We start from the raw sequence: 55,309 nt of genomic DNA on the forward strand, positions 1-55,309 counted from the left end.
GCGGCGATCCTGGAGGCGCTGGACGCCGAGAGGACGCCGCTCCGGCTGCCGCTGGGCAACGACGCCGCGGACGCGGTGGACGCCGCCCTCACCGCGGCGCGCGAGGAGTTCGCGGCCTGGGAGCCGACCGCCCGAGGGACCGATTTCTAGGAATGAGGCGATAAATGGGTTGCCGGGGCGAAACCGCCCCGGCACCATGGACGTCGAAGGGTGAGAACGCCGGAAAGACGGGATCGGAAAGGGGAGTCGCACGATGCGAAGCCATCGAATGCGCAGCAGCCATTTCGGTCCCGGGAGTCGCCGACGGACGTGAACCGCACGTCCTGACGCCGACCGCCCGAAGACCACGGGCGGTCTTTTTCGTTTCCGGAGGGTTGGCCGAGCGGAAAGGCAGCGGCTTGCTAAGCCGTCGTCAGGGTCACCCCTGCGCGAGTTCGAATCTCGCACCCTCCGCGCTGGGCAGGGACGCTGGTGCGTCCAGCGGTCTCATAAACCGCGGCAGGCAGGTTCGATTCCTGCGCTCAGCACGCAAGAACACGTCTCCGTGGCGCAGTGGAGAGCGCGCCGGGTTGCGGACCCGGAGGCCGCAGGTTCGATTCCTGCCGGAGATACGGCTTTCGTGGTGTAGTGGTCTGCACACCAGGTTGTGGTCCTGGAAGTGTCGGTTCGATCCCGACCGAGAGCCCTATGTGTTTCGTCCGGCCATGACCGGCAGATATTTGCTCAGGTGCTGGTATCCGGTTGCGTTGCGTTTGATCGAACCTGGAAAAACCTTCCGCATGTACTGTTCCTCCCCGCGGGCGCTGCGGACCCGCGTCCTCGGCCTGAGCCTGCTCGCCCTGCTGGCGCTGACCGTCCACGGCGGTCCCGTCCGGGCGGCCTCGGGTCCCGCGCCCTACCTCGACCCCCGGTTGTCGGTGGAGGACCGCGTCGACGACCTGCTCGGCCGGATGAGCCTGGCCGACAAGCTCGGCCAGATGACGCAGCCGGAGCGGCGGTACGTGAAGCCGGAGGAGGTCACCCGGTACCGGATCGGGTCGGTGCTGTCGAGCGGGGGGTCGGCGCCGAGCCCCAACACGCCGGAGAGCTGGGCGGACATGTACGACGGCCTCCAGCGGGCCGCGCTCGCCGCGCCGCTGCGCGTCCCGATGATGTACGGGGTGGACGCGGTGCACGGCCACAACAACGTGGCCGGTGCGACGATCTTTCCGCACGACATCGGGCTCGGCGCGGCCCGCGACCCGGCCCTCGTCCGCGGGATCGGCGCGGCGACCGCGGCGGAGATGACGGGGACGGGTGTGGACTGGGACTTCGCGCCCTGCCTGTGCGTCGCCCGCGACGACCGCTGGGGCCGGACGTACGAGTCGTTCGGCGAGGTGCCCGAGCTGCCCGCGGCCATGACGACGCTCATCGACGGGCTCCAGGGGGACGGGCTGGGCGGCCCCGCGTCCGTCCTGGCCACGGCGAAGCACTACCTCGGGGACGGCGGAACCGAGGGCGGCGCCGACCGCGGCGACACCAGGGTCACCGAGAAGGAGCTGCGCGCGGTCCACCTGCCGCCCTTCCGCGAGGCCGTGAAGCGCGGCGTCGGCTCGGTGATGATCTCCTACAGCTCCTGGAACGGGCTGAAGATGCACCAGAACACGTACCTGATCTCCGACGTCCTCAAGCGCGAACTGGGCTTCACGGGGTTCGTCGTGTCCGACTACAACGGCATCAACCAGATCGACGGCAGGCGGGGGTTCACCAAGGAGGAGGTCGCGGCCGCGGTCAACGCCGGGATCGACATGGTCATGGTGCCGACCGGATGGCGCCGGTTCATCGACTATCTGCGGGACGCGGTGAAGGACGGGACCGTCCCGATGTCCCGCGTCGACGACGCCAACCGCCGCATCCTGACCAAGAAGTTCCAGCTGGGACTGTTCGAGCGGCCGATGGCCGACCGCGCCTACCTGAAGACGGTCGGGAGCGCCGCGCACCGCGCGCTCGCCCGGCGCGCGGTCGCCGAGTCGCAGGTGCTGCTGAAGAACGCGGACGGCGTCCTGCCGCTGGACGACGGCGACAAGGTCTTCGTCGCCGGGCGCAGCGCCGACGACGTCGGCATGCAGTCGGGCGGCTGGACGATCAGCTGGCAGGGCGCGCCGGGCCCGACCACGAAGGGCACCACGATCCTCCAGGGCATCCGCAAGGCGGCCGCCCCGTCCGCGACCGTCACCTACGGCAGGGACGGGACGGGCATCGACAGGTCCTACGACGTGGCGGTCGCCGTGGTGGGGGAGAAGCCCTACGCCGAGTACCGCGGCGACCTCACCGGTGACATGGGCCTCGACGAGGCGGACCTGAAGACGATCGGGCGGCTGCGGGCGTCCGGCGTCCCGGTGGTGGTGGTGCTGGTGTCGGGACGTCCGCTGGACATCGCCTCGGAACTGCCCAGGTGGAACGCGCTCGTCGCGGCGTGGCTGCCGGGCAGCGAGGGGGCGGGCGTCGCCGACGTCCTGTACGGGACCGCCGCGCCCACCGGCAGGCTCCCGGTGACGTGGATGCGCACCGCCTCCCAGCAGCCCATCAACAAGGGAGACGGCAAGAAGCCTCTGTTCCCCTTCGGGTACGGCCTCAGGTACGAGTAGGTCGCGGAGGGCTTCAGTCGGCCAGGCCGGTCAGGGCCTGCTGGAGGTCCTCGGCCGCCTCGTCCACCGGTTCCGCCCCGGTGAGCGCCGCGGTGACGTGCTCCTGGACGGCGGCGCTGACCTCGCTGTACCGGACGACGACCGGGCGCGGCCGCGCCTTGTCCATGCCCTGCCGCAGCACCGGCAGGTACGGGTACCGCTTGATCATTTCGGGGTCGCCGTAGAGGGCGGCGAGGGACAGCGGGAACGACTGCGCGCGGCCGTACTCGTTCTGGACCGCCGGGCCGACGATGTGGGCGACGAAGTCGCGGGCGGTGGCCTGGTGCCTGGAGAACGCCGACACGGCCAGGTTGTTGCCGCCGAGGGTGCCCGAGCCCGGCCCGCTCTCGCCCGGGATCGGCGCCACGCCGAACTTCCCCGCCACCTTCGAGCCGTCCTTCCCGGCGGCGAGCGCGTAGACGTAGGCCCAGTTGCGGTGGAAGACGAGATGCCCTTCCTGGAAGGCGCGGCGTCCCTCCTCTTCCTTGAACGTGATGGCCTTCCGCGGAATGGTGCCGTTCCTGAAACCGTCCACGAGGAACTTGAGCCCTGCCTTGGCCTGCGGGGTGTTCACCTGCGGTCGGCCTGACGAGTCGAAGACCTCGCCGCCCGCGGACTGGACGGCCTCGGAGTAGTTGACCGTGAGCCCCTCGTACTTGCCGTACTGGCCCGCGTAGCAGTCGACGCCCCTGCCCTCCGCCGTCCGGCGGACCTTCGCGCACGCGTCGCGCAGCTCGGCCCACGTCCTCGGCGGGCTCTTCACGCCGGCTTCGGCGAGGAGGTCCTCGCGGTAGTAGAGGACACCGGTCCCGGTCAGCCACGGCGCCGCGTACAGCCTGCCGCGGTACCGGCCGGTCTGCAGGGCCGCCGGGACGAACGAGGACGCGTCCACCAGCCCGTCCGGCAGCGGCAGGACCCAGCGGCGCGCGGCGAACTCCGCCGTCCACACCGCGTCCAGCCGGACGACGTCGTAGGCGTCGGACTTGATCTGCATGTTCTGGACGAGCTGCTGCCGCGCCTGGTCGCCGTCCTCGGGCAGCTCGACGAGCCGCACCTTCTCCTCGGGATGGCCGTCGTTCCACGCGGCGACGAGCCGCTGCACGGTCTGGGTGAGGTCCTTGCCGGTGGCGACGGTGATGGGGCCCCGGCCGTCGTTGCCCGCGGGCCCCGGCCCGCCGGACGAGTCGCCGCAGGCGGCGGACGCGAGGAGCAGGGACAGCGCGGCGGCGCCGCCCAGGAGCGGTCTGATGGTCACGGACGCACCGTTCCTCTCGTCGGAAGCGACGCCGGGCCCAGCTCGATGACGGCGCCGTCCAGCCGGGCCCGTTCGGCGGCCCACACGACGCGGTGGGAGGCGAGGCTCTCGCGGGGGCCGGAGCTGAGCGGCGCCGGGTCGCCCGCGGCCAGCGCGGCGACGAAGGCGTCGGCCAGCGCGTCGTCGTCGTGGTCGTGGCGGCCGTCGGACGCGCCCTCGGGAGGCCCGGCCCCGGGCTCGACGATCTCGGTCTCGCCGGTGACGAAGTCGCGGACCGTGATGCGGACGCCGTCGCCCTCCAGGCTGCCGGACGTCCCGAAGACGCGCGTCTGGCGCGGGGCGGCGGCCGAGAACGCGGTCATGGTGAACACGCCGGTCGCGCCGGACGGGAACTCCATGCTCACCACCTGGTGGTCGACCACGTCGTTGTCGCACGCGTAGACGCAGCGCCCGTACGGGCCCTCGCGCAGCGCCCGCAGGACGCCCGCCTCGGTGCGGTCGTCGGTGACCGCGCCGAGCGGCCACCTCTCGCGGCCGGGATCGCCGAGGCACGACAGGTACAGCCGGGTCGCCGAGTAGGGGCAGCGGGCCTCCACGGCGCAGTCGACGCAGCGGTCGGCGGCGCCGGACGGCCGCTCCTCCGGGCGGAAGTGCGACCGCCGCCCGAACGAGGACACCCGCGCGGGGGCCTCGCCCATCACGTGGATCAGCCAGTCGATGTCGTGGCACGACTTCGTCATCAGCATGGGTCCGGACTCGTCCGCCCGCCGCCAGTTGCCGCGCACGTAGGAATGGGCGTGGTGCCACCAGCCGACGGGTTCGAGGTGCTGGACGCTGACCGGCGCGCCGATCCGGCCGCCCTCGACCAGCCGCCTGAAGGTCCGCGTGTACTCGGTGTAGCGCATCACGTGGCAGACGGCGAGCATCACTCCCGCGCGCTCCACGGCGTCGACGACGCGCAGCGCGTCCGCCTCGGACGTCGCCATCGGCTTCTCCAGCAGGACGTGGCAGCCGAGGCCGGCGAACCGGACCGCGGGCTCGGCGTGCTCGGCGTCCTGCGTCGCGATGATCACTCCGTCGGCGGGGCGGCCCCGTTCGGCCATCTCGCGCCACCCGGCGAACGTCCGCTCAGGAGGGAGGCCGTGCTCGGCCGCGAACCGGCCGCGCCGCGCCGGGTCGGGCTCGGCGACCGCGACGATCCGGCCGGCCCCGGTCTCCCGGATCCGCGCGGCGTAGCCGCGGCCGCGCAGTCCCGCGCCGGCCACGGCGATCGTCGGCGCCGTCCGCTGCATCGCCCACCCTTCCGACCTGGCCGTCCGCACCGCCACCGGACCCGGCGGCGACTTATGCAAGGTGTTTTCATAAGTAGTCTGGCAATAATGTCGTCCGTCCGCCGATCGCTGTCAAGGGGTACCCGTGCCGCACCACTCTCTCCACGGAGGCGACCCCTCGGTGCTCCGCCGGCTCAACTCGGCCGCGACGCTGCGGGCGCTGCGCGACGGCGGCGAGGCGACGCTGTCGGAGCTGGCCCGGCGCGTCGGGCTGTCCCGGCCCACCACCGAGGGCGTGCTGGGCGAGCTGATCGACCGCGGCCTGGCCGCCGAGGACGCGCCGCGCGCGGGCGGGGGCTCGGCCGTCCCGCCCGCCGCTACCGGTTCCGCGCGGAGGCCGGCCACGCCCTCGGCGTCGACGTCGACGCGCACCGGGTGCGGCTGCTCGTCGCCGACCTCGCCGGCGAGGTCGTCGGCGGGCACCGCGCCGCCCTCTCCGGCGGCGCCGCCGCCGGCGAGCGGATCTCGGCGGTGCGCGCCGCGGTCAGGGCGTGCCTCGCCGAGGCGGGCGTCGACCGGCGGTCGCTGCGGGCCGTCGCCGCCGGCACCCCCGGCGTCGTCGCCCCGGACGGGACGGTGACGTCCTGTACGGTCGTGCCCGGTTGGGAGGGTGTCCACCTGGCGCGCGAGCTGGGCCGCTCGTTCGCCTGCCCCGTCCTCGTCGAGAACGACGCCAACCTCGCCGCCGTGGCCGAGCGGTGGGTCGGCGCCGCCCGCGACGCCGACGACGTCGTCTGCGTCCACGCCGCCCTGCACACGGGCATGGGCGCGATCATCGGCGGCCGCCTGCACCGGGGCCGCTGGGGGGCCGCGGGCGAGATCGGCATGCTGGAGGAGCTGGGCCTGCGCGACACGACCGCCTCCCTGGTGCCGGACGCCGGTTCCGGCCCCCTCTTCGAGGAGGCGGAACGCGTCCTGGACGCGGCCGGGCGCGGGTCCGCCGAGGCGCGGGACCGGGTGGAGCGGCTCGCCGCCCGGATGGCGCGCGGCGTCGCGGCGATGGCCCTCGCCCTCGACCCGGAGATGATCGTGGTCGGCGGCCCCCTGGCCGGGGCCGGCGCGCCGCTGGTCGCCGCGCTGCGCGAGCACGTCGCGCCGCTGTCCCTGAGCCCCGTCCGGATCGAGGGCTCCGAGCTCGGGGACGAGTCGGTGGCCCTCGGCGCCGTGCGTCTCGCCCTCGACCGGATCGACGAGGACCTGTTCCGCCTCGACCCCCCGTCCGTGCGGGCGGCCGCCGCACCCGGCGAGGAGCACCGGGCCCGCCCGCCCGCATCGGCCTGAGGGCGGGCGGACGCGTCCGTTCGTGGTCCTCGGTCTCGTCGGTGGGGCCCGGTAGGGTCTCCCGGTGTACGGGTGAGAGGGGACACCGAACGGACAGGAGCGACATGAGCGCACAACCTGTAGAGCCACTCCTCCCGGGCCAGGTCCACCGGGTCCCGAGGACGATCAAGGGCATCGCCGACTGGCTGACGGAGGAGAAGCGGACCAGGTTCCTCGAAGAGGTCATGGCGGCCAAGGAAGAGGACGACTACAGGCGGGTCATGGACGACTGGTGGGCCGAGGCCCACCTGGCCCAGATCCCCGACCGCGCGGAGCGCCGCGCCAGGGCGCGCAGGGCCGACCGGAGCGAGTTGGTCTCGCTCGAAGAGCTCAAACGGCGTTTCCTGTCGGAGGAAGACGCGGAGAAGTGACCGCCGGCCGCAGCGGCTGGACGGTCTTCTGCGAGAAGGGGGCCTCTGACGTGATCGAGGCCATGCCCCCCACGCTGAAGAACTCGGTGATCCGGTTCTTCTGCGACTTCGCGGTCGCGGGCGGCCTGGCCATCGACACCGGAGGCAGTCCCCCCGGAAGGCCGTTGGATGACGCCGATCTCGCCTATCGACTGGTGGTCGACGGCACCTCGATGTTCTTCGACTACCTCATCCTCGCCGACATCAAGGAGTTCCGCGTGACGAACATGATCTGGCTGGGTTGACCCGCCGCCGCGGGGTCAGGGGGTCAGCGGTGGGCTGAAGTGCCAGCCCTCGGCGAGCAGGGCGTCGGTCGCCTCGACGGCGGCGGCCAGGCGGCGCTCGTGGGGGCCCGTCACGGTGATGTGCGGAAGGCCCTGCTTCTCCAGTTCGTCCCGGAGGCGTCCCGACATCCACGACCTGATCAGCTCGCCGTCGCGCCAGCCGTCCTGCTCGAAGGGGACGCCCTCGGGATCGGTCAGGATCCACAGGTGGTGCGGGGTCCGCCCGTGGACGGCCTCGACCTCGGGGGCCGGCGCCCCCAGGTAGCGCTCATGCCAGATCGCCGTGGCGAAGGCGTCGGTGTCGCAGACCAGCAGCGGCGAGCCCGACCGGGCCGCCGCGTCCTCCAGGGCCGCGTGGCGCTCGGCGATCTCGGTGAACTCGGCCGACTCCCACACCAGGTCGTCCAGCCACAGGGACGGGTCGCCCGCGCGCCGCCGCGCGGCGGCCAGCTTCTCCTCGGTGAACGTCCGGCCGTACTCCGGCACCCACCGGGTCGCCGCCCACACCCCGCCCCGTTCCGCGTAGTGGACCGCGAGGGCGCGGGCGAGCGTGGTCGTGCCGGTCGACTCGGCGCCCACGACCACGACCCGTCGCGCCAGATACGCCCGGACGGGCGGAGAGAGGTGGTCCCAGTTTCCCACCGGGTCCTTCCGCACGGCGGTGCCGCTCACCGGGAAGCGCTCGCGCGGCGGGTCGACCGCGACGTGCGCCGCCGAGAAGCGCTCCGCCAGTTCCGGCCCGTACGCCTCCGAGCTGAACACCGCGTCGACCGGCGGGACCGCGACGCCGAGCCCCGACCGCATCGCCAGGCCCGCCCGGAACGCCGCGACGTGCGCCGACCAGGCCTCGTCGGACCCGTAGTCGATCTCCGCGTCGTCCACCACCGGGACGATCTCCACGTGCGGCTGCCGGTGCGCCTCGCGCAGCCACGCCGTCCGCAGCGCGAGCGGGACGCTCTCCGCGGTGGACGCCGCGACGACGACGCTCACGCGGGCGCAGGACGCGGCGGCCGCGTCGATCAGATGGTGGTGCCCCGCGTGCGGCGGATAGAACTTGCCGATGACGAGGCCGTGCTCGTGCTTCATACGGCCGCCGCCGGGGCGAGGGGCCGCGCGCGCAGGTCGCGGCGCCAGGCCAGCAGCCCGGACACGCACAGCGCCAGGAAGACGAGGTAGAGGGCGCTGGTGAGCTTGAGGTCCTTGGTGAAGTACAGCGGGATGTAGACGAGGTCGGCGGTGATCCACAGCCACCACGACTCCAGCAGCTTGCGCGACTGCCCGTAGGTCGCCATGAGGGAGAGCGCGGTGGTGAGGGCGTCCCAGAACGGCACGGTGGAGTCGGTCCAGGCGGACAGCGCCCAGGTCAGCAGGGCCGTCCCCGCGACGCCCGCGGCGATCAGCGCCGCCCACTCGGCGCCCCGCGTGCGCCGCACCGGGAGCCGGTCGCGGCCGTCCCCGCCGTACAGCCACACCCACCAGCCGTAGAGCTGGAGCGCGACGTAGACGACCTGGAGCCCGGCGTCGGCGTAGAGGCCGCCGTCCAGGAACACCAGGCCGAGCAGGATCACGTTCGCGATGCCGATCGGCCAGTTCGCGATGTTCTGCCGGACGACGAGCCACACGTTGACCGCGCCGGTGGCGAAGCCGAGCAGCTCCGCCCACGTCGTGGGGACCGTCCCGAGATGGAAGGCGGGGTCGAGCAGCGGGCCGAGCGGGACGTTCACCGACATGCTCGCAATGATCACATATCGTCAGTCGGACGACAAGTGGATCACGCGACGTCCAGCAGGACGAGCGGCGCCGTCGTCGGCCGCGCCGACCCGCCGGCGGGCTCCACGGTCACGCCGATCCTGTCCCGCGGCCGCCACGTCCCGGCGACGACCGGACGCCCCGGGTCGCCCGGCAGCAGGCCCGCCGAGCGGGGGCCGCCCGCGCCGATCAGCCACAGCTGGTAGGCCCGCGAGGACGGCAGCGCCCGCAGCCCGGACGAGGCCACGACCACCCCGCCGCGCGACGCGGACGCGACGACCGTGACCGTCCCGCCGCCCGCGGCGCGGCCCGTCGCCGAGCGCGCGTCCGGCGCCGACAGCACCGACGCCACGTCCCGGTAGGCGGCCTCCGTGCGCTCCGTGCGCTGCCGTTCGTGGACCGCCGCCCCGACGGACGCGGCCGTCACCAGGCACGCGGCCGCGGCCAGCCCGGCCGCGGCGGCGCGCCGCCACCGCCTCGGCCGCATCGGCCGGACGCCGGAGTCCCGGCGCGGGGAGGCGGGCGGCAGCTGCCGGACGTCGCGGACGTCCGCCAGCACCCGGGCGCGCAGCCGCGCCGGCGGGGCCTCGGCGACCGCCATGCCCAGCCGGGCCGTCGTCGCCCGGAACCCGCGCAGCTCGGTCGCGCACGTCTCGCACCCGGCGAGGTGCTCCTCGAACGACCGCCGCTCCCCGGCGTCGTCGATCGCGTCCAGCGCGTACGCGCCGGCGAGGGCGTGCAGATCGTCCGTCACCGTTCCACCCCCAGGCAGTCGCGCAGGCGGATGATGCCGTCGCGCATCCGGGTCCGCACCGTGTTCGGCGGCGCGCCCACCAGAGCGGCCACCTCACGATAGGAGTGCCCGCCGTAGTAGGCGAGCGTCACCGACTCGCGCTGCAGGCGCGTGAGGGTCCCGAGGCAGCGCCGCACCCGCTCGTGCTCCAGGCGCGCCTCGACCCGCTCGCCCACCGGGTCGTGCCCGCCGCCCGCCCCGGGGTGGGCGGTCCTCGCCTCGCGCTCGCCCGCGGCCTGCTCGCGCCGCACGCGGTCCACGGCCCGGCGGTGCGCGATCGTCAGGATCCACGCCCTCGCGCCGCCGCGGCCCGGGTCGTGGCGGGCCGCGGAGCGCCACACCTCGATCATCACCTCCTGCGTCACCTCCTCCGCCATCGCGGGATCGCGGACGACCCGCCGCACCAGCCCGTGCACGGGCGGCGCGACGACGTCGTACAGCAGCTCGAACGCGCGCTCGTCGCCGCGCGCCGTCCGGCCGAGCAGCGCGTCCGGGTCATGCCCGGACACCGTGCCGCCGTCCGGCGGTCCCGTCTCTGCCGGCATCCCGCGCTCCCCTCCGTGGGCCGTCCATCCGGCACTACGCGTCCGGGGCCGCCCAGGATCGGAAATCACAGGACCAGGCTCCGCACCGTGAGTCCCAGCCCGAGGACGACCACCGTCGCGGACGCCCCTACCGGCATCATCGCGCCGGGGAGCCGGAACCGCATGGCCGGAATGCGCCGCGCCAGCGCGCGGGCGGAGCCGGCGACGAGGAGGCCGATCCCCAAGAGCGCGGCGGCCAGTCCGAGCCCGTAGGCCAGGACCAGCACGACCCCGAACCACGCGCGTCCGATCGCCGCGCCGCCGACCAGCACCACGACCGCCGACGGGCTCGGCACCATGCCGCCGGCCAGCCCCATCAGCACGACGCCGCCGCGCCGTGAACGGCCCTGCTCGTGACCGTGCCCATGCCCGTGCCCATGCCCATGACCGTGGCGGCGGTTGCGCAGGGCGCGCCGCAGCAGCAGCGCCCCCGCCGCCGTCACGAGGACGCCGCCCGCCGCGCCGAGCCACGGGAACAGCGCCTCGGGGGCCAGCAGGGCCCCGGTCGTCACGAGCAGGCCGAGGGCGAGGACGCCGGCCGTGTGGGTGAGCGTGACCGTCAGGCCGAGCGCGAGGACGTCGCGCGTCCGGCGCCGCCCGTCCCCGACCGCGTGCGCCGCCATGATCGTCTTGCCGTGGCCGGGCGCGAGCGCGTGCAGCGCGCCGAGCAGCAGCGCGACCAGGAACGCCAGCGCCGCGAAGCCGGGGGAGAGGTCATGCCGCGCGACCAGCGACGTGAACCGCCGCGTCAGCCCGTCGGCGCCGCGCGGCAGCAGCGCCTCGGGCCCGCCGCCGGACGCGGTGGCCGCGAGCGGCGGCCCGCCCGCCCGCACGTCGAGGACCGCCGACCACCGGTCGAGGGGGAGGAGAGGGTGTCGGCCGGGTAGGCGGTGAGGCGGCGGCTGCGCGACGCCTCGGGCACGTCGGACGCGGCGAGCGTCATCCGGTCGCCCCGCGCGGTGATCTCCCGCCAGCCGATCCGGCCGTCGGCGCCGCCCGCCCGGAACGAGACCGCCCCCGGCCCGGCGGGCGCGGTGATCCGGCATTCGAGCCGCAGCGTCGCCAGCCCCGCCTGCCCGCGCGGCGCCGACGCGGCGGCGGACGCGACCGTCGCGGTGGCGGGCCGCCCGTCCACCGCGACGCGCAGGGACGAGGCCGCCCGCGCGCAGGCCCCGTCCGCCCAGCCCGCGAGCTCGCCGCTCGACGGGCGCCCGTCGTGGTCGGCGTCGATCCCCGGCATCGCCTGCGCCGCGGGGATCTCGGCGAGGTCCTCGACGTGGTCGATCCGCAGCTCGTGCGGCGCCGCGACCAGCCCGTCGTAGTGGTTGACGGTGAAGTTGCCCAGGGGATGCGCGGCGAGCATCCCGGCGGCGAGCGCGAGAACGATCATGATGGGCCTTCCAGGTCGTGCAGGGCCGCCTTGGCGCGCGGCGCCCACAGCGGGGAGAAGTCGGGGTTGCGGCGCAGCGAATCGGCCAGGTCGCGCCGCGCGGCGGCGCGCTCGCCGAGGGCCTTCTCGATGACGCCGAGATGGAACCGGAAGGACGCGCGGCGGTATCCGGTGGCCGTCGCCTGCCGGGCGTAGCGGAGGGCCTCGCCGTCCCGCCCGTTGACGTGCAGCGCCCAGGCCAGGGCGTCGGCCGCGTGCACGCCGCACTGCCGCGCCTCCGCGTCCGGGCAGCGCCGCCGGTACTCGGCCCGCGCCGCGCGCAGCGCGTCCCCGGCGTCGCCGTGGTCGCTCTCGGACAGCGCGGTCTCCAGGTCGGCGTCGACGCCGTTGGCCCGCGCGATCCGCGACCACGCCGCCGCGACCGCGTACTGCCGTTCCGCCTCGTCCCGGCGTCCGGCCGACTCCAGCAGCTCCCCGTACTCGGTGAGGTACTGCGGCAGCGGGAGCCGCCGGACGATCGCGGCGCGCTCGGCGAGCGCCCCGGCCGTGTCGCCCCGCGCGGCCCTGACGCGGGCCTCGCCGTCCATGGCGGGCAGGTGGCCGGGGGACAGGCGCAGCGCCTCGGCGTACTCGCGCCGCGCCCGGCCGAGGTCGCCGTCGTTCCAGGCCAGCTCGCCGAGCTGGACGGCGATGTAGGCCAGGTCGCCGCGGTCGGTCGCGGAGGCCCGCGCGAGCCCCAGCACCCGGCGCGCCTCCGCGACCTCGCCGCGCAGCTCGCGCACGTAGGCGAGCCGGGTGAAGATCGGAATCCCCGGGCGGACGGCGTCCCCCCGCCGGGCGGCGGCCAGCGCGTCCCCGTGGCGGCCGAGCTCCACCAGCGCGTCCACCCGGACGGCGGCGGCCCGCTGCCCGTAGGGGTTCGCCCTGAGCGCCCCGTCCGCGTACCGCAGCGCACCATGGAAGTCGTGGCGCGCCGCCGCGAGCGCGCCGAGCCCGGCCAGCGCGCCGTCGTTCCCCGGGGCCTCCCGGAGGGAGCGGCGGAGCGCCTCATCCGCCTTCGGGTAGTACGTCGGGTCCGCGGTCACCCGGGCCCGCTCCACGTAGGCGATACCGAGGGACGCCCAGCCGGCGGCGTCGCGGGGCTGCTCGCGCAGCCTCGTCTGCAGGCCGGCGATGCCCGGGGCGGGGGCCCCGGGCGGAGCCGCCGCGGCGCGCTCCCCGGAGGGGCGGCCGAACGCGGCCGCCGATCCGAGGGTGAGCGCCGCGACGAGCCCCGCCACCGAGGCCCCGGTGAGGAGGGGACGCATCAGTTCTGGTGCCGTCCCGCCGAGGGCCGCCGGCGGCGCAGCCACAGCAGCCCGCCGGTCAGCACGAACGCCCCCGCGCCCGCCACCGCCGCGACCGGCGCCGGCGGGATCGTCCCGCCCTCGCCGTCCGAGGTGCTCTCGGCGGCGCCCGCGTTGAGGAAGTTCACCTTTCCGCCGTCGCCCCCGCCCGCCGCGCCCGCGGCCTTCGCCCCCGGCTTCTTCGCGCCGCGCACGTCCGACCCCGAGTGGGGCTGGGCCACGTACGGGAAGCTCGTGCCGAACCCGGCGTCGTTGGCGTTGACCGCGTCGCCGAGGTCGTTCTTCTTGCCGAGCAGCTCGCCCTCGACGGCCTGGAGTTCGATGTCGACGACGTCGTCGGCGAGCCGCCGCCCGTTCGGGAAGCCCGCCTTGTCGCCGCCGAGCACCCCCAGCCGGTCCGGCTTCGCGGCCGGCCGGACCGAGGTGTTCAGCCGCAGCAGCTCCGCTGGCCGCACGTGCGCCGGCTTGTTCAGCCCCGGCACGCCCGTGAGGAACGCCTGGACGAGGTCGTCGCGCGGCCCGGGCGGCGCCGGGATCTTGTAGATCTTCTCGATGAGCTTCGGCAGCTCGGGGTCGGTGACGAACCCGGCGAACTGCGCGTCCCCCCACGGGGTGGACGCGTTGAAGGCGTCCTTCCTCCCGCGCGGGATGACCACCTCGTTCACCAGCGGGCTCCCGAGCCGCGACACCTGCGCGTACGCGCCGGACGCGGAGAGCCTCGACACGGTCGAGTTCACCCCGATCACCGGGTCGTGGCCCCCGACGAGGTGGCGCGTCGGGATCTGCAGCGCGACCGTGTTGACGTTGTAGCCGCTCAGGGTGTCGTTGCCGACCTCCTTGAGGTTCGCCCCGTAGAGCAGGTCGAACACCCGCAGGTCGAGGAAGAACGGGTCGTCGGCCTGCCCGGCGAACGACGCCGTCCCGTCGCCGAGCGGCCTGACCGCCTGCGCGCGCAGCCTCGCGTAGTCCGGCATGGACGCCCTGCCCACGTTGGACGGCGCGACGGGTGCGTTCTCGGCGAGCGTGCGCACGCTCCGCACCTGGCCGTCGACCCGCCGGACCAGCGTCAGGTCGTAGGTCTGGGTGAAGTCGAGGTCGGGGTCGTCCAGGCTCGTCACCGGCCCGGTGTTGTAGAGGAAGGTGTTCGCGTTCTTCAGCCGGTCGTGGAAGCGGAACCGGTAGGTGAGGTCGGGCAGCGAGTCGCCGTCGTTGTCGATGTTCAGGTCGTATCTGGCGTCCCGCGCGAACGTGGAGAAGTTCGGCCCGCCCGCCGGGTCCTGGAACGGGACGAAGTTCGCGATCAAGGTGGTGGTGTCCGGCCGGTCCGGACTGACGAACGCGTACACGTCGGTGTTGTCGTACTGCGGCTGCCCCGAGATGAGCGGCGCCTCGCGGTGGCTGGACGCGGTGCCCTGCCGCGGCGCGAGTCCGGCGAACCCGCCCGCGAGCAGCAGGCCCCCGGCGGCGGCCATCGCGACGAGCCGCGCCCTGGACGGTCCCCGTGCTGGATGGAGTGTCGGCATCGTGGATCCCTCGCCGGTCCCCGGGTGCCCGCCGCGGCGGCGCCTGTCGGTGGCGCTGGGCCGTGGTGCCGCGGCGCCGGATCGACCGGTCTCTTCGCCATGCCCGCGGATACTTCGCGGCCCCCGCCGGATCTGATTGGTCCGGCCCCGCCGCCGGCCGGATACGGCCACACCCCGGCCGCCCTCGCTTGACAATGAGTGAGCGCTCACTCAGAATCGGAGCGGAAGGCACCCGACGAGGAGGAACCGATGTATCCCGAGCTCAACGGCATGGTCGTGGTCATCACCGGCGGCTCGCGCGGCATCGGCGCCGCCACGGCGCACGCGTTCGCGGCCGAGGGCGCCCGGGTCGCCGCCATCGGACGCGACCGGGCGGCGCTCGACCGGGTGGCCGGGGAGACCGGCGGGATCGGCGTCGCGGCCGACGTCACCGACCTGGCCGCGGTCGAGTCCGCGCGCCTGCGGATCGAGGACGAGCTGGGCCCGGCCGGCGCCCTGTGCGCCTTCGCGGGCGGGGGCATCGCGCGTCCCGGCCCGACCGCGTCCATGACCGAGGAGGAGTGGAGGTCGGTCCTGGACGGCAACCTCACCGCGACCTTCCTCACCCTGAAGGCGTTCCTGCCCGGCATGCAGGAGCGGAAGGCCGGTTCGATCGTGACGATGTCGTCGTCGGCCGGGCGCCTGCCGACGAACCTGCCGGGCGGCGGCGGCCGGGAGCTCGGCAACCCCTGGGGAGCGCCCGTCGCCTACGAGGCCGCCAAGGCGGGCGTCCAGGCCCTCACCCGGCACGCCGCCGCCGAGGCCGGGCAGGACGGCGTCCGCGTCAACTGCGTCGCCCCCGGCACGATCCGCACCGAGCGCACCGCGCGGTTCATGCCGGCGGAGACCCAGGCCGCCGTGGCCGCCTCCCACCCGCTCGCCCGCCTCGGCGAACCGGGCGACGTGGCGGCCGCCGCGCTCTTCCTCGCCTCGACCCAGTCCGCCTGGCTGACGGGCCTCACCCTCGACGTCACCGGCGGCCGCGTCATGCTCTGACCCCGGCAGGACGCCGAAGGGCCCTCGCCGCCGGCGGCGAGGGCCCTTCCACGTTCCGTACGGGGCTACGCGACGATGAGCAGCGGGTTCTGGAGCAGCTCGGCGAGGCGGGCCAGGAACTTCGCGGCCGTCGCGCCGTCGGTGGCGCGGTGGTCGACCGACAGGGTCACCGTCATGCGCTTGCCGGGGACGACCTGGCCGTCGCGGACGACCGGCTCGTCGCGGACGGCGCCCACGGCGAGGATGGCGGCCTCCGGCGGGTTGATCACCGCGGAGAACGAGTCCACGCCGAACATGCCGAGGTTGCTGACGCTGAACGTGCCGCCGCTCATCTCCCGGGCGGACAGCTTGCCGTCGCGGGCCTTGGCGGCGAGCTCGCGGGTCTCCTGGCCGATCTGTGACACGCTCATGCGGTCGGCGTCGCGCACGACCGGCACGACGAGGCCGTCCTCGACCGCGACCGCCACGCCGACGTGCACCCGCTTGTGGAAGAGCAGGTTCTCCTCGGTGTAGGAGACGTTCACCGCCGGGTGCTCGCGCAGCGCCGTCGCGACCGCCTTCACGACCAGGTCGTTCACGCTGACCTTCGCCGGGGCGAGCGCCTCGTTGACGGTCGCGCGGAACGCCAGCAGGGCCCCGGCGTCCACCTCGCGGTTCAGGTAGAAGTGCGGCGCCTCGCGCTTGCTCTCGGTCAGCCGCCTGGCGGCGACCTTGCGGAAGCGGTTCAGCGGGACGGCCTCCACGTCCGGGTCGTCGGCCCGCACCTGGACGCTGGGCGCGGGCGGCGCGGAGGCGGCGGGGGCCTGGGCGGCGGCCGGAGCGGGAGCCGCCGGGCCGCCGGCGCGCACGGCGGCCTCGATGTCGGCGCGGACGATGCGCCCGCCCGGACCGGAGCCGCTCAGCCCGGCCAGGTCGATGCCGTGGTCGCGGGCCAGCCGGCGCGCCAGCGGCGACGACGGCGGGCGGGAGGCGGCCGGACGGCCCGGGGCCCGCGGCGGGGCGGCCGCGGCGACCGGCGCCGGCTCGGGCGCCGCCTCGGGGGCGGGCGCCGGCTCGGGCCGGGCGGCGGGCCGCGCCTCAGCGGCGGGCGCGGCCTCGGGACGGGCGCCGCCGGCGGGGGCGATCACCGCGATCGGGGCGCCGATCGCCGCGGTCTCGCCCTCGGCGACGAGGATCTTCTCCAGCACGCCGGCCTCGTAGGCCTCGTACTCCATGACCGCCTTGTCGGTCTCGATGTCGACGATGACGTCGCCGACCGCGACCTCGTCTCCCGGCTGCTTCTGCCAGGAGCTGATGACGCCCTCCTCCATCGTGTCGGAGAGGCGGGGCATGAGGATCTCGGTCATCGCGCGGGCTCCAGAGCGGGTCGCGGGGACGTGGCGTCCGTCCCCGGCGCGGTGCGGCCGGTCGCGCGGAGCGTGGCGCGCACGGCGGTCAGCAGGGACTCGGCGGACGGCAGCGCCGCCGTCTCCAGGGACTTGGCGTAGGGGAGCGGCACCTCGGCCATCGCGACGCGCCGGACGGGGGCGTCCAGCCAGTCGAACGCGCCCTCCTGGATCGTCGCGGCGATCTCGGCGCCGATGCCGTAGGTCAGCCAGTCGTCCTCGGCCACGACGGCGCAGCCGGTCTTGCGGACGGACTCGACGACGGTCCGCCGGTCGAGCGGGCGCAGGCTGCGCAGGTCCACGACCTCGGCGGAGACGCCCTCGGCGGCGAGGGTCTCGGCGACCTCCGAGGCGACGCGCGCCATCCGGGAGTAGCCGATGATCGTGATGTCGGTGCCGGGGCGGGTCACGGCGGCACGGCCGATCTCGGCGGGCTCGACGTCCTCGACCGCGGCGGGCAGCTCGCCCTTGCTGTTGTAGAGGGCGAGGTTCTCCAGGAACAGCACCGGGTCGTCGTCGCGGATCGCGGCCTTCAGCATGGCCGACGCCTCGGCGGGCGTGCTCGGCGCGAGCACCTTCAGGCCGGGGATGAACGAGTAGAACAGCTCGACGTTCTGCGAGTGGGTGGCGCCGAGCTGCTGCCCGCCGCCGCCCGGCGTGCGGATCACCATCGGCACGCTCGCCTGGCCGCCGAACATGCCGTAGATCTTCGCGGCGTGGTTGACGATCTGGTCGAGCGCCAGCAGCGAGAAGTTGATCGTCATGATCTCCACGACGGGGCGCAGGCCGAGCATGGCGGCGCCGATCGCGGCGCCGACGAAGCCCTCCTCGGCGATCGGGGTGTCGCGCACGCGGCGCGGCCCGAACTCCTTCAGCAGCCCCTCGGTGATCTTGTAGGAGCCCTCGAAGAGCCCGATCTCCTCGCCCAACAGGAAGACGTTCTCGTCGCGGAGCATCTCGGCGCGGAGCGTGTCCCGGAGGGCCTGGCGGTAGGTCACGGTTGCCATGGATGCCTCTCAGGAACCGAATACGGGGTCGGCGGGGAGCCGGCGCAGCTCGCCCGGGACGGGGGTGGCGTAGGTGTAGTCGAACAGCGTGGAGACGTCCGGGGCGGGGCTGGCGTCGGCGAACGCGGCGGCCGCCTCGACCTCCGCCGTCACCTCGGCGTCCAGGCGGTCGCGGTCGTCGGCGGAGAGGATGCCGGCCTCCGCCAGCTCCAGCGCCAACCTGGCCAGGGGGTCGGCGGCCTTGAGGGCCTCCTTCTCCTCCTTGGACCGGTAGCGGGCCGGGTCGACGACCGAGTGGCCCTTCAACCGGGGGCTGACGGTCTCCAGCAGGAACGGCCGGCTCTCGGCGCGGGCGCGCTCGACGGCGGTGCGCGCGGCGTCGCGCACCGCGACCACGTCGGCGCCGTCCACCCGCAGGCTCTCCATCCGGTACGCGGCGCCGCGCCGGTACAGCTCCGGCTCGGCCGCGGAGCTCTCCACGGTGGTGCCCATGCCGAGACCGTTGTTGATCACGACGAAGACGACCGGGAGGTTCCAGAGGGCGGCGATGTTCAGCGACTCGTGGAAGGCTCCGATCGCGGTCGTACCGTCGCCCATCTGGCACATGACGACCTCGTCGCCGCCCTTGTAGGAGACGGCGAGCGCCGCGCCGGCCGCGAGGGGCACCTGCCCGCCGACGATCCCGTACCCGCCGAGGAGCCGGGCCTCGGCGTCGAACAGGTGCATCGACCCGCCCCAGCCCTTGGACACGCCCGTGGACCGCCCGTACAGCTCGGCCATGACGCGGTCGGCCCTGCTGCCCTGGTGGGGGGACGACCCCCCACTCCCTCCGGCAACCGCGTTGAAGCCCTTGGCGAGGGCGTAACCGTGCTCGCGGTAGTTGGTGAACAGGTAGTCGGTGGGGCGCAGCGCGGCCATCAGTCCGACGACCGTGGCCTCCTCGCCGAGGTTCAGGTGGCAGTAGCCGCCGATCTTGGCCTCGGTGTAGGCGCGGGCCGCCCGCTCCTCGAAGCGCCTGATCAGCAGCATCTGCCGGTAGTAGCCGACGAGCGTGCCGGCGTCGGCCGCCGGAGGCGCCGCCGCACCGGTCTCCGGCTCGGGAGCCCTGGCGCCGCGCGCCTTCCGGCTCCGCGCCGGTGCTGCCCTGTCAACCGACTGGACGGTCTCAGCCATCGGCGGCCCTTCCTCTGTCCGGGGCAGCGCCGTAGGATCGCCACGACACTCCCGATCATCATTGATCTATGATCGATCATATTGTATCCCGCACGAACCGCCCACCCGTCAAGAGGCACTTACCGGCCGTGGCGCTACGATCCAGTTTCGTGAAGACCTCCGACCAGCTGCTCCGCACCGGGCTCGCCGACCAGATCCGCGAGTTCATCGTGGAGGGCATCAGCTCTGGCCGGTGGGAGCCCGGGGAGCGCGTCGTCGAGCGCCGCATCGCCGCCGAGCTGGGCGTGAGCCAGGGCCCCGTCCGTGAGGCGCTGCGCCAGCTGGAGGCGCAGCGGCTGATCGAGACGCTGCCGAACCGGGGCGCCCGGGTCCGCGACTTCACCGAGCAGGACCTGGCCGAGATCTTCCCCGTCCGGGCCGGGCTGGAGCGGACGGCCGTGGAGCTGGCGCTGCCCCGGCTCGCCGGCTGCCTGGACGCGCTGGAGGAGCACAACCGCCGGCTCGGCGAGGCCGCCCGGGAGGGCGACCTGCACGAGCAGATGCACCTGAGCATCGCCTTCCACCGCGAGATCGTCGAGACGGCCGGCAACCGGCTGCTCGTCTCGGTGTGGGAGGGGCTCGGCATCGAGCTGTGGACGACCCTGTCCCTGCGCCTGCACCAGACGGAGATCTACTCCAAGTCGGCCGAGCACGCCGAGCTGATCGAGGCGTTCCGCCGCGCCGACCCGGCCGCGCCGCAGCTCCTGCACGACCACGTGATGAACTACGCTCCGTAGCCCTGTCTCCCGCACGGTCTCCCGCACGGCCTCCTAGCGGGGCTGCTCTCGGTAGGCCCCGGTGAGCTGGGCCTCAGCGTCGTCGAGGTAGGAGCGCAGCTCCCGCTCGGCGGCCGCGAGGTCGCCCTCCGCCATCAGGTCGTGGATCCGCCGGTTGCGGGCCAGGTAGGGCTCGTGGAACTCGCGCGGCGAGCCCATCTCGTGGAAGACCAGGCGCATCTCGGCCAGCAGGTGCTGGGTCATCTCGTCCACCCGCGGGCTGCCCACGAGCGCGGCGATGGCCTGGTGGAAGCGGATGTCGGCGGTGCCGACGTCCGGCCAGCGCCCGGCGGCGGCGGCGCGCTCGCCGTCCAGGACCGCGGCCTCCACCCGGCCGAGCGACCCGGCGGGGGCCTCCCGCGCGCACCGCACGCCCTCGCACTCCAGGATCCGCCGGACCCGGTACAGGTCGGCGAGGCCGTCGGCGGTGACCCGGCGCACGAACACGCCCCGGTTGAACTCGTGGACGAGCAGCCGCTCCTGCGCGAGCAGCCGGAACGCCTCGCGCACGGTGTTGCGCGAGACCTTCAGGGCCTCGCCCAGTTCCTCCTCGCGGACGCGCTCGCCGGGGGCGAGCCGCCCGTCGGTGATCTGCTCGCGCAGCAGGCCGGCGATCCGCGCGGCGGTGCTGGTGCGGTCGAGGTCGTGCCGGGCGGCCGCGATGTCGGTCAGCCACGAGCCCTGCGCCGGCACGGGCATCGACCACCTTCCGGGGGAGGCGCGCGACGGCGCGCGAAGGAACGGGGCGGCCAGCCTATCCCCGGTGACGGAAGAATGCATCAACAGGTCTCTTGATGGATTGTTGAACAATCCCTACTCTTGCGGAAAGTCGAACCCCCTGGAAGGGCCCCGCCATGACGGACCCAGCGACCCTCGACACGACCACGGAACCCGCCGCCGGCTCGCGCCGCGCCGCGCTCACCGGCGCGATGTTCCTGATGGCCACCAGCGCCATCGGCCCCGGCTTCATCACCCAGACCACCGTGTTCACCGCCGAGCTCGGCGCCGCGTTCGCGTTCGCGATCCTCGTGTCGGTGCTGGTGGACGTCGCGATCCAGCTGAACGTCTGGCGCGTCGTCGGCGTCTCGGGGATGCGCGCCCAGGAACTCGGCAACCGCGTCCTGCCGGGCGCCGGGTACGGCCTCGCCGCGCTCGACGTGTTCGGCGGCCTGGTGTTCAACATCGGCAACGTCGCCGGCACCGCGCTCGGGCTCAACGCGCTGCTCGGCCTGGACGTCAAGATCGGCGGCGCGGTCTCCGCGCTGGCCGCCATCGCGATCTTCCTGGTCCGGCGGGCCGGCGTCGCGATGGACCGGATCGTCGTCGTGCTCGGCGGCGTGATGATCCTGCTGACCCTGTACGTGGCCTTCGTGTCCGACCCGCCCCTCGGGGACGCGCTGCGCCAGAGCGTCGCGCCGGAGACCGTCGACTTCCTGGTCATCACGACGCTCATCGGCGGGACGGTCGGCGGCTACATCACCTACGCGGGCGCGCACCGCATGATCGAGTCCGGGGTGACCGGGCCGGACAACGTCAAGGAGATCAACCGCAGCGCCGTCACCGGGATCCTCGTCACCGGCCTGATGCGCGTGCTGCTGTTCCTCGCCGTCCTCGGCGTCGTCGCCGGCGGGGTGACCCTCGCCAAGGACAACGCCCCCGCCTCGGCGTTCGAGCACGCGGCGGGCGAGGCCGGGCTGCGGGTCTTCGGCCTGATCATGTGGTCCGCCGCGATCACCTCGGTCATCGGCGCGTCCTACACCTCGGTGTCGTTCCTCGTCTCGTTCTCCTCCTTCGTCGAGCGGCACCGCAACCGGCTGGTCGTCGCGTTCATCGTCGTCTCCACCGCCATCTACCTCGCGATCGGCACCGCCCCGGCGAAGCTGCTCGTCCTCGCGGGCGCGCTGAACGGGCTGATCCTGCCGTTCGGGCTCGCCGTGCTGCTGTGGGCCGCCGCCCGCCGCCGCGACCTGCTCGGCGGCCACCGGTACCCGGCCTGGCTCCTCGCCATCGGCGCGGCGGCCTGGCTGCTGTCGCTCTACCTGGGCTGGAACAGCCTGTCCGGGCTCGACGACCTGTGGAAGTGAGGGCGGGGTGCGGATCCTCCCGAGCGGCGACGCGGCGCTGCTGGTCGAACTGCCGGACCTCCCGGCGATGCTCGGCCTGTACGCGGCCCTCGCGGCGTCCCCGCCGCCCGGCGTCGCCGACCTCGTCCCGGCGGCCCGCACCCTGACCCTCCTGCTCGACGGCTCCGCCGACCCGTCCGCGGTCGCCGCCGCGGTGCGCGCCGCCCGGCCCGGCGCGGCGGACGGGGTCGCCGGCGAGGCCGAGATCCTTGTCGTTTACGACGGCGACGACCTCGCCGAGGTCGCCCGCCTCACCGGGCTCACCCCCGGCGGGGTCGTCGCCGCGCACACCGGGACCCCGTGGCGGGTCGCGTTCACCGGGTTCGCGCCCGGATTCGGCTACCTGGAGGGAGGCGACCCGCGGCTGGGCGTCCCGCGCCGCGCGACGCCCCGCGTCCGCGTCCCGGCGGGCGCGGTCGGCCTCGCCGGGCGCTTCAGCGGCGTCTACCCCGTCGAGTCCCCGGGCGGCTGGCGGCTCATCGGACGCACGGAGGCCGTCCTATGGGACCTCGAACGCGACCCGCCCGCCCTCCTGCGCCCCGGGACGCTGGTCCGGTTCGTCCGGAGGGAACCGTGAGACTCCGGAGGGAACCTTGAAGCGGGGTCTGGACGTTCTCCACACAGGACCCCTGGCGACAGTCCAGGACCTGGGCCGCTCGGGTCACGCGGCGCTCGGCGTGGGGGTGTCGGGCGCCGCGGACCCGGGCTCGTTCCGCCTCGCCAACCGGCTGCTCGGCAACCCCGAGGAGGAGGCCGCGGTCGAGGTCACCTTCGGCGGCCTGCGCGTGCGCTGCCGCGGCGGCGTGTTCGCCGCGGTGACGGGCGCGCCCGCCCCGCTGCTGGTGGACGGCCGCGCCGAGGCCCCCTACTCCGTCTTCCACATCCCGGACGCCGCCGAGCTGCGGATGGGCGCCCCGCCGTCCGGCCTGCGCAGCTACCTGGCCGTGCGCGGCGGCGTCGCCGTCCCGCCCGTCCTCGGGTCCCGCTCCACCGACACGCTCTCCGGGATCGGCCCCGCCCCGCTCAAGCCGGGCGACCTGCTCCCCGTCGGCCCGCCGCCCGCCGCCGCGCCGCTCCTGGACGCCGCGCCCGTCGCGCCGCCGCGCGGCGGCGACGTCGAACTGCGCGCGATGCCCGGCCCGCGCCACGACTGGTTCGCGCCCGGCGCGCTGGACGCGCTCTTCTCCGCCGCCTACACGGTGACCAGCGAGATCGACCGCGTCGGCATGCGCCTGGACGGGCCGGGACTGAGGCACGCCGTGCGCGGCGAGCTGCCCAGCGAGGGGACGGTCACCGGGGCCCTCCAGGTCCCGCCGTCCGGGCGGCCGGTGCTGTTCCTCGCCGACCACCCGCTCACCGGCGGCTACCCCGTGATCGCGGTGGTCGCCTCCGCCGACGTCGGCCGCGCCGCCCAGGCCCGTCCCGGCCAGCGGCTCCGCTTCCGGCCGCACCCCCCACCGAACCTCCGGGAGGACAGACGATGACCGCACCCCTCGACCCCGGCGCGCTCACGCCGGACCAGGCGAGGGCCCTGTTCCGGGCCGGCCTGCGGGTTCCGACGTCCGGCTGGTGCGCCGGCTGGACGCAGGCGAACCTCATCGCCGTGCCGCGCGAGTACGCCTTCGACCTGCTGCTGTTCGCGCAGCGCAACCCCAAGCCGTGCCCCGTCCTGGACGTGACCGAGCCCGGCGAGACCTCCGCCCCGCTGTTCGCCGGGGACCTGCGCACCGACCTGCCCGGCTACGTCGTCTACGAGCACGGGGTGCCGGTCGCCGAGGTCGGCGACGTGACCGCCTACTGGCGCGAGGACCTCGTCTCGTTCCTCATCGGGTGCAGCTTCACGTTCGAGGACGCGCTCCGCGAGGCCGGGGTCCCCGTCCGGCACATCGAGCAGAACCGCAACGTCCCGATGTACCGGACGAACCGGATGTGCCGCCGCGCCGGCGAGTTCGGCGGGCCGCTCGTCGTCTCGATGCGCCCCGTCCCGGCCGCGCAGGTGGCCGACGCCGTGCGCGTGACGGCCCGGTACCCCTCCGTCCACGGCGCGCCCGTGCACGTCGGCGACCCCGTCGAGCTCGGCATCGACGACCTGTCCGCCCCGGACTTCGGCGACCCGGTCGAGATCCGGGTCGACGAGATCCCGGTGTTCTGGGCCTGCGGCGTGACCCCGCAGGCGGCGGTGACGGCCTCCCGCCCCAAGCTCGCCATCGGGCACGCCCCCGGCCACATGGCGATCACCGACGCCCGCGACAGCCGGTACCTCGTTCCCTGAGTCCGGCATAGGCTGCGTCCATGCCCGAGATCATCGCCCCGGGCGAACGCCTCGGGGGGCGCTACCGCGTCGAGCGGCCTCTCGGCGCCGGCGGCATGGCGACCGTCTGGCGCGCGGTCGACACCATCCTCGACCGCGCCGTCGCGGTCAAGGTCCCCAAGGAGGGCGGGCCGGAGGAGTTCTCGCGGCGCCTGCGCCAGGAGGCGCAGGCCGCCGCGGCCCTGACCCACCCGGGCATCACCGGCGTGTACGACTACGGCGAGCACCGGATCGGCCCGCGGAGCTCCTCGGGACGCGAGTCGCGCAGGATCCCCTACGTGGTCATGGAGCTGCTGGACGGTGAGAGCCTGTCCGTGCGCCTGGCGCGCGGCCCGCTGCCCTGGCGGGAGGCGGCCGGGATCTGCGCCCGGGTCGCCGACGCCCTGGCCGCCGCCCACGACGCCGGCATCGTGCACCGCGACATCAAGCCCGGGAACGTCTACCTCACCCCGGTCGAGGTGAAGGTGCTCGACTTCGGCATCGCGTTCACCGGCACGGCGGGCGGGCCGGTGATGGGCACGCCCGCCTACATGGCGCCCGAACTGGTGAGCGGGACGCCCCCCACCCCGGCGGCCGACGTCTACTCCCTCGGCGTCGTCCTGCACGAATGCCTGACCGGCGCCCCGCCCACGCCCTCGTCCGTCTTCCGGAAGGGCACACCGGACGAGGTCGCCGCGCTCTGCCGCGACTGCCTCTCCGCGGACGCCGGCGCGCGTCCCGCCGCCGCCGAGGCGGCCCGCCTCCTGGCCGGCGCCTCGGGCGTCCGGCTCCCCGTGCCCGGCGCCGTCGTGCCCGCCGCCCCCGCGCCGCCGGACCGGCCGCGGAACCCGACCCGCGTCCTGGACGACCCCGCGCCGTCTTCGTGGGGGTTCGGGCGGCGGCCGCTGCTGATCGCGGGGGGCGTCGCCGGGGCGCTGACCGCGCTGGCCGCGCTCCTGGCGGCCCTCGCGCCCGGTTCCTCCGACGAGGCCGGCGCGAAACCGCCCGCGACGCCGCCGGCCGCGGGCCGGACGACGGGCGCGCGGACCGCGTGCTCGGTGTCGTACCGCCTCGACGGGACGTGGCCGCGGGGCTTCCAGGCGACCGTCCGGATCACCAACCTCGGCGACGGCGCGATCGACGGCTGGACGCTGGGCTTCGCCTTCCCGGACGGGCAGTCGATCACCCAGCTGTGGAACGGCGGCCGATCGCAGGACGGGGCGTCCGTGACCGTGACGGCCGTGGAGTGGAACCGGTCGATCCCGCCGCACGGGACGGCCGAGTTCGGGTTCCTCGGGAGTCAGGACGGCGCGAACGGCGCTCCCTCGCGGTTCACCCTGAACGGGGCGGAGTGCCGCGCCTGAGCCCGGTGATGGGAGCGCTCCCAAGTCGCCGCCGCAGGTCAGCGGGCGCGTGGCCGAATTGGTGCTAGTCGTCCTATTGTGTCGCGGCTGATCGAGGGCTTAGCATCCCCGGCAATCGAAGCGCTTCGACGAGCGCTCGGTCCCACCCCGGAGGAAGACCATGATCAAGGCAGGCAGGAGCGCGGCGGTGCTCGCCGCCCTTGCCGCGGCGGCGCTGTCGCTCACGGCGTGCGGCGGCGACGACGGCGGCTCCGGCGGCGGGGAGCTGAAGCTCTGGCACTACGAGGCCCCCGACAGCGCCATGGGCAAGGCGTGGGACGAGGCGATCAAGGAGTTCGAGGCCACCCACCCCGGCGTCGAGGTGAAGTTCGAGGAGAAGGGCTTCGAGCAGATCCAGAAGACGGCGCCCATGGTGCTCAACTCCAAGGACGCGCCGGACGCCATGGAGTACAACAAGGGCAACGCGACCGCCGGCCTGCTCTCCCGGCAGGGCCTGCTCACCGATCTCACCCCCGAGGTCGCCAGGCGGGGCTGGGACAAGCTGATCGGCCCGAACGTCCAGGTCACCGCCAAGTACGACGCCAAGGGCACGATGGGCGGCGACAAATGGTACGGCGTCCCCGACTACGCGGAGTACCTCCAGGTCTACTACAACAAGGATCTGTTCAAGAAGAACGACGTCGAGATCCCGACGACGTTCGCCGAGCTCACCGCCGCGATGGACGCGTTCGTCGCCAAGGGCGTCACGCCGCTGACCAACGCGGGCGCCGAGTACATGGCGCACCAGTTCGTCTACCAGCTCGCCCTCGACAAGGCCGACCGCGCCTGGGTGGACTCCTTCCAGCGCTACACCGGCAGGACGAACTTCAACGACGCCGCCTGGACCTACGGCGCGACCACCTTCGCCGACTGGGTGAAGAAGGGCTACATCGCGAAGAACTCCGTCAGCCTCAAGGCGGAGGACGCGGGCGTCGCGTTCATGAGCGGCAAGTTCCCCATGATGTTCTCCGGCAGCTGGTGGTTCGGCCGGGTCGCCGCCGAGGCGAAGTTCGACTGGGAGACCGCCGTCTGGCCCGGCGCCAAGCTGACGCTCGGCTCGGGCGGGAACCTGTGGGTCGTCCCCAAGGGGTCGGAGAACAAGCAGCTCGCCTACGACTTCATCGACATCACGATGAAGAAGCAGGCCCAGACCACCCTCGGCAACGCGGGCGGCGTCCCGGTGGCGGCGGACCCGTCCGGGATCACCGACGCCAAGGCCAAGAAGCTCATCGCCGACTTCGACGGGCTGAGCCGGTCCGGCGGGCTCGCCTACTACCCGGACTGGCCGGTCGCCGGCTTCTACGACGCCTGGGTGGCGCAGACGCAGAAGCTCATGAACGGCACCGCGCCGGGCGAGGTGCTCGGCGGCATCCAGAAGACCTACGACGGCGGCCTGCCGAAGTGACGGCGCCAGGCCGCGGCCGGGCGCGGGAGCAGTGGGGCTACCTGCCCTACCTGCTCCCCGGCCTGCTCCTCTTCACCGCCGTCATCGGGGTGCCGTTCCTGGTGAACATCGGCACGAGCTTCACCGAGTGGACGGGCGTCGGCACCCCGGAGTGGGTCGGGCTCGGCAACTACCGCGAGCTCCTGCGGGACGGGGAGTTCTGGGCGTCGTTCCGGCACAACGTCCTGATCACCGTCGGGATGGCGATCGTTCCCACGCTGATCGGGCTGGTGCTGGCCGCGGCCCTGACCGACCTGGTCGACCGGCACTTCGGACCGCGCACCGCGAGCGTCCTGCGCGCCTGCGTCTACCTGCCGCAGGTGCTGCCGGTCGTCATCGCGGGCGTGGTCTGGAGCTGGCTGCTGGCCCCGGAGAACGGCGCGGTCAACGCGTTCCTGGACGCGGTGGGCCTCGGCTCCCTCGCGCACGACTGGCTCGGCGACCCGGCCACCGCCCTGTGGAGCGTCGTCGGCGTCATGGTCTGGATGCAGATCGGCTTCCCGCTGGTGATCTTCATGTCGGGCCTGCAGCGGGTGGACCCGTCGCTGTACGAGGCGGCGGAGATCGACGGCGCCTCGTGGGGCCGCCGGTTCCGGCACATCGCCGTCCCGCAGATCCGGCCGGAGATCTTCGTCGTGCTGCTGTGGACCACGATCGCCGCGCTGAAGGCCTTCCCGCAGATCTTCGTGCTGACCAAGGGCGGCCCGGGCGGGGCGACGAACGTGCCCTCCTACTACTCCTGGGTCAACTTCTTCGAGAAGTCCGACGTCGGCTACGGATCGGCGATCGCGACCGTGCTGACGCTGGTCATCGTCGCGCTGACCGTCGTCTTCCTGCGCCTGCAGGGTCGTGACCTGGGGGAGGAGCGATGACCGCGACGCTGACGAGGAAGGCGGGCGCCCCGCCGCGCGACCGCCGGGGCGCCCTCCGCCGGGCCCGCCGCCGCGGCCCGTCCGCCTACGCGGTGCTGGTGGCGCTGGTCGCGCTCGCCGGCGTCATGCTGATCCCGTTCGTCGTGGTGGTCTTCAACGCGCTGAAGACGCCGCGGGAGTACTCCTCCGGCGGCCCGCTGTCGCCGCCGGACGGGTTCCACCTGGACGGCGTCCGGCAGTTCTGGGAGCGCGTCGACTTCGGGCACGTCCTGCTGAACAGCGCGCTCATCGGCGGCTCGGTCGCCGTCCTCGCCGTGCTGCTGTCGGTGTTCAACGCCTATGCGCTCGGCATCGGCCGGATCAGGGGCCGGATGTGGGTGCTCGCCCTGCTCCTGCTGGCGAACACGCTGCCGCAGGAGGCGCTCGTCTACCCGCTGTACTACATGTCGAAGCAGATCGGCCTGTACGACACCAGGCTCAGCGTGATCATCGTGTTCACGGTCGTCCAGAGCGCGTTCGGCACCTACCTGCTGGCGTCGGTGATGGCGGCGTTCCCGCGCCCGCTGCTGGAGGCGGCGCGGATCGACGGCGCCGGCCGGTGGCAGGTGCTGTGGCGGGTCGTCGTCCCGGTCGTCCGGCCGACCCTGTCGGTCCTGCTCGTGTTCTTCTTCGTGTGGACCTGGAACGAGTTCCTGATCCCCATGGTCTTCCTCATCTCCAACGAGAACCAGACGGTCTCGGTCGCCCTCGGCGTGCTGCAGGGCCAGCGCCTCATGGACGCCACCATGTCCAGCGCCGCGTCGCTCCTCGGGCTCCTCCCGACCGTCGCGTTCTTCCTCATCTTCCAGCGCACCCTTTCGCGCGGACTGACGGCGGGGGCCATCAAACAATGAAGTTCAGCGACGGCTACTGGATGCTGCGCGAGGGTGTGCGGGCGTCACATCCGGTGGAGGTCCTCGACGTCGACGCCGGGCCCGGCACGTTCACGGTGCACGCCCCCGCGCAGCGGATCCGGCACCGGGGCGACCTGCTCAAGGGGCCGGTGGTGACGGTGGCGTGCGACGCGCCGATGCCGGACGTTATCGGCGTCACCCTCACCCATTTCGCGGGGGAGCGGCGGCGCGGCCCCGATTTCGAGCTGGCCGCCGACCCGGTGGGGGAGGTGTCCGTGGACGAGGAGGCGGCGACGCTGACGTCGGGCGCCCTGTCGGTCCGGGTCGGGCGCGAGGGGGAGTGGGGCGTCGACTTCCTCGCGGGCGGGCGCCGCCTGACCGGCAGCGCGCCCAAGGCGCAGGCCGTCATCGACACCGGCGACGGCCGCCATTACGTGCGGGAACAGCTCGACCTCGCCGTCGACCACTTCGTCTACGGGCTGGGGGAGCGGTTCGGGCCGCTGGTGAAGAACGGCCAGGCCGTGGACGTGTGGAACGCCGACGGCGGAACGGCGAGCGAGCAGGCGTACAAGAACGTGCCGTTCTACCTGACCAACGCGGGCTACGGCGTCTTCGTCGACCATCCCGGGCGGGTCTCGTTCGAGGTGGCGTCGGAGGCCGTCGCCCGGACGCAGTTCAGCGTCGAGGGCCGGTCGATGCGGTACTTCGTCATCTACGGGCCGTCGCCGAAGGAGATCCTCCGCAAGTACACGGCGCTCACCGGACGGCCCGCGCGGCTGCCCGACTGGTCGTTCGGGCTGTGGCTGTCCACCTCGTTCACGACGTCCTACGACGAGGAGACGGTCACCTCGTTCATCGAGGGGATGGCGTCGCGCGACCTGCCGCTCAGCGTCTTCCATTTCGACTGCTTCTGGATGCGCGAGTTCCAGTGGTGCGATTTCGAGTGGGACCCGCGCGTGTTCCCCGACCCGGAGGGGATGCTGCGCCGGCTGCGGGACCGCGGCCTGCGGGTCTGCGTCTGGATCAACCCCTACATCGGGCAGCGCTCGCCGCTGTTCGAGGAGGGGCGCTCGCGCGGCCACCTGCTGAGGCGGCCGAACGGGGACGTGTGGCAGTGGGACAAGTGGCAGCCCGGCCTTGCCGTCGTCGACTTCACCGATCCCGAAGCGCGGGAATGGTACGCGGGGAAGCTGGAAGCGCTGCTCGACATGGGCGTGGACTGCTTCAAGACCGACTTCGGCGAACGCATCCCCACCGACGTCGTCTACCACGACGGTTCCGACCCGGAACGGGCGCACAACTACTACACCTACCTCTACAACCAGACCGTCTTCGACCTGCTCCGCAAGAAGCGCGGTGAGGGCGAGGCGGTGGTCTTCGCCCGGTCCGCCACGACCGGCGGGCAGCGCTTCCCCGTGCACTGGGGCGGCGACGCCGAATCGACGTTCGAGGCGATGGGGGAGAGCCTTCGCGGCGGCCTCTCCCTGGGCATGTCGGGGTTCGGCTACTGGAGCCACGACATCGGCGGCTTCGAGGGGACGCCCGATCCGGCGCTGTTCAAGCGGTGGATCGCGTTCGGGCTGCTGTCCTCGCACAGCCGCCTGCACGGCAGCCACTCCTACCGGGTGCCGTGGCTGTTCGACGAGGAGTCGGTGGACGTCCTGCGGCACTTCACCCGCCTGAAGATGCGGCTGATGCCCTACCTGGCCGGCGCGGCCCGCCAGGCGTACGGGGAGGGGCTGCCGATGATGCGCGCGATGGTCGTCGACTTCCCCGACGACCCCGCCTGCACGCATCTGGAGCGCCAGTACATGCTGGGCGACGACCTGCTCGTCGCGCCGGTGTTCTCGTCCGGCGAGGAGGTCGCCTACTACGTGCCGGAGGGTGTCTGGACGCACTACCTGACCGGTGAGCGGGTCGGGGGCGGCCGCTGGGTCCGCGAACGGCACGGGTTCGACAGCGTGCCGCTGCTCGTCCGTCCAGGTGCGGTCCTGCCGGAGGGCGCGGTGGACGACCGTCCCGACTACGACCATGCCGACGGCGTCACGTTGCGCATGTACGAGCCCGCCGACGGGACCACCGTCGTCACCCGGATCGGCGACACCACATTCACGACGGTGAGAAACGGTGAAAACCTGCGCGTGACAGGTGACGGAACCTGGAACGTTCTCCTCGTCAACGCGCGGGTGGCCGCGGTCGAGGGCGGGGAGACGGCAGACCATCCGCACGGTGTCCTCGTCAAGGCGACGGGTGGCGAAGTGGTCGTCACCCTGGAGGAGGAGAGCTGATGGGGTTCCCGGAAGGGTTCCTGTGGGGAGCGGCCACCGCCGCCTACCAGATCGAGGGCGCGGCCCAGGAGGACGGTCGCGCGCCGTCCATCTGGGACACGTTCAGCCACACCCCCGGCAAGGTGCTGAACGGCGACACCGGTGACGTCGCCACGGACCACTACCACCGCTGGGAGGAGGACCTCGCGACGATGGCCGAGCTCGGCGTCGGCGCCTACCGGTTCTCCATCTCCTGGTCGCGGGTCCTGCCGGACGGGACGCCCAGCCCCCAGGGCATGGACTTCTACTCCCGGCTGGTCGACGGTCTGCTCGAACACGGCATCGCCCCGGTCGCGACGCTCTACCACTGGGACCTGCCCCAGGCGCTGGAGGACGCCGGCGGCTGGCCGGACCGCGACACGCCCCGCCGGTTCGCCGACTACGCCGAGCGTGTCGGTCGCGTCCTCGGCGACCGCGTCCACACCTGGACGACGCTGAACGAGCCGTGGTGCTCGGCGTTCCTCGGCTACGCGTCCGGCGTCCACGCCCCCGGCCGGGCCGACCCCGTGGCCGCGCTCACCGCCGCGCACCACCTGAACCTCGCGCACGGCCTGGCGGTCCGCGCGCTGCGCGGCGTGGCGTCGCCGTCCGCGCGGCACTCGGCCACGCTCAACCTGCACCACCTGCGCGGCGACGCGGAGGCGGTCCGGCGGGTGGACGCCGTCGCCAACCGCGTCTTCCTCGACCCGATGCTGGGCAACGGCTACCCCGCCGACCTGCTGGAGGACACGGCGTCCCTCACCGACTGGGGCTTCCTGCGCGACGGGGACGAGGACATCGTCGCCGCGCCGCTCGACGTCCTCGGCGTCAACTACTACTCGCCCACCCTCGTGCGGGACTGGGACCGGTCCGCCCCGCGCTCGCACGCGGACGGGCACCGCAGGGGCGCGGCCAGTCCGTTCGTCGGCTGCGACGCCGTCGAGTTCGCCGAGCAGCCCGGCCCCCGCACCGAGATGGGCTGGCCGATCGACGCGACCGGCATGGAGGAGCTCCTCCTGCGCCTGCACCGCGAGTACCCGGGAACGCCGCTGATGGTCACCGAGAACGGCGCCGCGTTCGAGGACGCGGTGGACGGCGACGGCCGCGTCCGGGACGACCGGCGCATCGCCTACCTGCGCGACCACATCGCCGCCGTCGAGAGGGCGTGCCAAGCGGGAGCCGACGTCCGCGGCTACTTCGCCTGGTCGCTGCTGGACAACTTCGAGTGGGCCTACGGCTACTCCAAGCGCTTCGGCCTCGTCCACGTCGACTACGCCACGGGCGACCGCACCTGGAAGGACAGCGCCCGCTGGTACCGCGACGCCATCGCCCGAGGCCCCTCGTGACGCCCGCGCGCGGGGTTACGATCATTCGCACTCTGCACCCCTTCGAGGACGACGGGACGGTCCGTGGTCAAGATCACTGATGTGGCGCGGCACGCGGGAGTGTCGCCGAGCACGGTCTCCTACGTGCTGAGCGGGAAGCGCTCGATCTCCGAGGAGACCCGGCGGCGTGTCCGCGCGAGCATCCGCGAGCTCGGCTACCGGCCGCACGCGGGCGCCCGCGCGCTCGCCAGCAGCCGCTCCAACGTGCTGGCGCTGATGATCCCGCTGCGCTCGGGCATCGCCGTGCCCGTCGTCATGCAGTTCGCCGTGTCCGTCGTCACCGCCGCGCGCCGCCACGACCACGACGTCCTGCTGCTCACCCAGGAGGAGGGAGAGGACGGCCTGCGGCGCGTCGCCGACAGCGCCCTGGTCGACGCGCTGATCGTCATGGACGTCCAGATGCGGGACCCGCGGCTGCCGCTGCTGCGCTCGCTGGACCGGCCGAGCGTGCTCATCGGCTTCCCCGCCGACGCGGGCGACCTCACCTGCATCGACCTCGACTTCCACGCCGCCGGCGCGGCCTGCGCCCGGCACCTCGCCGGGCTCGGCCACCGGGAGATCGCGCTGATCGGCTCGCCGCCGGAGGTGTACGCGCGGCAGACCGGCTACGCCCAGCGGGTCGCCGACGGGTTCGCCGCCGCGGTCCGCGAGCACGGGCTGACCGGGGACGTCCACCCGTGCGAGGCGACCGCGGACGCGGCCCGCGCCCTCGTCGCGCGGCTGCTCGCCGAGCGCCCCGGCCTCACCGGCGTCCTCGTCCACAACGAGCCGGTCGTCGGCCCCGTGGTGCGGGCGCTGCGCGCGGCCGGCCGGCGCGTCCCGCAGGACGTGTCCGTCGTCGCGCTGTGCCCGGACGAGATGGCCGAGCACGCCGAGCCGCCGCTGTCGTCGGTGGCGATCCCCGCCGAGGAGGTCGGCGGGCGCGCCGTGGAACTGCTGATGTCCAAGCTCGACGGCGTGCCCGTGCCCGCCGCGACCCTGCTCCCGCCCACCCTGACCCAGCGCGCCAGCAGCGCGCCCGCGCCCCGCTGACAGGCCGGTCCCCGACAAACAGCTACCCCACGACGCTCGGCTGGGAGCAGGGGAACGTCCCGGCGATCCTCTGGACGAGCCACGCCGGAGCCGAGACGGGCAACGCGCTGGCGTTCCTGCTGTTCGGCGACGAGAGCCCCTCGGGCAGGCTGCCGCAGACCTGGTACCGCTCCGGCGCCGACCTGCCCGACATCCTCGACCAACACGGGCGGGAAGGCCGGGGACGAGGTCGTCCAGCTCTACACGCACCAGCAGAAGTCACGGGTGAAGCAGCCGCTGAAGAGGCTGCGCGCCTTCGCCAGGGTTCATGTCGCTCCCGGGCGGACGGTGACGGCGACACTCCGGCTCAAGGCGTCCGATCTCGCCGTCTGGGACGTCACGCGCGACAGGTGGGCGGTCGAGAGGTCGAGGCACGACCTGCTCGTCGGCTCCTCGTCCACCGACATCCGGCGGCGGGCGGTCCTCGACGTGCGCGGCGAGACGATCCCTCCCCGCGACCTCGCCGGGCCGACCCGCGCGGCCGACTCCTGGCTGAAGTTCGCCGGCGCCGCCCTCGGCCCGTCCACCGCCAGGATCACCGCCCGCGTGGCGGGCACGGCCGCGACCACCGTCGAGGTCCGCCTGGACCACCCGAACGGCCCCCGCGCCGGAACCCTCACCGTCCCGCCCACCACCGACGCCTACACCTACAAGGAGATCACCGCCCCCCTGGCCGGAGCCCAGGGAACCCGCGACGTCTACCTGGTCCTGAGAGGCGAAACCCGCCTGACCACCTTCTCCCTGACACGCTGACCCCGCGACCCGGCCTACCCGTGGGGCGGGGTGGGCCGGGCGTGGGGCGGGAGTTCCTCGGGGTGGCGGAGGTGGCGGGTCAGGTCGCCGGCCAGGTCGAGGGTGATGCGGCGGGCGGTGAAGTGCCAGCGGCCGTCGGTGCGGGTGAAGGCGTCGTTGTAGGTGCCGCAGGCGATGGGCTGGAGGGGGAGGCCCGGGACGGCCTGGAGGACGGTGTAGTAGGCGCTGGACGTCGCCGTGCCCGCCTCCTCGTCCACCTCGACGGCGAGGTTCGTGGTGACGTGCTTGGTGCGGAGGGTGCCGTCGGCGTGGACGATCACGGTCCGCTCGAACATCGCCGCGATCGCCTCGCCGCCGCGCAGGGTGCCGCCGCTGCCGGTGAACGAGGCTTCGGCGAACAGGTCGCGGATGCCCGCGAAGTCGGCGGAGTCGACGCACGCGGCGTAGCGGTGGACGAGGTTGGCGATGGCCTGGTGGCTCGGCTGGTCGGCGGGCATGCTCCGATCCTGGTCCACGGGCGGCGCCGCGCGGCGGGCGCGGTCCCGGTGGACGGGACGCCGCGAAAAGCGCCCGGCGGGCAATTCGCGCATATCGGCATTGCGCATTCGGCCGGACTCGATTAAAGGATGAGCGTGGGCTCGGCCGGCCGTCGTCGCAGGTCGAGGTGGCCGCATGCGAAGGAGACGCCCATGCTCGTTCATATCGGACCGGATGTGCTCGTCGCCTACGAGCGTTCCGGGGGATTCGCCGGAATTCGCCAGAAGGTGATCGTCGACGGGTCGGGGACGGCGCTCGTCGACGACGCGAAGGTCGCGGTCGGTGCGGAGGAGATGCGAGGTCTGAAGGACGCGCTGAGCCGCGTCGTCACCACCGCGTCCTCGCCGGAGGGGTGCGAGGTGGCCGACCACTTCACCTACACGCTCGCCTATCGCGGGCACCGGGCGACCCGGTGCTGGCTGCCGTCCGACTGGCGCGACGCCGTCGAGCGGTTGGAGGCGCTGGCCGGGCGCCGTCCTCAGGCGGAGGCGCGCGTGTGAAGCTCGCGCATCGCCGCTTCGAGGGCCGCGACCGGGCCGTCCACCGGGACGCCCGGCGCCACCTCCTGGACCGGGATGGCGTTGACCGGCCCGGGCGCGGCGCCGAGCTCGGTGCGCAGGGCCACGAGCTGCCGGGAGGACATGACGTAGACGATCCGGCCGAGGCCGACCCAGGCGTGCGCGGCCGAGCACATCGGGCAGTGCTCGCCGGAGGTGAACACGGTGGCCGCCGCGCGCTCGTCCGGCGCCATGTTGGCCGCCGCCCACCGCGCGATCTCGAACTCGGGGTGGCGGGTCTGGTCGCCGTCCGCCGTGCGGTTGCGGTCCTCGAACAGGACCTCCCCGGACGCCGACACCAGCACGGACCCGAACGGCTCGTCGGCCGAGTCCAGCGCCTCCCGCGCGAGCTCCACGCAGCGGTCGAGGTGGACGCGCTCGGCGGCGGTCGGTTCGTAGGCCATGTCTGTGCTCCTTGCCCCGGGACGACTCCCGTGATCATATGCGGGGGCCGGGGGCCTCACGCGGAGTCGCGCAGCACCAGGTGGGGGCGCAGGATGACGACCGGGTCCGCGACGGTCTCGCCGCGGATCCGCGACACCAGCAGCCGGGCCATCTCCCGGCCCATCTCCTCCGGCGACTGGTGGACGGTGCTGAGCGGCGGGTCGGCCAGCGGCGCGGCGGCGGAGTCGTCGAAGCCGATCACCGCGACGTCGCCGGGGACGCTGCGCCCGCTGCGGTGCAGGACCCGCAGCGCGCCGAGCGCCATCGGGTCGTCGGCGGCGAACACCGCGTCCAGGGACGGCTCGGCGGCCAGCAGCCGCTCCGCCGCGGCGATGCCGCTGGCCTCGCCGAAGTCGCCGTACTCGACGTACTCGGGCAGCCCCGCCTCGGCGAGCGCCTCCCGGTAGCCGGCCAGCCGGTCGATGCCGACGCCCATGTCCTGCGGGCCGGCGATGGTCGCGATGCGCCGCCGGCCGCCCGCGATGAGGTGGCCGACGGCCTCGCGGGCGCCGCTGCGGTTGTCGACGTCGACGTAGCTGACCGGGTGCAGGCCGGGCGGGCGGCCGCCGAGGACGGTCGGCACCCCGTTGGCCTCCAGCTTCGCGGGCAGCGGGTCCTCGGCGTGCAGGGAGGTGAGGAGCACCCCGTCCACGTGCTGGGTGGTGAGGTAGTCCTCCAGCCGTCCGTACTCGGTGGGGGAGCGGGCGAGGGCGAGCAGCAGCTGCAGGCCGGTGTCGCCGAGGCCGTTGCTGATCCCGCGGATGATCCCGGCGAAGTACGGCTCGCCGAACAGCCGCTGGTCGGACTCGGCGACGACGAGGGCCACGGTGTCGGTGCGGCGGGTGACGAGCGTGCGGGCCGCGCGGTTCGGCACGTACCCGAGCTCGTCGATCGCCTTCAGCACCGACTCGCGGGCCTGCGGGCTGACCCGCGGCGAGCCGTTGACCACCCGGGACACCGTGCCGCGGCCCACGCCGGCCCGCGCCGCGACCTCCTCCAGGGTCGGGCGCGTGCTCCTGCCCGTCATCTGGCCCCCTTCGTCCGTGCCGTCGCCGCCGGGTCAGCCCCGTTCGGGCAGCCCGCCCCGCCGGATCACTCCGGCGTACCACCGTGCGCTGTCCTTGGGCACCCGGCGCTGCGTGGCGTAGTCGACGTGGACCAGCCCGAAACGCTTGGAGTAGCCCCAAGCCCATTCGAAATTATCCAGCAGCGACCATGTGAAATAGCCGCGCAGCGGCACCCCCTCGGACATGGCGTCGTGGCAGGCCCGCAGGTGCGCGTCGAGGTAGGCGATGCGGCCCGCGTCTTGGACCGTGCCATCCTCGTCTGGGACCTCGTCGTAGCCGGCGCCGTTCTCGGTGATGTACAGCGGGACGGACGGGTACTCGCGGTGCAGCCGGGTCAGCACCTCGTGCAGGCCGCCCTCGTCGATCTCCCAGCCCATCCCGGTGACCGGGCGCCCGGCCGGGACGAACCGGACGTGCCCGCTGCCGGGCCAGGGGGAGTTCGTCGCGAACGGGGACGACGCGGTCTGCGCCGCCTCGCCGGGCGTCCCCGCGACGGTGTGCCGCGAGTAGTAGTTGACGCCCAGCTGGTCGAGCGGCTGGTTGATGACCGCGAGGTCCGCGTCGGGCGGGGTGAACCCGAAGCGGGAGGTGTCGGCGAGGACGTCCTCGGGATAGCGGCCGAGCAGCAGCGGGTCGAGGAACAGCCGGTTCTGCAGCCCGTCGATCCGGCGCGCCGCGTCGGCGTCGGCGGGGTCGCCGGTCGCGGGGGAGACCGCGTAGAGGTTGACGGCGGCGCCGAAGCGGTTGTCCGGGTTGCGCGCCCGCATCGCCTCGACGGCCAGGCCGTGGCCGAGCATCAGGTGGTGCGCGGCCAGCAGCGAGTCCGACGGGTCGACGCGTCCGGGCGCGTGGTCGCCGGAGGCGTAGCCGAGGAACGCCGCGCACCACGGCTCGTTCACCGTCATCCACCGCGCGACGCGGTCGCCGAGCGCCGCGTGCACGTGGTCGGCGTACTCGGCGAACCGGTGGGCGGTGTCCCGCTCGGGCCAGCCGCCCTTGTCCTCCAGCGGCTGCGGGAGGTCCCAGTGGTAGAGCGTCGGCCACGGCTCGATGCCCGCCTCCAGCAGCGCGTCCACCAGCCGCCGGTAGAAGTCGAGGCCCTCGGAGTTGAAGGACCCGGCGCCGGACGGCTGCACCCGCGGCCAGGAGATCGAGAACCGGTAGGCGGTCAGCCCGAGGTCGGCCATGAGCGCCACGTCCTCGGGGAACCGGTGGTAGTGGTCCACCGCGACGTCGCCGGTCTCGCCGCGCAGGACCTTGCCCGGCGTCCGGCAGAAGGTGTCCCAGATGGACGGTCCGCGCCCGCCCTCGCCCGCGGCGCCCTCGATCTGGTAGGCGGCCGTGGCGGCCCCCCAGCGGAACCCGGTCGGGAAAGGTGCGGCGGGAGCCGCGCTGGTGTCGTCCTTGAGAGAAGTCAAGCCTTCACTGCACCTTCCATGATCCCGCCGATGATCTGGCGGCCGAAAACGATGAACACCACGAGCAGCGGCAGGATCGCGACGCTGGTCCCGGCGAACATGAGCGTGTAGTCCTTGAAGTAGGCGTTCGCCAGGTTGTTGATGGACAGCTGCACCGTCGGGTTGTCCGGGCTCAGCACCGCCAGCGGCCACATGAACTCGTTCCAGGTCTGCATGAACGTGAACAGCCCGAGGACGCCGGCGGCGGGGCGCAGCGCGGGCAGCACGACGCGCCAGTAGATGCCGAACGTGGTGCACCCGTCGACGCGGGCCGCTTCGATCAGCTCGTCCGGGACGGCCTGGTCGGCGTACTGCCGCATCATGAACACCCCGAACCCGGTGACCAGGAACGGGACGATGACCGCCTGCAGGTGGTTCTGCCAGCCCAGCTTCACCATGATCATGTAGAGCGGGATGATGCCCATCTGCACCGGGATCATCATCGTGGCGATGATGGTGAGCAGCAGCCCGTTCTTGCCGCGGAAGCGCAGCTTGGCGAACGCGAACCCGGCCAGCGAGGCGAAGAACACCGTGGAGACCGTCACCGCGGCGGAGGCGATCGCCGAGTTCAGCAGGCCCTTGGCGAAGTAGGCCTCCGGGTTGTCGAACAGCCGGCCGACGTTGTCGCCGCCGTGGCCGCCCGGCAGCAGTGGCGGCGGGACGTCGGCGACCACGCTGTTCGTGCGGGTCGCCACGATGATCATCCAGTAGATCGGGAAGATCGACAGTGCCAGCGCCACGACGAGCGTGAGGTAGGTCAGCGGGCTGGCGTTCCACAGGCCGCGGTAGCGCCCTGGATGCGCGGCGGCGCGCCTGCCGCCGGGATTCCGGCCGCCGGGGCCGGCGAGGAGCGTGGTCACTTGGCGCCTCCCGTGCGGCGCACGGCCAGGAAGTTGATCAGGGAGAACACGATGATCATCACGAAGAGCGCCCAGGCGACCGTCGCGCCGTAGCCGTAGCGGTCATGGCCGAACGCGTTGTCGTACATGTACATCGTGATCGTCTGGAACTGGTGCATCGGGCCGCCGTCCATCTTGTTCGGCGTGCCGACGCTGAACAGCACGGGCTCGGTGAACAGCTGGAGCCCGCCGATCGTCGAGATGATCACGGTGAAGACGATGGTGGGGCGCAGCATCGGCACCGTGATCTGCCAGAACTGGCGGAGCCGGGACGCGCCGTCGATCGCGGCGGCCTCGTAGAGGTCCTTCGGGATCGCCTGCATGGCGGCCAGGTAGATGAGCGCGTTGTAGCCGGTCCAGCGCCAGTCCACCATCATCGCGATGGCGACCCAGGACCAGCCGCGGCTGCTCGACCAGTGGATCGGGTCGATGCCGACCAGCCCGATCGCCCAGTTGACCATGCCCCAGTCCTTGTCGAACATCTGGGTGAACACGATCGCGACGGCGGCGGTCGAGGTGACCAGCGGGGCGACCATCCCGATCCGGAACAGCGTCGGCAGCCGCATCCGCCGGTTCAGGGTGTTGGCGATCAGCAGCGCGACCAGCAGCTGAGGCACGGTCGAGACCGCGAAGATCCCGAGGGTGTTGACCGTCGCGTGCCAGAAGTCGGCGTCGGTCAGCAGGTAGTCGTAGTTGTCGAGCCCCACGAACTCGCGGGTGCCCGACGCCAGCTCCCAGTCGTGCAGCGAGACCCAGAGCGTGTAGACGAGCGGGAACGCGCCGAAGACCAGGAAGACGAGGTAGAACGGCGAGATGAAGGCGTAGGGCGCGCCCTTCACGTCGAGCCGGGCCAGCCGGGCGCGCCAGGTGCGGCGCGGCTCCGGCGGCGCCGCCGCGGGAGGGGCCGGCGGCGGGCCGTTCCGGCCGGGGCGCAGGTCGGTGGTCACGTCGTGCGCCTCCTTTCCGAGGACGGGACGAAGCGGGGAGTGGGAACGGCGGCGGCGCCGGCGGGGAGGTGCGGCCCGGCGCCGCCGCCGCGGTCGGGGGGCCGCCGGCTACCTGGCGGCCTTCTTCGCCTCGTCGACGGACTTCGTCCAGGCCTGGTCGGGCTTCTGCTTGCCCTGGCCCACGGAGATCAGGACGTTCTCCACGGCGGCGCGCACGTCCTCGTTCTTCGGCCCGAGGTGCACCGGCTTCACCGCGGCCACCAGCTGGCCGAAGATCTGCCCGATCGGGGCGTCGTTGAAGTAGGCGCTCTTGGCGCCCGCGACCGCCGGGTCCTGCGCGGCCTGCGGCGAGGACGGGAAGACGTTCGCGGCCTTGAACGCGCCGACCTGGCCCTCGGGGGAGGTCAGGTACTCGGCGAGCTCGGCGGCGGCCTTGGCGTGCTTGGTCTGCTTGGGCACCGCGAGCCACGAGCCGCCCCAGTAGCCGGCGCCGCCGGGCGTGGTCGCCACGTCCCACTTGCCCTTGCCGGCCGGGCCGGAGAACTCCTCGATGCCGCCGAGCATCCAGGACGGGCACGGCAGGGTCGCGAAGGTGTCGCGCTTGAGGGCGGTCTGCCACGGCGGCGTGAAGATCGACATGTCGGCGGTGAGCTTGCTCTGCTCGAACTTCAGCGCCGTGTCGAACGCCTGCCGGACCGGCGGGTTGCTGTCGAAGACGAGGTTGTCGCCCTTGTCGAAGAAGCTGTAGCCCGGGCCGCTGCCGGAGTTCTGCAGGACGGTGGCGCGGAAGACGGCGGTGGGGCCGTCCAGCCACTTGCTGCCGGGCACCTTGTCCTGGAACTTCTGTCCCGTGGACAGGAACGCGTCCCACGTCGGCCAGAGCTTGCCGACCTCGGCGCGGTCGGTGGGCAGGCCCGCCTTCTTGAGCAGGTCCTTGCGGTAGCACATGGCGAGGGGGCCGACGTCGGTGCCGAGGCCGATGAGCTGCTTGCCGTCCGCGGTGAGGCCCGCCTGCCACTTCCACGGCAGGAAGTTCTTCTCCAGGTCCTTGCCGCCGTAGTCGAACAGGTTGAGGAACTTGGCCTTCTGCTGCATGTAGAGCGGCAGGATGCCCTCCTCCAGCATGACGACGTCGCCCGCGCCGCTGCCGGTGGCCATCCACTGCTGGATGCGGGGCTTGTACTCGTCCAGCGTGGAGACCTTGCGCTGCTTGATCTTCACGTCGGGGTGGGACTGCTCGTACTGCTTGTAGAGCGCGTCGTAACCCGGCTCGCCGAAGACGTCGACGGTGAGCTCGACCGGCCCGCCGTCGGACCCTCCCTTGTCGCCGTCGTCGCCGCCGCACGCGACGGCGAGGCCGCCGACGAGTACCGCCGCCATCGCCGTACTCAGTCCGCGCCGCATGATGGCCCTCATGGCGGACCCCTCTCAGGTTGTGGTGGTGCATCGGTGTGGGAGCGCTCCCACGGATGAAAGACCGTGACCCGGCTCACTGTCAATGTGCCGAAACATAACCGTTACAAGAACCTGGCCTCCGCGGCAGTCCGGTCAGGCCTGTTCCGACACCCCGTCAGGTCCGGGTCAGCCCTCCGTGGCGGGGGTCAGCCGGGCCGCCGCCGGGGCCGGGGCCGTGGACCGCCGGACGACGAGTTCGGGCCGGTAGAGCAGCTCCGTGCGGGGCGCGCGGGTGCCGCGGATCTCGTCCAGGACGGTGCTCACCGCGGCCATCGACATCTCCCGCACCGACTGCCGGACGGTGGTGAGCGGGGGGTCGAGATAGGCGGTGAGCAACGAGTCGTCCATGCCGGTCACCGACACGTCCTCGGGGACCTGGAGGCCGCGCGACCGGGCGGCCCGGATCGCGCCGAGCGCCATGATGTCGTTGCCGCCGCAGATCGCCGTGCAGCCCGCGTCGAGCAGCTTCGCGGCCGCCGCCTGCCCGCCCTCGACCGTGTACATGGTGTTGACGACCAGCTCGTCCACCTCGTCCGGGGTGAGCCCGGTGTGCGCGGCCATCCCGCGCCGGAACCCCTCGGTCTTGCGCCGCGTCGGCACGTACACGTCCTGGCCGATCGCGAGGCCGATCCGGCGGTGGCCCATCGCGGTCAGGTGCGACACCACCGCCTCCATCGACGCCACGTCGTCGTTGGAGACGAACGGCGCGTCGATGTCGGGCCGGTGGCCGTTGACCAGGACGATCGGCAGGGCCTGTTCGAGCAGCCGGGCGTAGCGGGCGCGGTCGGAGTTGGCGTTGGCGTGCAGGCCGTTGACGAAGATGATCCCGGCGACGCCGCGCTCCAGCAGCATCTCGATGTAGTCGTCCTCGGCGACGCCGCCCGGCGCCTGCGAGCACAGCACCGCCATGTACCCGTGCCGGGCCAGCGCGCTCTCGATGACCTCGGCGAACGCCGGGAAGATCGGGTTGGTCAGCTCCGGGATGATCAACCCGATCAGCCCGGCCCGCCGCTGGCGCAGCCGGGCCGGGCGCTCGTAGCCGAGCACGTCCAGGGCGGTCAGCACCGCCTGGCGCGTGCTCGGGGACACGCCCGGCTTGCCGTTGAGCACGCGGCTCACCGTCGCCTCGCTCACCCCGGCGTGCGCCGCGATGTCCGCCAGGCGTGTCGTCATGGGTTTCAAGTTATCCCTCCTCGACGTGCCACCACAGTGCGGTGTCCGGGGGCAGCTCGACGTCTCCGCCGTTCACGGGGCCGTCGGCGCGGACCGGCCCGCTCGCCAGGAGCGGGGTCCCCCGCACGTGGACGCGCGCAGCGGCGTCGCCCATGTTGACCGCGCACGCGAGCCGCCCGTTCCCGCCCCCGGCGTCGCGCACGAAGACCAGTGTGCCGGGTGGGCTCGCGATCCAGGACAAATCTCCGTCGCCGAGCGCCGGATGCTCGCGGCGCAGGCGCAGCGCCTCGCGGTAGAGCGCCAGCGTGGAACCGGGATCGCCGTCCTGCGCGGCGACGGTCAGGTCGCGCCACGCGGCGGGGACCGGGAGCCAGGACCCGGCGCCCGCGCCGAACCCGAACGGGGGGCTCTCGCCCTCCCACGGCATCGGGACGCGGCAGCCGTCGCGGCCGGCGCCCTCGCCGCGCAGCCGCTGCGGGTCCTGCTGGAACTCCTCCGGCAGGTCCAGCACCTCCGGCAGGCCGAGCTCCTCGCCCTGGTAGACGTAGGCCGAGCCGGGCAGCGCGAGCGTCAGCAGCGCGGCCGCGCGGGCGCGCCGCAGGCCGGTCTCGCCGCCGCCGTACCGGGTGACGTGCCGTTTCACGTCGTGGTTGGACAGCACCCAGGTCGCGGGCGCGCCGACGGCCCCGGCGGTGCGCAGCGACTCCTCGATCACCGCCCGCATCCCGGCCGCCTGCCACGGCGCGGTCAGGTAGTGGAAGTTGAACGCCTGGTGCAGTTCGTCGGGACGGGTGTAGTCGGCGAGCCTCTGCGACGTGGGCGCCCACGCCTCGGCGACGGCGATCCGCTCCCCGCCGTAGGAGTCGAGCAGACGGCGCCACGCGCGGTGGATGTCGTGGACGGCGTCCTGGTCGAAGTAGGGCAGGACGGCCGTGCCGAGCATCTCCGTCTGGTTCGGGTGGCCGACGTCGGGCAGGCCCGGCGCCTTGGCCATGCCGTGCGCGACGTCAACGCGGAAGCCGTCCACGCCGAGGTCGAGCCAGAACTTCAGGACGTCGGCGAACTCGGCGTGGACCTCGGGGTTCTCCCAGTCGAGGTCGGGCTGCTCGGACGCGAACAGGTGCAGGTACCACTGGCCGTCCGGGACCCGCGTCCAGGCGGGGCCGCCGAACACCGACTCCCAGTCGTTCGGGGGTTCGGCGCCGCCCGGCCCCCTGCCGTCCCGGAAGACGTAGCGGCCGCGCTCGGCGGACCCCGGGGGCGCGGCGAGCGCGGCCCGGAACCAGGCGTGCCGGTCGGAGGTGTGGTTCGGCACGACGTCCACGATGACGCGCAGCCCGTGCGCGTGGGCGTCCGCGACGAGGTCGCGGGCGTCGGCGAGGGTGCCGAACAGCGGGTCGACGTCCCGGTAGTCCGCGACGTCGTAGCCGAAGTCGGCCATCGGCGAGACGTAGAACGGCGTCAGCCACAGCGCGTCGACGCCGAGGCCGGCCAGGTAGGGCAGCCGGGACCGGATGCCCGGCAGGTCGCCGACACCGTCGCCGTCGGAGTCGGCGAAGCTGCGCACGTACACCTGGTAGATGACGGCGTCGCGCCACCACCCCCCGCCTTCGGCGCGGTCGCCGGCGGTGGGGACGAGCAGGGTGTCCTGGGTCATGAACATCCTCAGGGTCGGGAGCTGTCGGGTGCTACTTGACGCCGCCGGCGGTGAGGCCGGCGACGATCCGGCGCTGGAAGACCAGCACCACGGCGATGAGCGGAACGGTCACGATCACCCCGGCCGCCATCTGGGTGCCGAACGGCTGGTCGAACCCGGAGACGCCGGTGAACTTGGAGATCGCGACGGTGGCGGTCTGCATCTCCTTCTTGTTGACCATGGACAACGCGATGAGGAACTCGTTCCACGCGGCGATGAAGGTCAGGATCGCCGTGGTGAACACCCCCGGCGCCGCCAGCGGGACGATGATCTTGCGGAACGCCTGGCCGCGGGTGCAGCCGTCCACCATCGCCGCCTGCTCCAGCTCGAACGGCAGCTGCCGGAAGAACGCGGTGAGCAGCCACACCGACAGCGGCAGCGCGAACCCGAGGCTGGGCAGCACCATCGCCTGGTAGGTGTTGATCCACTTGATGTCGGTGAAGAGCTTCAGCAACGGGACCAGCTGCGAGATTCCGGGGAACATGGTCGTCGCGACGATCAGCCCGAGCACGGCGTTCTTGAACCGGAAGTCCAGCCGGGCCAGCGCGTACGCGGTGAACGTGCCGATCAGCAGGGTGAGCACGGTGGTGGCGCCCGCCACGACGACGCTGTTCAGCAGCGCGCGTCCGAATCCGTTGTCGCCGGAGAACACCGCGGAGAAGTTCTCCGAGGACCACCGCGCCGGGACGGGCGAGTTGTCGAACTGGTCCTGCGGCCGGCGGAACGCCGAGATCGTCATCCAGTAGAAGGGCGCGAGGCAGTACACCGCCACGGCGGCGAACCCGAGGGAGGACAGTGTCCTCTTCACCGGTGAGCCGGTCATGCCGCCGCCCTCCCGCTGCCGCGCGCGGGCCGGACGGGGCGCGGGCGCCGGGTGCGCTGGCGGGCCTCGCCGATGATGTCGGCGCCGAGCAGCTTCACGAACAGGTACGCGATCAGCGCGATGTACAGGAACAGGACGGTCGCGTACGCGGCCGCCGACCCGTACCGCAGGTTGGACGCCTCGAACCAGGCGATCATCGTCAGCGTCTCCACGGACTTCTGGTTGACGCCGATCAGCACCGCGGGCAGGTCGAACATCCGCAGCACGTCCAGCATCCGGAACAGCACGGCGACCAGCAGCGCGGGCCTGACCAGCGGCAGTGTGATGCGGAAGAACTGCTGGACCGGCCCGGCGCCGTCCACCCGGGCGGCCTCGTAGACGTCCCGGGGGATCATCTGGAGCCCGGCGAGGACGAGCAGCCCGATGAACGGGGAGGTCTTCCACACCTCGGCGACGACGACGGCCGCCTTGGCGGGGAAGCCGTCGGCGGTCCAGAGGATCTCCTGGCGCAGCACCGCGTTCGCGGCGCCGTCGGCCTGGAAGATCCACCGCCACAGCAGCCCGGAGATCGCGGTCGGGATCGCCCACGGGACGAGGATGCTCGCGCGCACCAGCGCCCGCCCGCGGAACGCCTGCTGCATGATCAGCGCCATCGCGACGCCGATCACCGTCTCCAGCACGACCGTGGTGAGGGTGAAGAACGTGGTGTTGGAGAAGGCGTTCCAGAACGCGTCGGCGCGGTCGCCCTGGAAGATCGCGGTGTAGTTGTCGAGCCCGACGAACCGGTCGCCCTCCACGACGAACCCGTCGGCGTCCAGCCCCTCGCCGCGCGCGTACAGCGACTCGCGGAACCCGGCGAGGACCGGGTAGCCGATGACGAGCGCCAGCACGAGCAGGGTGGGCGACAGCAGCAGCGCCGCGAGCCGGCGCGTCCCCTGCACGTCGCCCTTCCGGCGTCCGCGGGGCGCGCCCGCCGCGGCGGTGCCGGCGGCGGGCGCGCTCTCGGTGGTGGTCATCCCGCTCACTGCGCGGTCAGCGGCTGGAGCTTGGACTGCAGGTCCGTCAGGGCCTGGTCGGCGGGCTTCTTCCCGGTCACCGCGTCGTACATCTCGCCCTGGACGGCGGCGGTCACGTCGCCGTACCTGACCGCGACCGGACGTGGCTTCGCGCCCGCGATGGCCTGCTTGAGGACGGGCAGGTACGGGAACTTCTTCACCATCTCGGGGTCGTCGTACAGCGCCGCCACCGTGGGCGCCTGCGAGGTCGCGAGGAGGTTGGCGCGCTGGGCCTGCTCGCCGGTGAGGTAGCGGATGAAGTCGAGCGAGGTCGCCTTGTTCTCGGCGAACGCGGAGATCGCGAGGTTGTGGCCGCCGAGGTTGGCGACGCCGGGGCCGTTCGGTCCGGGCAGCGGCGCGACCGCGAACCTGCCCGCCACCTTGGACGAGCCGTCATCCGAGTTCGCCAGCCCGTACTGGTAGGGCCACTGCCGCTGGAAGATCAGCCTGCCGGACTGGAAGTACCGGCGGCCGCCCTCGGTGTCGAGGGTGACGGCCTCCTTCGGCATGTGGTCCTTCTTGGCGCCGATGAGGAACTCGACGCCCTGCTTGGCCTGCGGCGTGCTCAGCGAGGGCTTTCCGTCGGGGCCGATGATGGAGCCCCCCGCGCTCTCGATCGCCTCGACCGCGCTGATCGTCATGCTCTCGGTCTTGTTGACCTCGGTGAAGAAGCAGGCGGCGTCCTTCGCCTCGGGCAGCTTCTTGACCTTGGCGCAGTCGTCCCACATCTCGGCGTAGGTCTTCGGCGGGTCGCCGATGCCGGCCTTCTCCAGCAGGTCCTTGCGGAAGTAGAGCATCCCGGCGTCGGACGTGGACGGCACCGCGTACAGCTTGTCGCGGTACTGCCCGGTGGTGATGGTCGCGGGCAGCATCCTGGACAGGTCGATCCGGTCCTTGGGCAGCTGCGCCAGCCACCGGTTGGCGGCGAACTCCGCCGTCCACACCACGTCGAGGTTCAGCACCGAGTAGGCGTCGGACTTGGTCGTGGCGTTCTGGATCATCTGCTGCCGCTGGTCGTTCGGCTCGTCCGGCAGTTCGATGATGCGGACCTGCTCCTTCGGGTGCTCGGCGTTCCAGCCGTCGAGCTGCTTCTGCAGGTAGCCCGAGCGGTCCTTGCCGGTCACGAAGGTGATCGGGCCGCGGCCCCGCAGGCTCGCCGCGCCCGAGCCGCCCTTCGAGCCGCCCTTCGAGCCGCCGTCGTCATCGCCGCCGCAGGCGGAGAGCGAGAGCGCGAGGGCGGCGCAGACGACGGAGCCGCTGATCAGGGGGGTGCGCCGCATGGGGTCCTCCTTCGCGGGACGTCCCTCGCCGGGCCGCCGTCCCGCAGATCAAGAGATGGGGGTGGCTGGTCCCGGACGTTAGCAACGGCTTTCAATCGCGTAAACCGCTTGCAGAAACTTTCAGCAAGTCCGTGGCCTATCTGTAACCGTTTTGCACACGGGGACAATCCGGTCGACATCGCCACCGGCCCTGCGCCAGGCTGCCCGCGTGACGAAACCCGACCCCTCCGGCGCACCCGGCCTCGTCCGCGACCACACGATCCTGTCGGTCGTGGTCGGGTCGCGCGCCCACGGGCTGGCCACGGGCGACAGCGACGTCGACCGGCGCGGTGTCTACGCGGCCCCGGCGCCCCTGTTCTGGGGTTTCGCGAAACCGCCCACGCATCTGGACGGCCCGCTGCCCGAGCAGTTCTCCTGGGAGCTGGAGCGCTTCTGCGAGCTGGCGCTCGGCGCGAACCCGACCGTCCTGGAGTGCCTGTGGTCGCCCCTGGTCGAGCGGGTCACGCCGGACGGAGAGGAGCTGCTGGCCCTGCGGCGGGCGTTCCTGTCCCGGCACGCGCACCGCACGTTCCTCCGGTACGCCGAGGCGCAGTTCCGCAAGCTGGACGGTGACCTGCGCAACGGCGGCGTGCCGCGCTGGAAGCACGTCATGCACATGCTGCGGCTCCTGGAGAGCGGCCTGCACCTCGTCCGGCACGGCGAGGTGCGGTTGGACGTCGGCGACCTGCGCGACCGGCTCCTCGCGGTCCGCCGCGGCGAGCTCGGCTGGGACGAGATCGGCGCGTGGCGCGCCTCCCTCACCGACGCGATGGGGGACGCCCTGGACCGCAGCCCCCTGCCTCCCGAACCCGACCGCGCCGCGGTCGAGGACCTTCTGATCTCCGTCCGACGCAGGAGCGTGACCCGGTGAACCTCCCGGAGGGCATGGCCGACCGCCTCGCCGCCGACCACCCGTACCCGCGCGCGTTCCTCAGCGTCAGCGGCGCGCACCTGTACGGGTTCCCGTCGCAGGACTCCGACGTCGACCTGCGCGGCGTCCACCTCCTGCCGCTGGAGGAGATCGTCGGCCTGGAGACGGGCGAGGAGACCGTCACGCTCATGTGGGACCACGCCGGAGTGGAGGCCGACGCGGTCACCCACGACCTGGCCAAGTGCTGCGGGCTGCTCCTGCGGCGCAACGGCTACGTCCTCGAACAGGTCATGTCGCCGCTGGTCGTGGCCACCTCGCCCGTGCACGCCGAGCTGAGGTCCCTCGTCCCCGAGCTCGTCACCTCCAACCACGCGCACCACTACCTGGGGTTCGCGCGGACCCAGTGGAGGCTGTTCGAGCGGTCGGGCGAGCTCAAACCGCTCCTCTACACGTTCCGGGTGCTGCTGACGGGCACGCACCTGATGCGGACCGGCGAGGTCGAGGCCGACCTGACGCGGCTCGCCGGCGACGGGCCGTCCTACCTGCCCGACCTCGTCGAGGCGAAGCGCGCCGCCGAGCACGGCGCGCCGCCCGGGGACGCGCCGGACACGTCCCGCCTCCGGGACGACGTCGCCGCGCTCACCGCCCTCCTGGAGGACGAACGCGACCGCAGCGCCCTCCCCGCGGAGCCCGCGAACCGCCGAGCCCTTCACGACTTGGTGGTCCGCGTCCGCCTGGGCTGAACCCTGAAGCGCCCTCCCTGCGTGCCATCGGTTGTACGAACCGTTTTGGGACACAACCACCTATGGCGTTCGCGACGTATCAGGGGTGGTTGTGCAGCCAGGGAAGGGGAGCGATGGACGAGGGCATCGACCAGAAGGACATCGCGGAGGCGGACCTCAGAACCCGGCGGGGCGTGTTCCGCGCCGTCGCGTTCCGGGACCCGGTCGACGGGCACGAGCACATCGCGCTGGTGCGGGGCGAGGTGCGGGGAAGCGACGACGTGCTCGTCCGGATGCACTCCGAGTGCATGACGGGCGACATCTTCGGCGCGACGCGCTGCGAGTGCGGGGACCAGCTCGGCGCGGCCCTGGACGCCATCGCCCGCGAGGGCCGCGGTGCGCTGGTCTACCTGCGCGGCCACGAGGGGCGCGGGATCGGGCTGGTGGCGAAGGTCCGGACCCACATCCTGCAGGACGACCAGGGCCTGGACACCGTCGACTCCGCCACGGCCATCGGGCTGCCGGTGGACGTGCGCGACTACGGCCCGGCCGCCCGGATCCTGCGGCACCTCGGCGTCCGGTCGGTGCGGCTGATGTCCAACAACCCGGTCAAGGTCAGCGCCCTGGAGTCCTACGGCGTCGCGGTCGCGGCGCGCGTCCCCCTGCTCGTCCCGGTCAGCGCCGACAACGTCCGCTACCTCACCGCCAAACGCGACCGGCTCGGCCACGACCTCCCGCAGCTCGACGCCCGCGCCGGGGCGCCGGTCAGGGGGGCCCGCCGATGACGCGCCCGCTGACCCTCACGAGCCCGGCGCCGGTGCGGCTCCCGGCGCCGCGCCGCCCCCGCCTGACGAGGGGACCTGAGCTGGCCGCGGCCGTCGCGGCGCAGCTCGCACTGCTGGCGCTGCTCCGTCCCGGCCACGCGGGCCTGGCCGTGGGCGTCGGGTACGCGCTGGCCTCCTGGGCACTGCTCGCCGCCGCGTTCCGGCGGCGGCGGGCGCTCGGACCGGCCGATCACGTGACGCTGACGCGGGTGGTGCTCACCGGGGGTGTCGCGGCGATGGTCGCGGGGCATCTCACCGGTGACGCCCGCGTCTGGCCGCTCGTCGCGGCCGCGTCGGCCGCCCTCGTCCTGGACGGCGTGGACGGGCAGGTCGCGCGGCGCACCGGGACGGTGTCCAGGCTCGGGGCGCGGTTCGACATGGAGACCGACGCGGTCCTGGTGCTGGTGCTGAGCGTCGAGGTCGCGCGGACGGCGGGCCTCTGGGTGCTGGCGATCGGGGCGATGCGGTACGCGTTCGGCGCGGCGGCCTGGGCTGCGCCGTGGCTGCGCGCGGACCTGCGGCCGAGCATCGCGCGCAAGGCGGTCGCCGTGGTGCAGGGGGTGGCGCTGCTCGTCGCCGCGTCGGGCCTCGTCCCGCATCCGGGCGTGCTCGCGTCGGCGGCGCTGGCGCTGCTGGTGTGGTCGTTCGGACGGGACGTCGCGTGGCTGGCGAGGCGGCGGCACGCGGCCGGGCGCGCGGCGCCTGGAACGCACGAGGCTCCGGCGACCCGGGGGAGGGGCACGGATGGAGCGCGACGCGCGCGCCTTCTGGATCCGGTCGCCAGGTGACGGCGAGATCCGCGATGTCGTCCTGCCCGAGCCGGGACCGGGAGAGGTGCTGGTCCGCACGCTGTTCTCCGGCGTGAGCCGCGGCACCGAGGCGATCGTGTTCCGCGGCGGCGTCCCGCCGAACCAGCACGCCGTCATGCGGGCGCCGTTCCAGGACGGCGCGTTCCCGGGGCCGGTCAAGTACGGGTACCTGAACGTCGGCGTGGTCGAGCACGGCCCCGCCGAGCTCGCCGGGCGCACCGTGTTCTGCCTCTACCCGCACCAGACCCGGTACGTCGTCCCGGCGAGCGCGGTCAGCGCCGTCCCGGACGAGGTCCCGCCGGAGCGGGCGATCCTCGCCGGGACGGTGGAGACGGCCGTGAACGCGCTGTGGGACGCGGCGCCGCTCGTCGGCGACCGCATCGCCGTGGTCGGCGCCGGAATGGTCGGCTGCTCGGTCGCCGGCGTCCTCGCGGGGTTCCCGGGATGCCGCGTCCAGCTGGTCGACACCGACCCGTCCCGCGCGGGCGTCGCGCGGGCGCTCGGCGTCGGGTTCGCGCACCCCGACCAGGCCGAGGGCGGCTGCGACATCGTCGTCCACGCGAGCGCGACCGAGGCCGGGCTCGCCCGGTCGCTGGAGCTGCTCGCGCCGGAGGGCGAGGTGATCGAGCTGAGCTGGTACGGCGACCGGCGCGTCAGCGTCCCGCTGGGGGAGTTCTTCCACTCGCGGCGGCTGACGATCCGGGGCAGCCAGGTCGGCGCCGTCCCGCCGTCCCGCCGGTCGCGCCGCGGCTTCGCCGACCGGATCGCGCTCGCGCTGCGGCTGCTCGCCGCCCCCGCCTTCGGCGAGCTGATCACGGGGGAGAGCCCGTTCGGCGAGCTGCCGCGGCTGATGCCGCGCCTCGCGGGCGGCGACCTGCCCGCCCTGTGCCATCGCATCGCCTACTGAGGCGGATCGCCCGCCGAGACCGCCCACTGATGAGGAGGACGTCCGTTGTTCGCCATCACCGTCCGCGACCACGTCATGATCGCGCACAGCTTCCGCGGCGAGGTCTTCGGGCCCGCGCAGCACCTGCACGGCGCGACGTTCGTCGTGGACGCGACGTTCCGCCGGTCCGAGCTCGACCCGGACGGCATCGTCGTCGACATCGGGCTCGCCACCAGCGAGCTCGGCGAGGTCCTGGGCGCGCTGAACTACCGCAACCTGGACGAGGAGCCGGACTTCGCCGGGGTCAACACCTCGACGGAGTTCCTCGCCAAGGTCATCGCGGACCGGCTCGCGGACCGGGCGCGCGCCGGGGCGCTCGGCGCGAACGCGGCAGGCATGTCCGGCATCACCGTGACGCTGCACGAGTCGCACGTCGCCTGGGCCAGTTACGAGCGCGAGCTGTGACGCCCCGCGAGGTGTGGGTGGTCGTCCCGGACGGCGTCGACGACGCCGCCGCCCCGAGCGGCGGCAACCGGTACGACCGGCGGCTGTGCGAGGAGCTCGCGGCGTCGGGGCGTCCCGTCCGGGAGCTGGCGGCGCCCGGCGCGTGGCCGCGGCCGGGCGAGGCGGACCGCGCCGGGCTCGGACGCGTGCTGGCCGCGCTGCCCGGCGGGTCCGTCGTCCTGATGGACGGGCTGGTGGCGTGCGGCGTCCCGGAGATCGTCGTGCCGGAGGCGGAACGGCTGCGGCTCGCCGTCCTGGTCCACCTCCCGCTGGCGGACGAACCCGGACAGGAAGATCTGAACGCCGGCGAGCGCGCGGTCCTGGAGGCGGCCGGGGCCGTCGTCGCGACCAGCCCGTGGGCGCGGGACCACCTGATCGCCCACCACGGCCTGGAGCCGTCCCGCGTGCACGCCGTCGCCCCGGGCACCGACCCGGCGCCGCTCGCGTCCGGCACCGACGGCGCGGCGCGCCTGCTGTGCGTGGCGTCGGTGACCCCGCGCAAGGGGCACGACGTCCTCGTCGAGGCGCTCGCCACCGTCGCGCACCTGTCCTGGGACTGCGAGTGCGCCGGGCCGCCGGGCCGCGACGCGGAGCACGTCGCCCGGGTGCGCCGGCTGATCGGCGCGCACCGCCTCGACGGCCGCGTCGAGCTGGCGGGGCCGCTGACCGGCAAGCGCCTGGACGACGCCTACGCCGGCGCCGACCTGCTCGTCCTGGCGTCCCGCGCGGAGACGTTCGGGATGGTCGTGACCGAGGCCTTGGCGCGCGGCATCCCGGTGCTCGCGACCTCGGTGGACGGGGTCCCGGACACGGTGGGCTGGGACCCGTCCGGTGGCGTTCCCGGCATGCTCGTCCCGCCGGACGACCCCGTCGCCCTGGGCGCGGCGCTGCGCCGCTGGCTCGTCGAACCGGAGCTGCGCGACCGGCTGCGCGCCTCCGCCCGGCTGCGGCGCGGCATGCTGCCCGGCTGGGACGACACCGCCCGCCGCATGGCGACCGTACTGTCCAGGCTTCGGAGGGAGGCGCCGTGACCGGGGTCGAGGCGCGGGGAGACGCCGCGGCGGGGTTCGATCCGTCCTGGCTGGAGCTGCGCGAGGGCGCGGACGCGACGGCGCGCGCCGCGGAGCTGCTCGACCCGCTCCGCGCCGCGCTCCCGCCGGACGGGCCGCTGGTCATCTGGGACCTCGGGTGCGGCACCGGCTCCCAGGGGCGCTGGCTGGCCGGGCGGCTGCGCGGCCCGCAGCACTGGATCCTGCACGACGGCGATCAGCGGCTGCTCGACCGCGCCCGCGCGAGCGCCTACGCCACCGCCGACGGGACGCCCGCGACGGTCGAGACGCGCGCGGGCGGCATCGGCGCGCTCCGCGCGTCCGACCTGGTCGGCGCGTCGCTCGTCACCGCGTCCGCGCTGCTGGACGTGCTCACCGCCGCCGAGGTCGAGGCGATCGCCGCCGCGGCCGCCTGCCCGGTGCTGCTCACCCTGTCGGTCGTCGGGCGGGTCCGGCTCTCCCCGGCCGAGCCGCTCGACGCCGAGTTCGCCGCCGCCTTCGACGCCCACCAGCGGCGCGGCGGGCTCCTCGGGCCGGACGCGGTCGCCGCCGCGACCCGGGCGTTCGGCCGCCGCGGCGCGTCCGTCCAGGCGCGCCCGAGCCCGTGGCGGCTCGGCCCCGGCCAGGCCGCGCTGACCGCCGAGTGGCTGCGCGGCCGGGTCGCCGCCGCCGTCGAGCAGCAGCCCGATCTCGCCCCCTTCGCCGGGGACTACCTCGGCCGCCGCCTCACCGAGTGCGCCGCCGGGCGCCTCACCGCCGAGGTCCACCACGTCGACCTGCTCGTCCTCCCCGGGAGCACATCGTGACGAAGTACCTGCCCTGGCTGCGCCCGCTCGTCGGGCTGGGCATCCTCACCGCGCTCCTGTGGTGGCACAGCACGGACGCGTTCGTGGACGCGCTCCACGCCGTCGACGCCGGGGCCGTGGCCGTCGCGCTCGCCCTGGGCCTGGCGACCACCGTGCTCAGCGCGGCCCGCTGGTGGCTGGTCGCGCGGCGGCTCGACCTGCGCCTGTCGCTGGGCGGAGCCGTCGCGGACTACTACCGGTCCCAGTTCCTCAACGCGGTGCTGCCCGCGGGCGTGCTCGGTGACGTCCACCGCGCGGTGAGCCACGGGCACCGGTCGGGCGACGTCGCGCGCGGCGTGCGGGCCGTGTTCCTCGAACGCGTCGCGGGCCAGGGCGTCGCGATCGTCGCGGGCGCCGCCGCGCTGCTCGCCCATCCCGCGCTGCTGTCGGCGACGGCGCCCGCCCTGGTCCCGGCGGGAGGCGTCCTGGTGCTGCTGCTGGTCGCGGCCCGGTGGCGGCGCCGCGCCCTGGCGCCGGCGCTCGCGGACGTGCGCGCCGCCCTGCGCGCCTGGCCCGCGATCGTGGGCCTGTCGGCCGCGGCGCTGGCCGGTCATCTGGCCCTGTTCGTCGTCGCCGCCCGCCTCGTCGGCGCGACGGCCCCGCTGACCACCCTCCTGCCGCTGCTCCTGCTGGCGCTCCTGGTGATGGTGCTCCCGGTGAACGTCGGCGGCTGGGGGCCGCGCGAGGCCGTGCTCGCCCTGGCGTTCGGCGCGGCCGGGCTCGGCTCAGCGCAGGGCCTGACCGTCTCCGTCGTGTACGGGGTG

General features: G+C 73.6%; 54 protein-coding genes, 4 tRNA genes and 4 pseudogenes (2 of these 62 running past the window's edge). 35 read left to right on the forward strand and 27 right to left on the reverse strand.

What is annotated here, in order from left to right; all coding sequences use genetic code 11:
* The 6 genes from ACQEU6_RS42705 to ACQEU6_RS42730 form a co-directional block, all read left to right on the forward strand.
* A protein-coding gene (locus ACQEU6_RS42705) for an oxidoreductase (protein WP_499339511.1) crosses the window boundary here: on the forward strand, positions 1–150 show its 3' portion. Its footprint begins 693 nt before the window's first position; 150 of the gene's 843 nt are visible here — the last part of the coding sequence; the start codon falls outside the window, past its left edge; its stop codon occupies positions 148–150.
* A gap of 218 nt (positions 151–368) precedes the next feature.
* Positions 369–453: transfer RNA gene (locus ACQEU6_RS42710), tRNA-Ser, on the forward strand.
* Between the two features lies 1 nt (position 454).
* Positions 455–527, forward strand: a tRNA-Met gene (locus ACQEU6_RS42715).
* An 11-nt stretch (positions 528–538) separates the two neighbouring features.
* A tRNA-Arg gene (locus ACQEU6_RS42720) sits at positions 539–611 on the forward strand.
* 2 nt (positions 612–613) lie between these two features.
* Positions 614–685, forward strand: a tRNA-His gene (locus ACQEU6_RS42725).
* A gap of 94 nt (positions 686–779) precedes the next feature.
* The gene (locus ACQEU6_RS42730) at positions 780–2,627 is read left to right on the forward strand and encodes a glycoside hydrolase family 3 protein (RefSeq protein ID WP_499339512.1); all 1,848 of its coding nucleotides are present in this window, start codon (positions 780–782) and stop codon (positions 2,625–2,627) included.
* A gap of 13 nt (positions 2,628–2,640) precedes the next feature.
* Here ACQEU6_RS42730 and ACQEU6_RS42735 read toward each other — a convergent pair whose 3' ends face one another.
* Positions 2,641–3,921 carry an ABC transporter substrate-binding protein gene (locus ACQEU6_RS42735; RefSeq protein ID WP_499339513.1) on the reverse strand — a complete coding sequence of 427 codons (1,281 nt, stop codon included), beginning with the start codon at positions 3,919–3,921 and terminating at the stop codon, positions 2,641–2,643.
* A complete protein-coding gene (locus tag ACQEU6_RS42740) occupies positions 3,918–5,213 on the reverse strand; it encodes a Gfo/Idh/MocA family protein (protein ID WP_499339514.1) in 1,296 nt (431 codons plus the stop codon). The genes ACQEU6_RS42735 and ACQEU6_RS42740 overlap by 4 nt, the downstream gene beginning before the upstream one ends.
* A gap of 160 nt (positions 5,214–5,373) precedes the next feature.
* On the opposite strand from ACQEU6_RS42740, the pseudogene ACQEU6_RS42745 reads away from it, so the two are divergent.
* The 4 genes and pseudogenes from ACQEU6_RS42745 to ACQEU6_RS42760 form a co-directional block, all read left to right on the forward strand.
* Positions 5,374–5,469, forward strand: a pseudogene (locus ACQEU6_RS42745) (hypothetical protein); the annotation flags it as partial.
* Positions 5,470–5,627: 158 nt separating this feature from the next.
* Entirely contained in the window at positions 5,628–6,533 is a 906-nt protein-coding gene (locus ACQEU6_RS42750; protein WP_499339515.1) for an ROK family protein, read from the forward strand.
* A gap of 104 nt (positions 6,534–6,637) precedes the next feature.
* A complete protein-coding gene (locus tag ACQEU6_RS42755) occupies positions 6,638–6,943 on the forward strand; it encodes a hypothetical protein (RefSeq protein WP_499339516.1) in 306 nt (101 codons plus the stop codon).
* Entirely contained in the window at positions 6,940–7,227 is a 288-nt protein-coding gene (locus ACQEU6_RS42760; protein ID WP_499339517.1) for a hypothetical protein, read from the forward strand. The genes ACQEU6_RS42755 and ACQEU6_RS42760 overlap by 4 nt, the downstream gene beginning before the upstream one ends.
* Positions 7,228–7,242: 15 nt before the next feature.
* On the opposite strand, the gene ACQEU6_RS42765 is transcribed toward ACQEU6_RS42760, so the two are convergent.
* The 8 genes from ACQEU6_RS42765 to ACQEU6_RS42800 all read right to left on the reverse strand — a co-directional run bounded on the left by ACQEU6_RS42765 (position 7,243) and on the right by ACQEU6_RS42800 (position 14,651).
* Positions 7,243–8,352: an AAA family ATPase gene (locus ACQEU6_RS42765; RefSeq protein ID WP_499339518.1), complete on the reverse strand. Its 1,110-nt coding sequence runs from the start codon at positions 8,350–8,352 to the stop codon at positions 7,243–7,245.
* Positions 8,349–8,996 (reverse strand): nicotinamide riboside transporter PnuC, encoded by a 648-nt coding sequence (gene pnuC / locus ACQEU6_RS42770; protein ID WP_499339519.1) that lies wholly within the window; start codon positions 8,994–8,996, stop codon positions 8,349–8,351. Before pnuC ends, ACQEU6_RS42765 begins: the two co-directional genes overlap by 4 nt.
* Positions 8,997–9,037: 41 nt before the next feature.
* Entirely contained in the window at positions 9,038–9,769 is a 732-nt protein-coding gene (locus ACQEU6_RS42775) for an anti-sigma factor (protein ID WP_499339520.1), read from the reverse strand.
* Positions 9,766–10,353: an ECF RNA polymerase sigma factor SigK gene (sigK, locus tag ACQEU6_RS42780; protein ID WP_499339521.1), complete on the reverse strand. Its 588-nt coding sequence runs from the start codon at positions 10,351–10,353 to the stop codon at positions 9,766–9,768. Before sigK ends, ACQEU6_RS42775 begins: the two co-directional genes overlap by 4 nt.
* Positions 10,354–10,418: 65 nt before the next feature.
* Complete coding sequence (locus ACQEU6_RS42785) at positions 10,419–11,225, reverse strand: hypothetical protein (protein WP_499339522.1); 807 nt, start codon at positions 11,223–11,225, stop codon at positions 10,419–10,421.
* A complete protein-coding gene (locus tag ACQEU6_RS42790) occupies positions 11,141–11,782 on the reverse strand; it encodes a hypothetical protein (RefSeq protein ID WP_499339523.1) in 642 nt (213 codons plus the stop codon). The genes ACQEU6_RS42785 and ACQEU6_RS42790 overlap by 85 nt, the downstream gene beginning before the upstream one ends.
* Positions 11,779–13,134 (reverse strand): tetratricopeptide repeat protein, encoded by a 1,356-nt coding sequence (locus ACQEU6_RS42795; protein ID WP_499339524.1) that lies wholly within the window; start codon positions 13,132–13,134, stop codon positions 11,779–11,781. Before ACQEU6_RS42795 ends, ACQEU6_RS42790 begins: the two co-directional genes overlap by 4 nt.
* The gene (locus ACQEU6_RS42800) at positions 13,089–14,651 is read right to left on the reverse strand and encodes a DUF4331 domain-containing protein (RefSeq protein ID WP_499339525.1); all 1,563 of its coding nucleotides are present in this window, start codon (positions 14,649–14,651) and stop codon (positions 13,089–13,091) included. The genes ACQEU6_RS42795 and ACQEU6_RS42800 overlap by 46 nt, the downstream gene beginning before the upstream one ends.
* A gap of 249 nt (positions 14,652–14,900) precedes the next feature.
* On the opposite strand from ACQEU6_RS42800, the gene ACQEU6_RS42805 reads away from it, so the two are divergent.
* Complete coding sequence (locus tag ACQEU6_RS42805; RefSeq protein WP_499339526.1) at positions 14,901–15,686, forward strand: SDR family NAD(P)-dependent oxidoreductase; 786 nt, start codon at positions 14,901–14,903, stop codon at positions 15,684–15,686.
* A 65-nt stretch (positions 15,687–15,751) separates the two neighbouring features.
* Here the strand turns inward: ACQEU6_RS42805 and ACQEU6_RS42810 are convergent, their stop codons facing one another.
* Genes ACQEU6_RS42810 through pdhA form a run of 3 tightly spaced genes read right to left on the reverse strand, consistent with a single transcriptional unit; the run spans position 15,752 to position 19,251 of the window.
* Complete coding sequence (locus tag ACQEU6_RS42810) at positions 15,752–17,032, reverse strand: dihydrolipoamide acetyltransferase family protein (protein ID WP_499339527.1); 1,281 nt, start codon at positions 17,030–17,032, stop codon at positions 15,752–15,754.
* A complete protein-coding gene (locus ACQEU6_RS42815; RefSeq protein WP_499339528.1) occupies positions 17,029–18,078 on the reverse strand; it encodes an alpha-ketoacid dehydrogenase subunit beta in 1,050 nt (349 codons plus the stop codon). The genes ACQEU6_RS42810 and ACQEU6_RS42815 overlap by 4 nt, the downstream gene beginning before the upstream one ends.
* 9 nt (positions 18,079–18,087) lie before the next feature.
* Positions 18,088–19,251, reverse strand: a complete 1,164-nt coding sequence (gene pdhA, locus ACQEU6_RS42820; protein ID WP_499339529.1) for a pyruvate dehydrogenase (acetyl-transferring) E1 component subunit alpha — start codon at positions 19,249–19,251, stop codon at positions 18,088–18,090.
* A 149-nt stretch (positions 19,252–19,400) separates the two neighbouring features.
* Here pdhA and ACQEU6_RS42825 point away from each other — a divergent pair, with 149 nt between their 5' ends.
* Positions 19,401–20,027, forward strand: coding sequence for a GntR family transcriptional regulator (locus ACQEU6_RS42825; protein ID WP_499339530.1), 627 nt, complete (start codon positions 19,401–19,403; stop codon positions 20,025–20,027).
* A gap of 33 nt (positions 20,028–20,060) precedes the next feature.
* Here ACQEU6_RS42825 and ACQEU6_RS42830 read toward each other — a convergent pair whose 3' ends face one another.
* The gene (locus ACQEU6_RS42830; protein WP_499339531.1) at positions 20,061–20,765 is read right to left on the reverse strand and encodes a GntR family transcriptional regulator; all 705 of its coding nucleotides are present in this window, start codon (positions 20,763–20,765) and stop codon (positions 20,061–20,063) included.
* Between the two features lie 155 nt (positions 20,766–20,920).
* Between ACQEU6_RS42830 and ACQEU6_RS42835 the strand changes: the two genes are divergently transcribed.
* From ACQEU6_RS42835 to ACQEU6_RS42895, 13 genes and pseudogenes are all read left to right on the forward strand, one after another.
* A complete protein-coding gene (locus ACQEU6_RS42835; RefSeq protein ID WP_499339532.1) occupies positions 20,921–22,150 on the forward strand; it encodes an NRAMP family divalent metal transporter in 1,230 nt (409 codons plus the stop codon).
* A gap of 7 nt (positions 22,151–22,157) precedes the next feature.
* Complete coding sequence (locus tag ACQEU6_RS42840) at positions 22,158–22,766, forward strand: 5-oxoprolinase subunit B family protein (protein ID WP_499339533.1); 609 nt, start codon at positions 22,158–22,160, stop codon at positions 22,764–22,766.
* 16 nt (positions 22,767–22,782) lie between these two features.
* Positions 22,783–23,673: a 5-oxoprolinase subunit C family protein gene (locus ACQEU6_RS42845; protein WP_499339534.1), complete on the forward strand. Its 891-nt coding sequence runs from the start codon at positions 22,783–22,785 to the stop codon at positions 23,671–23,673.
* A complete protein-coding gene (locus tag ACQEU6_RS42850; protein ID WP_499339535.1) occupies positions 23,670–24,461 on the forward strand; it encodes a putative hydro-lyase in 792 nt (263 codons plus the stop codon). The genes ACQEU6_RS42845 and ACQEU6_RS42850 overlap by 4 nt, the downstream gene beginning before the upstream one ends.
* A 20-nt stretch (positions 24,462–24,481) precedes the next feature.
* Entirely contained in the window at positions 24,482–25,843 is a 1,362-nt protein-coding gene (locus ACQEU6_RS42855) for a protein kinase domain-containing protein (protein WP_499339536.1), read from the forward strand.
* Between the two features lie 160 nt (positions 25,844–26,003).
* Positions 26,004–27,287 carry an ABC transporter substrate-binding protein gene (locus tag ACQEU6_RS42860; RefSeq protein ID WP_499339537.1) on the forward strand — a complete coding sequence of 428 codons (1,284 nt, stop codon included), beginning with the start codon at positions 26,004–26,006 and terminating at the stop codon, positions 27,285–27,287.
* Positions 27,284–28,198 (forward strand): carbohydrate ABC transporter permease, encoded by a 915-nt coding sequence (locus ACQEU6_RS42865; protein ID WP_499339538.1) that lies wholly within the window; start codon positions 27,284–27,286, stop codon positions 28,196–28,198. Before ACQEU6_RS42860 ends, ACQEU6_RS42865 begins: the two co-directional genes overlap by 4 nt.
* The gene (locus tag ACQEU6_RS42870; RefSeq protein ID WP_499339539.1) at positions 28,195–29,091 is read left to right on the forward strand and encodes a carbohydrate ABC transporter permease; all 897 of its coding nucleotides are present in this window, start codon (positions 28,195–28,197) and stop codon (positions 29,089–29,091) included. Before ACQEU6_RS42865 ends, ACQEU6_RS42870 begins: the two co-directional genes overlap by 4 nt.
* Entirely contained in the window at positions 29,088–31,379 is a 2,292-nt protein-coding gene (gene yicI / locus ACQEU6_RS42875; protein WP_499339540.1) for an alpha-xylosidase, read from the forward strand. The genes ACQEU6_RS42870 and yicI overlap by 4 nt, the downstream gene beginning before the upstream one ends.
* Positions 31,379–32,743, forward strand: coding sequence for a GH1 family beta-glucosidase (locus ACQEU6_RS42880; RefSeq protein WP_499339541.1), 1,365 nt, complete (start codon positions 31,379–31,381; stop codon positions 32,741–32,743). The genes yicI and ACQEU6_RS42880 overlap by 1 nt, the downstream gene beginning before the upstream one ends.
* 63 nt (positions 32,744–32,806) lie before the next feature.
* A complete protein-coding gene (locus ACQEU6_RS42885) occupies positions 32,807–33,814 on the forward strand; it encodes a LacI family DNA-binding transcriptional regulator (RefSeq protein ID WP_499339542.1) in 1,008 nt (335 codons plus the stop codon).
* A pseudogene (locus ACQEU6_RS42890) lies at positions 33,811–34,002 on the forward strand (glycoside hydrolase family 3 C-terminal domain-containing protein); the annotation flags it as partial. The gene ACQEU6_RS42885 and the pseudogene ACQEU6_RS42890, both read left to right, overlap by 4 nt.
* A gap of 49 nt (positions 34,003–34,051) precedes the next feature.
* Positions 34,052–34,606, forward strand: a pseudogene (locus ACQEU6_RS42895) (fibronectin type III-like domain-contianing protein); the annotation flags it as partial.
* Between the two features lie 14 nt (positions 34,607–34,620).
* On the opposite strand, the gene ACQEU6_RS42900 reads toward ACQEU6_RS42895, so the two are convergent.
* The gene (locus tag ACQEU6_RS42900) at positions 34,621–35,103 is read right to left on the reverse strand and encodes a nuclear transport factor 2 family protein (protein ID WP_499339543.1); all 483 of its coding nucleotides are present in this window, start codon (positions 35,101–35,103) and stop codon (positions 34,621–34,623) included.
* Between the two features lie 192 nt (positions 35,104–35,295).
* Here ACQEU6_RS42900 and ACQEU6_RS42905 point away from each other — a divergent pair, with 192 nt between their 5' ends.
* Positions 35,296–35,643 carry a hypothetical protein gene (locus ACQEU6_RS42905; RefSeq protein WP_499339544.1) on the forward strand — a complete coding sequence of 116 codons (348 nt, stop codon included), beginning with the start codon at positions 35,296–35,298 and terminating at the stop codon, positions 35,641–35,643.
* Here ACQEU6_RS42905 and ACQEU6_RS42910 read toward each other — a convergent pair.
* The 11 genes from ACQEU6_RS42910 to ACQEU6_RS42960 all read right to left on the reverse strand — a co-directional run bounded on the left by ACQEU6_RS42910 (position 35,622) and on the right by ACQEU6_RS42960 (position 47,996).
* Entirely contained in the window at positions 35,622–36,104 is a 483-nt protein-coding gene (locus ACQEU6_RS42910) for a nucleoside deaminase (protein ID WP_499339545.1), read from the reverse strand. The two genes, ACQEU6_RS42905 and ACQEU6_RS42910, sit on opposite strands and share 22 nt — an antisense overlap.
* Before the next feature lie 56 nt (positions 36,105–36,160).
* Positions 36,161–37,171 carry a LacI family DNA-binding transcriptional regulator gene (locus tag ACQEU6_RS42915; protein WP_499339546.1) on the reverse strand — a complete coding sequence of 337 codons (1,011 nt, stop codon included), beginning with the start codon at positions 37,169–37,171 and terminating at the stop codon, positions 36,161–36,163.
* Positions 37,172–37,204: 33 nt separating this feature from the next.
* Complete coding sequence (locus ACQEU6_RS42920) at positions 37,205–38,629, reverse strand: GH1 family beta-glucosidase (protein ID WP_499339547.1); 1,425 nt, start codon at positions 38,627–38,629, stop codon at positions 37,205–37,207.
* On the reverse strand, positions 38,626–39,528 hold the full coding sequence (locus ACQEU6_RS42925) for a carbohydrate ABC transporter permease (protein ID WP_345177558.1): 903 nt from the start codon (positions 39,526–39,528) through the stop codon (positions 38,626–38,628). The genes ACQEU6_RS42920 and ACQEU6_RS42925 overlap by 4 nt, the downstream gene beginning before the upstream one ends.
* Positions 39,525–40,514, reverse strand: a complete 990-nt coding sequence (locus ACQEU6_RS42930) for a carbohydrate ABC transporter permease (RefSeq protein WP_499339548.1) — start codon at positions 40,512–40,514, stop codon at positions 39,525–39,527. Before ACQEU6_RS42930 ends, ACQEU6_RS42925 begins: the two co-directional genes overlap by 4 nt.
* Before the next feature lie 108 nt (positions 40,515–40,622).
* Positions 40,623–41,930, reverse strand: a complete 1,308-nt coding sequence (locus ACQEU6_RS42935; protein ID WP_499339549.1) for an ABC transporter substrate-binding protein — start codon at positions 41,928–41,930, stop codon at positions 40,623–40,625.
* A 165-nt stretch (positions 41,931–42,095) separates the two neighbouring features.
* Positions 42,096–43,142, reverse strand: coding sequence for a LacI family DNA-binding transcriptional regulator (locus ACQEU6_RS42940; RefSeq protein ID WP_499339550.1), 1,047 nt, complete (start codon positions 43,140–43,142; stop codon positions 42,096–42,098).
* 10 nt (positions 43,143–43,152) lie between these two features.
* On the reverse strand, positions 43,153–44,799 hold the full coding sequence (locus tag ACQEU6_RS42945; RefSeq protein WP_499339551.1) for a glycoside hydrolase family 13 protein: 1,647 nt from the start codon (positions 44,797–44,799) through the stop codon (positions 43,153–43,155).
* A gap of 31 nt (positions 44,800–44,830) precedes the next feature.
* Positions 44,831–45,661 (reverse strand): carbohydrate ABC transporter permease, encoded by an 831-nt coding sequence (locus tag ACQEU6_RS42950; protein ID WP_499339552.1) that lies wholly within the window; start codon positions 45,659–45,661, stop codon positions 44,831–44,833.
* Positions 45,658–46,677 (reverse strand): carbohydrate ABC transporter permease, encoded by a 1,020-nt coding sequence (locus ACQEU6_RS42955; protein WP_499339553.1) that lies wholly within the window; start codon positions 46,675–46,677, stop codon positions 45,658–45,660. Before ACQEU6_RS42955 ends, ACQEU6_RS42950 begins: the two co-directional genes overlap by 4 nt.
* A 5-nt stretch (positions 46,678–46,682) precedes the next feature.
* On the reverse strand, positions 46,683–47,996 hold the full coding sequence (locus ACQEU6_RS42960) for an ABC transporter substrate-binding protein (protein WP_499339554.1): 1,314 nt from the start codon (positions 47,994–47,996) through the stop codon (positions 46,683–46,685).
* A 208-nt stretch (positions 47,997–48,204) separates the two neighbouring features.
* Between ACQEU6_RS42960 and ACQEU6_RS42965 the strand changes: the two genes are divergently transcribed.
* The 9 genes and pseudogenes from ACQEU6_RS42965 to ACQEU6_RS43005 all read left to right on the forward strand — a co-directional run.
* A complete protein-coding gene (locus ACQEU6_RS42965; protein WP_499339555.1) occupies positions 48,205–48,906 on the forward strand; it encodes a nucleotidyltransferase domain-containing protein in 702 nt (233 codons plus the stop codon).
* Positions 48,903–49,649 (forward strand): nucleotidyltransferase domain-containing protein, encoded by a 747-nt coding sequence (locus ACQEU6_RS42970; protein ID WP_499339556.1) that lies wholly within the window; start codon positions 48,903–48,905, stop codon positions 49,647–49,649. Before ACQEU6_RS42965 ends, ACQEU6_RS42970 begins: the two co-directional genes overlap by 4 nt.
* Before the next feature lie 113 nt (positions 49,650–49,762).
* Positions 49,763–50,413 (forward strand): GTP cyclohydrolase II, encoded by a 651-nt coding sequence (gene ribA / locus ACQEU6_RS42975; protein ID WP_499339557.1) that lies wholly within the window; start codon positions 49,763–49,765, stop codon positions 50,411–50,413.
* Positions 50,410–51,240: a CDP-alcohol phosphatidyltransferase family protein gene (locus tag ACQEU6_RS42980; protein WP_499339558.1), complete on the forward strand. Its 831-nt coding sequence runs from the start codon at positions 50,410–50,412 to the stop codon at positions 51,238–51,240. The genes ribA and ACQEU6_RS42980 overlap by 4 nt, the downstream gene beginning before the upstream one ends.
* Complete coding sequence (locus ACQEU6_RS42985; RefSeq protein WP_499339559.1) at positions 51,197–52,168, forward strand: zinc-dependent alcohol dehydrogenase; 972 nt, start codon at positions 51,197–51,199, stop codon at positions 52,166–52,168. The genes ACQEU6_RS42980 and ACQEU6_RS42985 overlap by 44 nt, the downstream gene beginning before the upstream one ends.
* Positions 52,169–52,213: 45 nt before the next feature.
* On the forward strand, positions 52,214–52,612 hold the full coding sequence (locus ACQEU6_RS42990; protein ID WP_499339560.1) for a 6-pyruvoyl trahydropterin synthase family protein: 399 nt from the start codon (positions 52,214–52,216) through the stop codon (positions 52,610–52,612).
* Positions 52,609–53,682, forward strand: coding sequence for a glycosyltransferase family 4 protein (locus ACQEU6_RS42995; protein WP_499339561.1), 1,074 nt, complete (start codon positions 52,609–52,611; stop codon positions 53,680–53,682). The genes ACQEU6_RS42990 and ACQEU6_RS42995 overlap by 4 nt, the downstream gene beginning before the upstream one ends.
* Entirely contained in the window at positions 53,679–54,506 is an 828-nt protein-coding gene (locus ACQEU6_RS43000) for an SAM-dependent methyltransferase (RefSeq protein WP_499339562.1), read from the forward strand. Before ACQEU6_RS42995 ends, ACQEU6_RS43000 begins: the two co-directional genes overlap by 4 nt.
* An 83-nt stretch (positions 54,507–54,589) precedes the next feature.
* A pseudogene (locus ACQEU6_RS43005) lies at positions 54,590–55,267 on the forward strand (lysylphosphatidylglycerol synthase domain-containing protein); the annotation flags it as partial.
* A gap of 3 nt (positions 55,268–55,270) precedes the next feature.
* Here ACQEU6_RS43005 and ACQEU6_RS43010 read toward each other — a convergent pair.
* On the reverse strand, positions 55,271–55,309 hold the 3' portion of the coding sequence (locus tag ACQEU6_RS43010; protein ID WP_499339563.1) for a creatininase family protein. 723 nt of this gene lie beyond the right edge of the window; the window shows 39 of its 762 coding nt (coding positions 724–762); its start codon lies off the right edge, out of view; its stop codon occupies positions 55,271–55,273.

Source organism: Spirillospora sp. CA-108201 (assembly GCF_050936235.1).
Lineage (GTDB): Bacteria > Actinomycetota > Actinomycetes > Streptosporangiales > Streptosporangiaceae > Spirillospora.

Excerpts from the sequence above, each read along its gene's own strand:
- ACQEU6_RS42790 (WP_499339523.1), bottom strand. The coding sequence starts at position 11,782 with ATGATCGTTCTCGCGCTCGCCGCCGGGATGCTCGCCGCGCATCCCCTG.
- ACQEU6_RS42945 (WP_499339551.1), bottom strand. The coding sequence starts at position 44,799 with ATGACCCAGGACACCCTGCTCGTCCCCACCGCCGGCGACCGCGCCGAA.
- ACQEU6_RS42985 (WP_499339559.1), top strand. The coding sequence starts at position 51,197 with ATGGAGCGCGACGCGCGCGCCTTCTGGATCCGGTCGCCAGGTGACGGC.
- ACQEU6_RS42860 (WP_499339537.1), top strand. The coding sequence starts at position 26,004 with ATGATCAAGGCAGGCAGGAGCGCGGCGGTGCTCGCCGCCCTTGCCGCG.
- ACQEU6_RS42900 (WP_499339543.1), bottom strand. The coding sequence starts at position 35,103 with ATGCCCGCCGACCAGCCGAGCCACCAGGCCATCGCCAACCTCGTCCAC.
- ACQEU6_RS42740 (WP_499339514.1), bottom strand. The coding sequence starts at position 5,213 with ATGCAGCGGACGGCGCCGACGATCGCCGTGGCCGGCGCGGGACTGCGC.
- ACQEU6_RS42870 (WP_499339539.1), top strand. The coding sequence starts at position 28,195 with ATGACCGCGACGCTGACGAGGAAGGCGGGCGCCCCGCCGCGCGACCGC.
- ACQEU6_RS42830 (WP_499339531.1), bottom strand. The coding sequence starts at position 20,765 with ATGCCCGTGCCGGCGCAGGGCTCGTGGCTGACCGACATCGCGGCCGCC.
- ACQEU6_RS42730 (WP_499339512.1), top strand. The coding sequence starts at position 780 with ATGTACTGTTCCTCCCCGCGGGCGCTGCGGACCCGCGTCCTCGGCCTG.
- ACQEU6_RS42980 (WP_499339558.1), top strand. The coding sequence starts at position 50,410 with ATGACGCGCCCGCTGACCCTCACGAGCCCGGCGCCGGTGCGGCTCCCG.
- sigK (WP_499339521.1), bottom strand. The coding sequence starts at position 10,353 with ATGCCGGCAGAGACGGGACCGCCGGACGGCGGCACGGTGTCCGGGCAT.
- ACQEU6_RS42910 (WP_499339545.1), bottom strand. The coding sequence starts at position 36,104 with ATGGCCTACGAACCGACCGCCGCCGAGCGCGTCCACCTCGACCGCTGC.
- ACQEU6_RS42955 (WP_499339553.1), bottom strand. The coding sequence starts at position 46,677 with ATGACCACCACCGAGAGCGCGCCCGCCGCCGGCACCGCCGCGGCGGGC.
- ribA (WP_499339557.1), top strand. The coding sequence starts at position 49,763 with ATGGACGAGGGCATCGACCAGAAGGACATCGCGGAGGCGGACCTCAGA.
- pnuC (WP_499339519.1), bottom strand. The coding sequence starts at position 8,996 with ATGTCGGTGAACGTCCCGCTCGGCCCGCTGCTCGACCCCGCCTTCCAT.
- ACQEU6_RS42940 (WP_499339550.1), bottom strand. The coding sequence starts at position 43,142 with ATGACGACACGCCTGGCGGACATCGCGGCGCACGCCGGGGTGAGCGAG.
- ACQEU6_RS42805 (WP_499339526.1), top strand. The coding sequence starts at position 14,901 with ATGTATCCCGAGCTCAACGGCATGGTCGTGGTCATCACCGGCGGCTCG.
- ACQEU6_RS42815 (WP_499339528.1), bottom strand. The coding sequence starts at position 18,078 with ATGGCAACCGTGACCTACCGCCAGGCCCTCCGGGACACGCTCCGCGCC.
- ACQEU6_RS42960 (WP_499339554.1), bottom strand. The coding sequence starts at position 47,996 with ATGCGGCGCACCCCCCTGATCAGCGGCTCCGTCGTCTGCGCCGCCCTC.
- ACQEU6_RS42810 (WP_499339527.1), bottom strand. The coding sequence starts at position 17,032 with ATGACCGAGATCCTCATGCCCCGCCTCTCCGACACGATGGAGGAGGGC.
- ACQEU6_RS42850 (WP_499339535.1), top strand. The coding sequence starts at position 23,670 with ATGACCGCACCCCTCGACCCCGGCGCGCTCACGCCGGACCAGGCGAGG.
- ACQEU6_RS42950 (WP_499339552.1), bottom strand. The coding sequence starts at position 45,661 with ATGACCGGCTCACCGGTGAAGAGGACACTGTCCTCCCTCGGGTTCGCC.
- ACQEU6_RS42915 (WP_499339546.1), bottom strand. The coding sequence starts at position 37,171 with ATGACGGGCAGGAGCACGCGCCCGACCCTGGAGGAGGTCGCGGCGCGG.
- ACQEU6_RS42835 (WP_499339532.1), top strand. The coding sequence starts at position 20,921 with ATGACGGACCCAGCGACCCTCGACACGACCACGGAACCCGCCGCCGGC.
- yicI (WP_499339540.1), top strand. The coding sequence starts at position 29,088 with ATGAAGTTCAGCGACGGCTACTGGATGCTGCGCGAGGGTGTGCGGGCG.
- ACQEU6_RS42905 (WP_499339544.1), top strand. The coding sequence starts at position 35,296 with ATGCTCGTTCATATCGGACCGGATGTGCTCGTCGCCTACGAGCGTTCC.
- ACQEU6_RS42880 (WP_499339541.1), top strand. The coding sequence starts at position 31,379 with ATGGGGTTCCCGGAAGGGTTCCTGTGGGGAGCGGCCACCGCCGCCTAC.
- ACQEU6_RS42855 (WP_499339536.1), top strand. The coding sequence starts at position 24,482 with ATGCCCGAGATCATCGCCCCGGGCGAACGCCTCGGGGGGCGCTACCGC.
- pdhA (WP_499339529.1), bottom strand. The coding sequence starts at position 19,251 with ATGGCTGAGACCGTCCAGTCGGTTGACAGGGCAGCACCGGCGCGGAGC.
- ACQEU6_RS42935 (WP_499339549.1), bottom strand. The coding sequence starts at position 41,930 with ATGAGGGCCATCATGCGGCGCGGACTGAGTACGGCGATGGCGGCGGTA.
- ACQEU6_RS42800 (WP_499339525.1), bottom strand. The coding sequence starts at position 14,651 with ATGCCGACACTCCATCCAGCACGGGGACCGTCCAGGGCGCGGCTCGTC.
- ACQEU6_RS42755 (WP_499339516.1), top strand. The coding sequence starts at position 6,638 with ATGAGCGCACAACCTGTAGAGCCACTCCTCCCGGGCCAGGTCCACCGG.
- ACQEU6_RS42765 (WP_499339518.1), bottom strand. The coding sequence starts at position 8,352 with ATGAAGCACGAGCACGGCCTCGTCATCGGCAAGTTCTATCCGCCGCAC.